General features: G+C 72.2%; 52 protein-coding genes and 2 tRNA genes (2 of these 54 only partly in view). 16 read left to right on the top strand and 38 right to left on the bottom strand.

Annotated features, from left to right (window positions below; translation table 11 throughout):
* Window positions 1–434, bottom strand: the 5' portion of a protein-coding gene (locus AA0Z99_RS04075; RefSeq protein ID WP_413319707.1) for a peroxiredoxin. The gene continues 25 nt to the left of window position 1, outside the view; only the first 434 of its 459 coding nucleotides appear in the window; it begins with the start codon at window positions 432–434; its stop codon lies beyond the left edge, outside the window.
* A 117-nt stretch (window positions 435–551) separates the two neighbouring features.
* Here AA0Z99_RS04075 and aceE point away from each other — a divergent pair, with 117 nt between their 5' ends.
* The 6 genes from aceE to AA0Z99_RS04045 all read left to right on the top strand — a co-directional run bounded on the left by aceE (window position 552) and on the right by AA0Z99_RS04045 (window position 8014).
* On the top strand, window positions 552–3269 hold the full coding sequence (aceE, locus tag AA0Z99_RS04070; protein ID WP_413319705.1) for a pyruvate dehydrogenase (acetyl-transferring), homodimeric type: 2718 nt from the start codon (window positions 552–554) through the stop codon (window positions 3267–3269).
* Window positions 3270–3279: 10 nt separating this feature from the next.
* Window positions 3280–4512 carry a PucR family transcriptional regulator gene (locus AA0Z99_RS04065; protein ID WP_413320754.1) on the top strand — a complete coding sequence of 411 codons (1233 nt, stop codon included), beginning with the start codon at window positions 3280–3282 and terminating at the stop codon, window positions 4510–4512.
* A gap of 4 nt (window positions 4513–4516) precedes the next feature.
* Entirely contained in the window at window positions 4517–5437 is a 921-nt protein-coding gene (locus AA0Z99_RS04060; RefSeq protein ID WP_413319703.1) for an ACP S-malonyltransferase, read from the top strand.
* On the top strand, window positions 5434–6429 hold the full coding sequence (locus tag AA0Z99_RS04055; RefSeq protein WP_413319701.1) for a beta-ketoacyl-ACP synthase III: 996 nt from the start codon (window positions 5434–5436) through the stop codon (window positions 6427–6429). Before AA0Z99_RS04060 ends, AA0Z99_RS04055 begins: the two co-directional genes overlap by 4 nt.
* A gap of 36 nt (window positions 6430–6465) precedes the next feature.
* Entirely contained in the window at window positions 6466–6714 is a 249-nt protein-coding gene (locus AA0Z99_RS04050) for an acyl carrier protein (protein ID WP_413319699.1), read from the top strand.
* Between the two features lie 64 nt (window positions 6715–6778).
* On the top strand, window positions 6779–8014 hold the full coding sequence (locus tag AA0Z99_RS04045) for a beta-ketoacyl-[acyl-carrier-protein] synthase family protein (RefSeq protein WP_413319697.1): 1236 nt from the start codon (window positions 6779–6781) through the stop codon (window positions 8012–8014).
* Window positions 8015–8125: 111 nt separating this feature from the next.
* Here the strand turns inward: AA0Z99_RS04045 and AA0Z99_RS04040 are convergent, their stop codons facing one another.
* Both AA0Z99_RS04040 and AA0Z99_RS04035 read right to left on the bottom strand, forming a co-directional pair.
* A complete protein-coding gene (locus tag AA0Z99_RS04040) occupies window positions 8126–8653 on the bottom strand; it encodes a DUF3145 family protein (RefSeq protein WP_413319695.1) in 528 nt (175 codons plus the stop codon).
* 277 nt (window positions 8654–8930) lie between these two features.
* Entirely contained in the window at window positions 8931–9764 is an 834-nt protein-coding gene (locus tag AA0Z99_RS04035; protein ID WP_413319693.1) for a DUF1684 domain-containing protein, read from the bottom strand.
* 65 nt (window positions 9765–9829) lie between these two features.
* Between AA0Z99_RS04035 and AA0Z99_RS04030 the strand changes: the two genes are divergently transcribed.
* Complete coding sequence (locus AA0Z99_RS04030) at window positions 9830–10642, top strand: LLM class flavin-dependent oxidoreductase (protein WP_413319691.1); 813 nt, start codon at window positions 9830–9832, stop codon at window positions 10640–10642.
* A gap of 22 nt (window positions 10643–10664) precedes the next feature.
* Here AA0Z99_RS04030 and AA0Z99_RS04025 read toward each other — a convergent pair whose 3' ends face one another.
* Window positions 10665–11753 (bottom strand): alanine racemase, encoded by a 1089-nt coding sequence (locus AA0Z99_RS04025; protein WP_413319689.1) that lies wholly within the window; start codon window positions 11751–11753, stop codon window positions 10665–10667.
* A 120-nt stretch (window positions 11754–11873) separates the two neighbouring features.
* Between AA0Z99_RS04025 and AA0Z99_RS04020 the strand changes: the two genes are divergently transcribed.
* Window positions 11874–12365 carry a GNAT family N-acetyltransferase gene (locus tag AA0Z99_RS04020; protein ID WP_413319687.1) on the top strand — a complete coding sequence of 164 codons (492 nt, stop codon included), beginning with the start codon at window positions 11874–11876 and terminating at the stop codon, window positions 12363–12365.
* Here the strand turns inward: AA0Z99_RS04020 and AA0Z99_RS04015 are convergent.
* The 3 genes from AA0Z99_RS04015 to AA0Z99_RS04005 form a co-directional block, all read right to left on the bottom strand.
* Window positions 12347–12420 (bottom strand) — tRNA-Ile (locus AA0Z99_RS04015). The genes AA0Z99_RS04020 and AA0Z99_RS04015 overlap by 19 nt on opposite strands.
* Before the next feature lie 27 nt (window positions 12421–12447).
* Entirely contained in the window at window positions 12448–13647 is a 1200-nt protein-coding gene (locus tag AA0Z99_RS04010) for a glycosyltransferase (protein ID WP_413319685.1), read from the bottom strand.
* Window positions 13640–14581 (bottom strand): DMT family transporter, encoded by a 942-nt coding sequence (locus AA0Z99_RS04005; RefSeq protein ID WP_413319683.1) that lies wholly within the window; start codon window positions 14579–14581, stop codon window positions 13640–13642. Before AA0Z99_RS04005 ends, AA0Z99_RS04010 begins: the two co-directional genes overlap by 8 nt.
* Before the next feature lie 42 nt (window positions 14582–14623).
* Here AA0Z99_RS04005 and def point away from each other — a divergent pair, with 42 nt between their 5' ends.
* Window positions 14624–15187: a peptide deformylase gene (gene def, locus AA0Z99_RS04000; protein WP_413319681.1), complete on the top strand. Its 564-nt coding sequence runs from the start codon at window positions 14624–14626 to the stop codon at window positions 15185–15187.
* A gap of 50 nt (window positions 15188–15237) precedes the next feature.
* On the opposite strand, the gene AA0Z99_RS03995 is transcribed toward def, so the two are convergent.
* The 3 genes from AA0Z99_RS03995 to AA0Z99_RS03985 all read right to left on the bottom strand — a co-directional run bounded on the left by AA0Z99_RS03995 (window position 15238) and on the right by AA0Z99_RS03985 (window position 16742).
* Complete coding sequence (locus AA0Z99_RS03995) at window positions 15238–15408, bottom strand: hypothetical protein (RefSeq protein ID WP_413319679.1); 171 nt, start codon at window positions 15406–15408, stop codon at window positions 15238–15240.
* A gap of 141 nt (window positions 15409–15549) precedes the next feature.
* Window positions 15550–16575 (bottom strand): NADPH:quinone reductase, encoded by a 1026-nt coding sequence (locus tag AA0Z99_RS03990; RefSeq protein ID WP_413319677.1) that lies wholly within the window; start codon window positions 16573–16575, stop codon window positions 15550–15552.
* A 94-nt stretch (window positions 16576–16669) separates the two neighbouring features.
* A tRNA-Asn gene (locus AA0Z99_RS03985) sits at window positions 16670–16742 on the bottom strand.
* 115 nt (window positions 16743–16857) lie between these two features.
* On the opposite strand from AA0Z99_RS03985, the gene AA0Z99_RS03980 reads away from it, so the two are divergent.
* A complete protein-coding gene (locus AA0Z99_RS03980) occupies window positions 16858–17571 on the top strand; it encodes a hypothetical protein (RefSeq protein ID WP_413319675.1) in 714 nt (237 codons plus the stop codon).
* A gap of 28 nt (window positions 17572–17599) precedes the next feature.
* On the opposite strand, the gene dnaG is transcribed toward AA0Z99_RS03980, so the two are convergent.
* From dnaG to AA0Z99_RS03960, 4 genes are read right to left on the bottom strand one after another with little or no spacing between them, the layout of a single operon-like run.
* Window positions 17600–19450 carry a DNA primase gene (gene dnaG, locus AA0Z99_RS03975; protein WP_413319673.1) on the bottom strand — a complete coding sequence of 617 codons (1851 nt, stop codon included), beginning with the start codon at window positions 19448–19450 and terminating at the stop codon, window positions 17600–17602.
* 7 nt (window positions 19451–19457) lie between these two features.
* Window positions 19458–20696 (bottom strand): deoxyguanosinetriphosphate triphosphohydrolase, encoded by a 1239-nt coding sequence (locus AA0Z99_RS03970; RefSeq protein ID WP_413319671.1) that lies wholly within the window; start codon window positions 20694–20696, stop codon window positions 19458–19460.
* On the bottom strand, window positions 20689–21843 hold the full coding sequence (gene dusB, locus AA0Z99_RS03965) for a tRNA dihydrouridine synthase DusB (RefSeq protein ID WP_413319669.1): 1155 nt from the start codon (window positions 21841–21843) through the stop codon (window positions 20689–20691). Before dusB ends, AA0Z99_RS03970 begins: the two co-directional genes overlap by 8 nt.
* The gene (locus tag AA0Z99_RS03960) at window positions 21840–23219 is read right to left on the bottom strand and encodes a glycine--tRNA ligase (protein WP_413319667.1); all 1380 of its coding nucleotides are present in this window, start codon (window positions 23217–23219) and stop codon (window positions 21840–21842) included. Before AA0Z99_RS03960 ends, dusB begins: the two co-directional genes overlap by 4 nt.
* 195 nt (window positions 23220–23414) lie before the next feature.
* On the opposite strand from AA0Z99_RS03960, the gene AA0Z99_RS03955 reads away from it, so the two are divergent.
* Window positions 23415–24017, top strand: coding sequence for a nucleotidyltransferase domain-containing protein (locus tag AA0Z99_RS03955; protein ID WP_413319665.1), 603 nt, complete (start codon window positions 23415–23417; stop codon window positions 24015–24017).
* A 43-nt stretch (window positions 24018–24060) separates the two neighbouring features.
* Here the strand turns inward: AA0Z99_RS03955 and AA0Z99_RS03950 are convergent, their stop codons facing one another.
* The 16 genes from AA0Z99_RS03950 to hrcA form a co-directional block, all read right to left on the bottom strand.
* Entirely contained in the window at window positions 24061–24840 is a 780-nt protein-coding gene (locus tag AA0Z99_RS03950) for an isoprenyl transferase (RefSeq protein ID WP_413319663.1), read from the bottom strand.
* Window positions 24837–25568, bottom strand: coding sequence for a DNA repair protein RecO (gene recO / locus AA0Z99_RS03945; RefSeq protein WP_413319661.1), 732 nt, complete (start codon window positions 25566–25568; stop codon window positions 24837–24839). The genes AA0Z99_RS03950 and recO overlap by 4 nt, the downstream gene beginning before the upstream one ends.
* Before the next feature lie 18 nt (window positions 25569–25586).
* Window positions 25587–27371 (bottom strand): 2-isopropylmalate synthase, encoded by a 1785-nt coding sequence (gene leuA / locus AA0Z99_RS03940; RefSeq protein WP_413319659.1) that lies wholly within the window; start codon window positions 27369–27371, stop codon window positions 25587–25589.
* 149 nt (window positions 27372–27520) lie between these two features.
* Window positions 27521–28990, bottom strand: a complete 1470-nt coding sequence (locus AA0Z99_RS03935) for an FtsX-like permease family protein (protein ID WP_413319657.1) — start codon at window positions 28988–28990, stop codon at window positions 27521–27523.
* Window positions 28987–29760 carry an ABC transporter ATP-binding protein gene (locus AA0Z99_RS03930; RefSeq protein ID WP_413319655.1) on the bottom strand — a complete coding sequence of 258 codons (774 nt, stop codon included), beginning with the start codon at window positions 29758–29760 and terminating at the stop codon, window positions 28987–28989. Before AA0Z99_RS03930 ends, AA0Z99_RS03935 begins: the two co-directional genes overlap by 4 nt.
* A gap of 81 nt (window positions 29761–29841) precedes the next feature.
* Complete coding sequence (locus AA0Z99_RS03925; RefSeq protein ID WP_413319653.1) at window positions 29842–30609, bottom strand: alpha/beta fold hydrolase; 768 nt, start codon at window positions 30607–30609, stop codon at window positions 29842–29844.
* A 13-nt stretch (window positions 30610–30622) separates the two neighbouring features.
* On the bottom strand, window positions 30623–31270 hold the full coding sequence (locus AA0Z99_RS03920; protein WP_413319651.1) for a response regulator: 648 nt from the start codon (window positions 31268–31270) through the stop codon (window positions 30623–30625).
* Between the two features lie 10 nt (window positions 31271–31280).
* The gene (locus tag AA0Z99_RS03915; RefSeq protein ID WP_413319649.1) at window positions 31281–32498 is read right to left on the bottom strand and encodes a sensor histidine kinase; all 1218 of its coding nucleotides are present in this window, start codon (window positions 32496–32498) and stop codon (window positions 31281–31283) included.
* A gap of 174 nt (window positions 32499–32672) precedes the next feature.
* Window positions 32673–33620 carry a GTPase Era gene (gene era / locus AA0Z99_RS03910; RefSeq protein ID WP_413319647.1) on the bottom strand — a complete coding sequence of 316 codons (948 nt, stop codon included), beginning with the start codon at window positions 33618–33620 and terminating at the stop codon, window positions 32673–32675.
* Window positions 33617–34900, bottom strand: a complete 1284-nt coding sequence (locus tag AA0Z99_RS03905) for a hemolysin family protein (protein ID WP_413319645.1) — start codon at window positions 34898–34900, stop codon at window positions 33617–33619. The genes era and AA0Z99_RS03905 overlap by 4 nt, the downstream gene beginning before the upstream one ends.
* Entirely contained in the window at window positions 34900–35373 is a 474-nt protein-coding gene (gene ybeY, locus AA0Z99_RS03900) for an rRNA maturation RNase YbeY (RefSeq protein ID WP_413319643.1), read from the bottom strand. The genes AA0Z99_RS03905 and ybeY overlap by 1 nt, the downstream gene beginning before the upstream one ends.
* Window positions 35373–36344: a PhoH family protein gene (locus tag AA0Z99_RS03895; RefSeq protein ID WP_413320752.1), complete on the bottom strand. Its 972-nt coding sequence runs from the start codon at window positions 36342–36344 to the stop codon at window positions 35373–35375. The genes ybeY and AA0Z99_RS03895 overlap by 1 nt, the downstream gene beginning before the upstream one ends.
* Before the next feature lie 34 nt (window positions 36345–36378).
* Complete coding sequence (locus tag AA0Z99_RS03890) at window positions 36379–36723, bottom strand: histidine triad nucleotide-binding protein (protein ID WP_413319641.1); 345 nt, start codon at window positions 36721–36723, stop codon at window positions 36379–36381.
* Between the two features lie 52 nt (window positions 36724–36775).
* Window positions 36776–37501: a 16S rRNA (uracil(1498)-N(3))-methyltransferase gene (locus tag AA0Z99_RS03885; protein WP_413319639.1), complete on the bottom strand. Its 726-nt coding sequence runs from the start codon at window positions 37499–37501 to the stop codon at window positions 36776–36778.
* Window positions 37501–38589: a molecular chaperone DnaJ gene (gene dnaJ, locus AA0Z99_RS03880; protein ID WP_413319637.1), complete on the bottom strand. Its 1089-nt coding sequence runs from the start codon at window positions 38587–38589 to the stop codon at window positions 37501–37503. Before dnaJ ends, AA0Z99_RS03885 begins: the two co-directional genes overlap by 1 nt.
* Window positions 38590–39603, bottom strand: coding sequence for a heat-inducible transcriptional repressor HrcA (gene hrcA, locus AA0Z99_RS03875; RefSeq protein WP_413319635.1), 1014 nt, complete (start codon window positions 39601–39603; stop codon window positions 38590–38592).
* Between the two features lie 177 nt (window positions 39604–39780).
* On the opposite strand from hrcA, the gene AA0Z99_RS03870 reads away from it, so the two are divergent.
* A complete protein-coding gene (locus tag AA0Z99_RS03870; RefSeq protein WP_413319633.1) occupies window positions 39781–40956 on the top strand; it encodes a DUF4870 domain-containing protein in 1176 nt (391 codons plus the stop codon).
* A 2-nt stretch (window positions 40957–40958) separates the two neighbouring features.
* Here the strand turns inward: AA0Z99_RS03870 and hemW are convergent, their stop codons facing one another.
* Genes hemW through lepA form a run of 3 tightly spaced genes read right to left on the bottom strand, consistent with a single transcriptional unit; the run spans window position 40959 to window position 44652 of the window.
* On the bottom strand, window positions 40959–42164 hold the full coding sequence (gene hemW, locus AA0Z99_RS03865; protein WP_413319631.1) for a radical SAM family heme chaperone HemW: 1206 nt from the start codon (window positions 42162–42164) through the stop codon (window positions 40959–40961).
* Window positions 42165–42166: 2 nt separating this feature from the next.
* Window positions 42167–42805 carry a DUF1990 family protein gene (locus AA0Z99_RS03860; protein ID WP_413319629.1) on the bottom strand — a complete coding sequence of 213 codons (639 nt, stop codon included), beginning with the start codon at window positions 42803–42805 and terminating at the stop codon, window positions 42167–42169.
* Window positions 42802–44652 (bottom strand): translation elongation factor 4, encoded by a 1851-nt coding sequence (gene lepA, locus AA0Z99_RS03855; protein WP_413319627.1) that lies wholly within the window; start codon window positions 44650–44652, stop codon window positions 42802–42804. Before lepA ends, AA0Z99_RS03860 begins: the two co-directional genes overlap by 4 nt.
* 232 nt (window positions 44653–44884) lie before the next feature.
* Here lepA and rpsT point away from each other — a divergent pair, with 232 nt between their 5' ends.
* Entirely contained in the window at window positions 44885–45145 is a 261-nt protein-coding gene (rpsT, locus tag AA0Z99_RS03850) for a 30S ribosomal protein S20 (RefSeq protein ID WP_413319625.1), read from the top strand.
* Between the two features lie 828 nt (window positions 45146–45973).
* Here the strand turns inward: rpsT and holA are convergent.
* From holA to leuS, 4 genes are all read right to left on the bottom strand, one after another.
* Window positions 45974–46963 (bottom strand): DNA polymerase III subunit delta, encoded by a 990-nt coding sequence (gene holA, locus AA0Z99_RS03845; RefSeq protein ID WP_413319623.1) that lies wholly within the window; start codon window positions 46961–46963, stop codon window positions 45974–45976.
* A 9-nt stretch (window positions 46964–46972) separates the two neighbouring features.
* Entirely contained in the window at window positions 46973–49231 is a 2259-nt protein-coding gene (locus tag AA0Z99_RS03840) for a ComEC/Rec2 family competence protein (RefSeq protein ID WP_413319621.1), read from the bottom strand.
* 16 nt (window positions 49232–49247) lie between these two features.
* Entirely contained in the window at window positions 49248–49844 is a 597-nt protein-coding gene (locus AA0Z99_RS03835; protein WP_413319619.1) for a helix-hairpin-helix domain-containing protein, read from the bottom strand.
* A gap of 81 nt (window positions 49845–49925) precedes the next feature.
* On the bottom strand, window positions 49926–52466 hold the full coding sequence (leuS, locus tag AA0Z99_RS03830; RefSeq protein ID WP_413319617.1) for a leucine--tRNA ligase: 2541 nt from the start codon (window positions 52464–52466) through the stop codon (window positions 49926–49928).
* Window positions 52467–52579: 113 nt separating this feature from the next.
* Between leuS and AA0Z99_RS03825 the strand changes: the two genes are divergently transcribed.
* The 3 genes from AA0Z99_RS03825 to AA0Z99_RS03815 all read left to right on the top strand — a co-directional run bounded on the left by AA0Z99_RS03825 (window position 52580) and on the right by AA0Z99_RS03815 (window position 54393).
* Window positions 52580–53050, top strand: a complete 471-nt coding sequence (locus AA0Z99_RS03825) for an SRPBCC domain-containing protein (protein WP_413319615.1) — start codon at window positions 52580–52582, stop codon at window positions 53048–53050.
* Window positions 53051–53122: 72 nt separating this feature from the next.
* Window positions 53123–54073 carry an SRPBCC domain-containing protein gene (locus AA0Z99_RS03820; RefSeq protein ID WP_413319613.1) on the top strand — a complete coding sequence of 317 codons (951 nt, stop codon included), beginning with the start codon at window positions 53123–53125 and terminating at the stop codon, window positions 54071–54073.
* Window positions 54070–54393, top strand: a complete 324-nt coding sequence (locus AA0Z99_RS03815) for an ArsR/SmtB family transcription factor (RefSeq protein ID WP_413319611.1) — start codon at window positions 54070–54072, stop codon at window positions 54391–54393. Before AA0Z99_RS03820 ends, AA0Z99_RS03815 begins: the two co-directional genes overlap by 4 nt.
* A 33-nt stretch (window positions 54394–54426) precedes the next feature.
* Here the strand turns inward: AA0Z99_RS03815 and AA0Z99_RS03810 are convergent, their stop codons facing one another.
* Window positions 54427–55149, bottom strand: the 3' portion of a protein-coding gene (locus tag AA0Z99_RS03810) for an anthranilate synthase component I family protein (protein WP_413319609.1). 627 nt of this gene lie beyond the right edge of the window; the window shows 723 of its 1350 coding nt (coding positions 628–1350); the start codon falls outside the window, past its right edge — the gene reads right to left on this strand; it ends in the stop codon at window positions 54427–54429.

Below are 55149 nucleotides of genomic sequence, written 5' to 3'. Positions count from 1 at the left end.
CGGTAGGCGCCCATGTCTCGCGTCTCGGAGGGGCTGACCCTGAAGTGCGCCGCGATCCTGCCGTCGGCATCGATCACGTAGGTCGCTCTGGTCGCGACGCCGCGCTCCGGCAGGAAGGCGTCGTAGGCCTCGGCGACCGCCCCGTGCGGCCAGAAGTCGCTCAGCAGCGGGAAGCCGAGCCGCTCCTGCTCGTGGAAGGCGCGCAGCGATGCCGCCGCATCCACCGAGACCCCGAACACCCGGGCGTCGGCGCCCTCGAAGCCGGCGAGCTCGTCACGGATCGCGCAGAGCTCGCCCGTGCACCGACCGGTGAACGCGAGCGGGAAGAAGACCAGCACGACGGGAGCGCCGCGCAGCTCGGAGAGCGTGACCTCCTCGCCCGTGTGGTCGGTGAGCGTGAAGTCGGGTGCTCCATCGCCGATGTGCAGCGCCATGCGGGTCCTCTCAGCAGCGGCTCGTGCGTGCACCCATCGTGGCATCCGCGGTCGATAGGGTGGAAGGTGCGGGCGCCGACACCCAGGCGCGCCTCCAGATCGACGTCAGGAGCTTCGGTGCTGAACGACCAGGACCCCTACTCGGGCCACACGAACGACGCGGACCCGAGCGAGACCGCGGAGTGGCAGGAGTCGCTCGACCAGCTCGTCGAGGCGCATGGCCCGCAGCGCGGTCGCGAGATCATGCTCAGCCTGCTCAAGCGCTCGAAGGAGCTGCACCTGGGTGTGCCGATGGTGCCGACCACGGACTACCTCAACACGATCGCCGCCGAGGACGAGCCCGACTTCCCCGGCGACGAGCAGCTCGAGCGCACCTACCGCCGCTGGATCCGCTGGAACGCCGCGATCATGGTGCACCGGGCGCAGGCGCCCGGCATCGGCGTCGGCGGCCACATCTCGACCTACGCCTCGTCGGCCGCGCTGTACGAGGTCGGTCTCAACCACTTCTTCCGCGGCCAGGACTCCCCCGACGGCGGCGACCAGATCTTCTACCAGGGTCACGCCTCCCCCGGCATGTACGCCCGCGCGTTCCTCGAGGGCCGCCTCAGCGAGGCGCAGATGGACGCCTTCCGCCAGGAGAAGTCGAAGGCGTCCGACGGCATCCCCTCCTACCCGCACCCGCGCATGATGCCGGAGTTCTGGCAGTTCCCGACCGTCTCGATGGGCCTCGGCCCCATCAACGCGATCTACCAGGCGCAGGCCAACCGCTACCTCGCCAACCGCGGCATCAAGGACGTCGCGGACTCGCAGGTGTGGGCGTTCCTCGGCGACGGCGAGATGGATGAGGTCGAGTCGCGCGGCGCACTGCAGCTCGCGGCCAACGACGGCCTCGACAACCTCAACTTCGTCATCAACGCCAACCTCCAGCGCCTCGACGGCCCGGTGCGCGGCAACGGCAAGATCATCCAGGAGCTCGAGTCCTTCTTCCGCGGCGCGGGCTGGAACGTCATCAAGGTGGTCTGGGGCCGCGAGTGGGATGCGCTGCTCGACAACGACCACGAGGGCGCGCTGCGCGACCTCATGAACGCCACCCCCGACGGCGACTTCCAGACCTACAAGGCCGAGTCCGGCCTGTTCGTCCGCGAGCACTTCTTCGGCCGCGACCCGCGCACGCTCGAGATGGTGAAGCACCTCAGCGACGACGAGATCTGGGCGCTGAAGCGCGGTGGCCACGACTACCGCAAGGTCTACGCCGCCTACAAGGCAGCAGCCGAGCACAAGGGCCAGCCCACCGTCATCATCGCGAAGACGATCAAGGGCTACGGCCTCGGCAAGAGCTTCGAGGCGCGCAACGCCACGCACCAGATGAAGAAGCTCACGCTCGACGACCTGCGCGACTTCCGCGACGCCATGCAGCTCGACATCTCCGACAAGCAGCTCGAGGCCGACCCGTACCACCCGCCGTACTGGAACCCGGGCACCGATTCGCCCGAGGTGCAGTACATGCTGGAGCGCCGCCGCGAGCTCGGCGGCTTCACGCCGGAGCGCCGCGCGAAGCACACGATCATCCCGCTGCCGGAGGCGAAGACCTACGACATGCCGAAGAAGGGCTCCGGCAAGCAGGAGGTCGCCACGACCATGGCCTTCGTGCGCCTGCTGAAGGATCTGCTGCGCGACAAGGGCTGGGGCGACCGCATCGTCCCGATCATCCCCGACGAGGCGCGCACCTTCGGCATCGACGCCTTCTTCCCGACGGCGAAGATCTACAACCCGAAGGGCCAGAACTACACCTCGGTCGACCGCGACCTGCTGCTGAAGTACCGCGAGGCGCCCGACGGCCAGATCGTGCACGTCGGCATCAACGAGGCGGGCGCGATGGCGGCGTTCACCGCCGCCGGCACGTCGTACTCGACGCACGGCGAGCCGCTCATCCCGATCTACGTCTTCTACTCGATGTTCGGGTTCCAGCGCACGGGCGACTCCATCTGGGCGGCCGCCGACCAGCTCTCGCGCGGCTTCCTCATCGGCGCCACCGCCGGCCGCACCACGCTCGCGGGCGAGGGCACGCAGCACGCCGACGGCCACTCGCCGCTGCTCGCCTCGACGAACCCCGCGGTGCTCGCCTACGACCCGGCATACGGCTACGAGATCTCGCACATCGTGCAGATGAGCCTCGAGCGCATGTACGGCGACGAGCCCGAGAACGTCATCACGTACCTCACGGTGTACAACGAGCCGATGGTGCAGCCCGCCGAGCCGGAGGGCGTCGACGTCGAGGGCATCCGTCGCGGCATCCACCGCGTCTCGGTCAGCGATCACCACCCGATCAAGGTGCAGCTGCTGGGCTCGGGCGTCGCCCTCCCCTGGCTGCACCACGCGCAGGAGCTGCTGGGCAGCGACTGGGGCGTCTCGGCCGACATCTGGTCGGTCACCTCCTGGAGCGAGCTGCGCCGCGACGGCCTCGCCGCGGACGAGCACAACTGGCTGCACCCGCAGGCCGACTCGAAGGTCCCGTACGTGACGCAGCGCCTGTCGGAGGCCGAGGGCCCCTTCATCGCGACGAGCGACTACATGCGGGCGGTCCCCGACCAGATCCGCGAGTGGGTGCCCGGCGACTACGCGACCCTCGGTGCCGACGGCTTCGGCTTCGCCGACACTCGGGCTGCCGCGCGCCGCTTCTTCACGATCGACAGCCACTCGGTCGTCGTGCGGGCGCTCGACGCGCTCGCGAAGCAGGGCAAGGTGCCGCTGGGCATGGTGCAGCAGGCGATCGAGAAGTACCGCCTGCACGACGTGAACGCGGGTGTCTCCGGCACGGCCGGCGGCGACGCGTGAGGCGCTGACGCTGTCGGAGCAGGAGGCGCTGAAGGCGCAGCAGCTCGCGTGGCTGCGGCGCATCTCCGGCGATCTCTCGACGCAGGTGACGCGGGCGCTCGACGACCGCCTGCCCTGGTATCGCACGATGCCGCCCTCGCGGCGCAGCGCGGTCGGCCTCGTCGCGCACTCGGGCATCACCTCCTTCATCGCCTGGCACGAGGATCCCGAGGCGCAGCCCTGGATCGCCGCCGACGTCTTCGCGGCGGCGCCGAGGGAGCTACTGCGCAGCGTCAGCCTGCAGCAGACGCTGCAGCTGATCCGCACCGTCGTCGCGGTGTTCGAGGAGCGCATCGGCGACGCCGACCCCGCGATGCGCGAGCCGATCCTGCGCTACTCGCGCGAGATCGCGTTCGCGGCCGCCGACGTCTACGCCCGCGCCGCCGAGTCGCGCGGCCTCTGGGATGCGCGGCTCGAGGCGCTCGTGGTCGACTCGATCCTCACGGGCGAGCACGACGACGAGCTGCCGAGCCGCTCCGCCGCGCTCGGCTGGCACGGCCGCGGCGAGTGCGCCGTGCTCGTCGGCCTGGCTCCGCGCACGCTCGACGTCGACGTGATCCGCCGGAAGGCGAGGCACGCCGGATGCGACGTGCTGGTCGGCGTGCAGGGCACGCGGCTCGTGGTCGTGATCGGCAGGTCGGCCGAGAACGACGGCAGCGCCGACTCGCCGATCGAGTTCCTCGCCATCGCCGGCGAGCTCGCGGAGGGGTTCGGCGAGGGCCACCTGGTGCTGGGGCCGGCGGTGCCCGGCATCGTCGAGGCCGCCCGCAGCGCGAAGGCTGCTCTGGCCGGCTTCGCAGTCGCGGATGCCTGGCGGCGAACCCCGCGGCCCGTGCGCGCGGACGACCTGCTGCCCGAGCGGGCGCTCGCGGGAGACCCCCTCGCCCGCACGGAGCTCGTGCGCGGCATCTACCAGCCGCTGCGCGATCACTCGAGCGACCTGCTCGTGACCCTGGCCTGCTACCTCGACACGGGCCGGTCGCTCGAGGCCACCGCGCGGGAGCTGTTCGTGCACCCGAACACGGTGCGCTATCGCCTCAAGCGCATCAGCGAGATCATCGGCTGGGATGCCACGGGGGCGCGCGAGGCGCTCGCCCTCCACACGGCGATCATCCTCGGCTCGATCCACGACGCGAGTCGCGACCGAGCCCAGCGACAGGCCCGGGGGCATGCCGCCCGAGGCAGCGGCACGATGGGAGGATGAGTCAGTGATCGTCATCGTCGCCCCAGGCCAGGGCTCGCAGAAGCCCGGCTTCCTCTCCCCCTGGCTCGAGCTGCCCGGCGTGCCGGAGCGGCTGCGCTCGCTGAGCGACGCCGCGGGCATCGATCTCGTCGAGCACGGCACCGCCTCCGACGCCGACACCATCCGCGACACGCTCGTCGCGCAGCCGCTGATCGTCGCTGCCGGCATCCTCACCCTCGACGCGCTCGGCGAGCGCGCCTCCCGCGCCGCCGGCTTCGCGGGCCACTCGGTCGGAGAGATCACGGCCGCGGTCGCAGCCGGTGTGCTCGACGCCGAGAGCGCCATGGCGCTCGTCGGCGAGCGTGCACGGGCGATGGCGGATGCGGCGGCCGCGACGCCGACGGGCATGGCAGCAGTGATCGGTGCCGACGAGGCTGTCCTCGAGGCGCGGCTCGCCGAGCTCGGCCTGCAGCCGGCGAACTACAACGGCGGCGGCCAGATCGTGGTCGCGGGCGAGCTGGGCGCCCTCGCCGCGCTCGCCGAGGCTCCGCCCGAGCGGGCGCGCGTGATCCCGCTCCAGACGGCCGGCGCGTTCCACACGCACCACATGGCGCCCGCCGTCGAGCGGTTCCGCGCCAAGGCTGCGGCGACCGCGACGACGGACCCGAGCACCACGCTCTGGACGAACCGCGACGGCACCGCCGTCGCATCCGGCGCCGAGTACCTCGAGCTGATCGTGGGCCAGGTCTCGAGCCCCGTGCGCTGGGATCGCTGCATGGCGGCGTTCGCCGACGCAGGGGTGACGGGCATCGTCGAGCTCGCACCCGCGGGCGCGCTGACGGGGCTCGCCAAGCGCGGCCTGCGCGGCGTACCCTCGGTCGGCATCACCACCCCCGACGACCTGGAGGCAGCGGCAGCGCTGCTGGAGACCGGAGCGGCAGCATGACCACGATCACGAGCCTCCCCACTCGGGCCGGAGCCCGCATCCTCTCCGTCGGTGCCGCGCGCGGCGACCGCCTGGTGCCGAACGACGAGCTCGTCGGCCCGATCGACTCGTCCGACGAGTGGATCCGGCAACGCACCGGCATCATCACGCGCGCCCGCGTCTCCGACGGCTCAGAGGCCGTCGACCTGGCCGAGGCCGCGGCTCGTGAGGCCCTCGAGCGCGCGGGCCTCGAGGGCTCGCAGATCGACGCCGTCATCATCTCCACCATCAGCAACACCGTGCAGACGCCCTCCATGGCGGCGCTGCTGACGGAGCGCATCGGTGCGACCCCGGCGCCCGCCTTCGACATCTCGGCGGCGTGCGCCGGCTACGCCTACGGCGTCGCGCAGGCCGACGCGCTCGTGCGCAGCGGCATGGCGGAGCACGTGCTCGTCGTCGGCGTGGAGAAGCTCTCAGAGGTCGTCGACCCCACCGACCGCTCGATCAGCTTCCTGCTCGGCGACGGGGCCGGTGCTGTCGTGATCGGCGCTGCCGACGAGCCAGGCATCAGCCCCTCGGTCTGGGGATCGGACGGCTCCCACTGGGAGACCATCCGCATGACGAACACGCTCGGCTCGATGCGCGAGGGTGCGGCATGGCCGACGCTGCGGCAGGACGGCCCGACGGTGTTCCGGTGGGCGGTCTGGGAGATGGCGAAGAAGGCGCGCGAAGCGCTCGAGACGGCCGGCCTCGAGCCGAGCGACCTCGCTGCCTTCATCCCCCACCAGGCGAACATGCGCATCATCGACGAGTTCGCGAAGCAGCTGAAGCTGCCGGAGAGCGTCGCCATCGCCCGCGACATCGCGACCACCGGCAACACCTCCGCCGCGTCGATCCCGCTGGCGATGCACCGGCTGCTCGAGGAGCAGCCGGAGCTCTCCGGCGGCCTCGCGCTGCAGATCGGCTTCGGCGCCGGGCTCGTGTACGGCGCCCAGGTCGTCGTGCTCCCCTAGACTCATCCCGTCCAATCCATCAGAAGGAGACACCCAATGGCATTCACCAAGGACGAGGTCCTCGCCGGGCTCGCCGACCTCGTGAACGACGAGACCGGCATCGCGACCGAGAACGTGCAGCTCGAGAAGTCGTTCACCGACGACCTCGACATCGACTCGATCTCGATGATGACGATCGTCGTGAACGCCGAGGAGAAGTTCGACGTCAAGATCCCCGACGACGAGGTCAAGAACCTCAAGACCGTGCAGGACGCGGTCGAGTACATCACGGGCGCACAGGCCTGAGCACCGCTGCGGCGATCGCGTGCGGCCGGGTGACCGGCCGCACGCGGCTGATGGGAGGACAGGCATGACGAAGAAGATCGTCATCACCGGCATCGGGGCGACGTCGCCGCTCGGCGGCACCGCGCGTGAGAGCTGGGAGGCGCTGCTCGCCGGCGAATCCGGCGCTCGCAGCCTCGAGCACGACTGGGTGCACCAGTACGAGCTGCCCGTCACCTTCGCCGCCGAGGCGAAGGTGCGGCCCGACACCGTGCTCGAGCGGCCGGTGTGGAAGCGGCTCGACCCGTCGAGCCAGTTCGCCCTCATCGCCGCCAAGGAGGCGTTCGCCGACGCCGGCTCGCCCGAGATCGAGCCCGAGCGCCTCGGCGTCGACTTCTCGACCGGCATCGGCGGGCTCTGGACCCTGCTCGACGCCTGGGACACCCTGCGAGAGAAGGGCGCCCGGCGCGTCATGCCGATGACCGTGCCGATGCTCATGCCGAACGCGCCCTCCGCCGCGATCTCCATGCACTTCGAGGCGCGCGCCTACGCACGCACCGTCGCATCCGCCTGCGCCTCGAGCACCGAGGCCCTCGTCAACGCCTTCGAGCACCTGCAGGCCGGCCTCGCCGACGTCGTCATCGCCGGTGGCAGCGAGTCGGCGATCCACCCGATCACGCTCGCCTCGTTCTCCTCGATGCAGGCCCTCTCGCGCCGCAACGACGACCCGGCCACGGCGTCCCGCCCCTACGACGTCACGCGCGACGGCTTCGTGATGGGCGAGGGCGCTGCGGCGCTCGTGCTGGAGACCGAGGAGCACGCGCTCGCGCGCGGCGCCCGGATCTACGCAGAGCTCGCCGGCGGCGCCGTCACCGCGGACTCGTTCCACATCACCGCCCCCGAGCCGGAGGGCAAGGGCGCCAGCCGCGCCGTCGAGCTCGCGCTCAGCGCAGCCGGTGCGACTGCCGACGAGGTGACGCACATCAACGCGCACGCCACCTCGACGCCCGTGGGCGACGTGGCCGAGGTGCGCGCGCTCCACCGCATCTTCGGCGAGCGCGTCCGCGAGATCCCGGTCTCGGCCACGAAGGCCGCGCACGGGCACCTGCTGGGCGGCACGGGCGCGCTCGAGGCCGTGTTCACGACCCTCGCCTTGGTGGAGCGCTCGGCGCCGCCGACCATCAACGTGACCGAGCAGGATCCGGATGCGCCGCTCCAGATCGCTCCCACGCCGATTCCGCTCGGTGACCAGCCGCAGCTGGCCATCTCGAACTCCTTCGGGTTCGGCGGGCACAACGCCGTGGTGGCGATCCGCTCCGTCTGATCGACACGCGCGCAGCTCCCTGCGCGCACGCATGGCCGAGGGCCCCGCTGTACGCAGCGGGGCCCTCAGCTGTCCGTGGGTCGGCGAGCGACGAACGCCGACGGCGCGATCTCAGCCGACGCGGTGCAGCGCGATCACGGGCGAGCCGTCCGAGGCATGGCGGTAGGCCTCGAGCTCGCGATCCCAGGCGCCGCCCATCGCGTCGTCGAGCGCGGCGACGAGCGCGCGGGAATCGGGGCCGGCAGCCTCGATGGCGCCGCGGATCCGCTCCTCCGGGACGACGAGCGAACCTGCCGCGTCGATGCGCTGCCCCGTGATGCCGAGCGTCGGCGTGTGCATCCAGCGCATGCCGTCGCAGCCGGGCACTGCGTCCTCCGTCACCTCGAAGCGCACGTCGCGCCAACCGGCGAGCGCCGAGGCGATCGCCGATCCAGTGCCGGCAGGGCCCGACCAGTGCACCTCGGTGCGCTCGGCACCCGGCTCAGCGGGCTGCGGCTGCCACACGAAGCGCAGCGCATCGCCGACGGTATGGCCGACGGCCCACTCGAGGTGGGTCCGCAGCGCGCGCTGGGACGCGTGGATCCAGACGACCCCCGTGGTCATCGCGGGACGTCGTCTGAGCGTGTTCGCAGCAGTCATCGTCTCTCCCTCGTTCGATGCGACTTCCCCATCGGTCGAACGGCGTTCGAGACACCCTGAGTGTGCCACATGCGCCTGAGGAACGACAAGGCTGTCGTTCCTGGCATCGCCGTCGCGGAACCAGTCGCGAGGGCGAGGCAGCGCCGACCCGTCTCCGCTCGGGACGATCGCAGTCCGTGCTCCTCTGGCGACACGCGGGTGCCGGCGGTCTGCGGCGGAGGCGGGACGCACCCGACTGCACGAGAGCGCGCGGCCGTGGGGGCCGAGCCGCGGGAGCCTACGCCGCGAACGTCGGGCGCTGCTCGCCCGCTCGGATCGCGAACGGCAGCCGGTTGCCGGCCGGCGGCAGCGGGCAGTTGTACTGGTCGCTCATCGAGCACGGCGGCACGATGGCGCGGTTGAAGTCGAGCTCCACCGACCCGTCCGGTCGCGGGCGCACGAACAGGAACCTGCCCACGTCGTAGGTCTCCGCGCCGGTGGTCGCGTCGGCGAAGACGATCTGCAGGCTGTCGCCGTCGGGCAGCGCGACGAGCTCGACCTGCTCCCCCTCGTGCTCGAAGCGGATGCGCCCGGGCGAGAGCGCAGTGCGGAGCGAGCCGCCCTGCGACTTGCCGTACTCGAAGGCGAGGCCGCCCTGGACGGGCTCGAAGGTGCCGTGCTTCTGCCACGCCGGGTCGTGATCGAACGCCGCGATGCCGGTGAAGCCGCGCTCGTCCGCAGCCTCCGCATCCCAGACGCGCAGCGCGAAGCGCCCGTTGAAGTCGGGCCCGATCACCGTGCCGGTGCGCCGGTCGTCGAAGCGAACGGAGCTCGGCGTCATCGACCCCTGGCTGTAGGCGATCGCGTCGCCGTCGACGGTCTCGCGGTCCACCACGATCTGGGCCGACGCATCCGCCGTCACCTGGAGCCCGTCGCCCGTGGGCGCGGGCGCCCAGGTGCCCGGCACGCCCTCGACCTCCGTGGGCTCGGAGACCCAGGCGGTGGTCGTCAGCGCGAGCGCGCCCTGCGGCGCCCGCACGGTCTGGTCGCGCTTGCGGCGAAACGCCGCGAGCTGCGTCAGGGCGGTCTCCTGCTGGGCGTCGTCGAGTGCTGTCAGAGGGGCATCGGTCATGCGATCAGCCTACCGAGCAGCACCCACGCGGCACCGTGTCGGCGCGCCCGTGTAGCGTCGGCGGCATGGACGCAGCCCCCGTGATCAGCCTCATCCTCCCTCCCGATCTCGCCCCCGAGCGCGTGCTGCCTGCGGCTCGTGCGGCGGAGGCAGCGGGGGTCGGCGAGCTGTGGCTCTGGGAGGACTGCTTCGCCGAGTCGGGCATCGCGCCCGCCGCCGCCATCCTGGCGGCCACGACGGGCGTGCGGGTCGGCATCGGCCTGCTCCCGGTGCCGCTGCGCAACGTGGGGCTCGCCGCCATGGAGATCGCGACGATCGAGCGCATGTTCCCCGGGCGACTCCTGCCGGGCATCGGCCACGGGGTGCTCGACTGGATGGGGCAGGCGGGTGTGCGCGCCGCGTCACCGCTGACGCTGCTGCGGGAGTACGCGACCGCGCTGCGCGCCCTCCTCGACGGCGACGAGGTGAGCGTCGACGGTCGCTACGTGCAGCTCGACCGCGTGCAGCTGCGGTGGCGGCTCGAGGCGGCGCCGCCGGTGCTGATGGGCGCAGAGCGGCCCAAGACGCTCGCGCTCGCGGGCCAGCTCGGCGACGGCGTGATCCTCGTCGGCGACCGCGGCCCCGACGGCACGCGCGAGGCGCTGCGCACCATCGGCGAGGCGCGTGCGGCCGCAGGTGTCGACCGCCCCTTCCAGGTGGTGCAGTTCGGCGAGATCAGCGCCGATGCGACGGAGGCACAGGTGCGCGAGCTCGCGGCTGCCTATGGCGACGCCGGCGCGACACGCGTGCCGCTCCTCGCCGTGGATGCCGAGGGCAAGCCAGACTCGGGCGACGGGATCATGCGATTGGCCGAGACGATCGGCGCTGCGCTGGCCTGAGTCGCCCTCGCAGGCCGCCCGGCTAGGTGTTGCGCCCTCGCGCCGCGACGCTCCAGCGCGCGGCCGGCACCGGGTCGTCGCCGCGCTCGTAGACCATGAGCTCGTCGACGAGGTTGACGGCTGTGCAGACGTGGTTGGGCACCACGCGCACGACGCTGCCGAGGATCGGGAGCGCACGCGCCGCGCCGGGCAGCTCCACCACCGCATGGTGTTCGCTGAGCTGCACGATGCGCGCATCCGGGTGGTCGAGCAGGCGACCGTGCCCGGTCGACCACGGGGCACGGTCGGGGCCGAGCACCTTCGAGCCGGCGTCGAGCACGAGGCGCCCGCCGGCGTGCGACACGACGGTCGCGTGGCAGGTCAGCGCGACCTGCTCGGGTGGCACGGTGCCCAGCTCCCACTGCTGGGCGTCACCGAAGACGCTCACGCCGGGGCGGAGCTCGGTGACGGGCGACGCGATCTCGAGCGCCGCCGCGAAGCTCGGAGTCGATCCGCCCGAGACCACCAGGGGCGTCACGCCCACCTCGCGCATCGAATCGGCAGCCACTCGCAGCGCCGCCGCCTCCTCCCGCGCCGCACGCTCCGGTGCACCGGGCGCATACGCGTGACCGGGGAACGAGAAGACGCCCTCGACATCGACGCCTGCCCTCGCTGCGGCCGACGCGACGTCTCCTGCCGCCGCGGGCGCGCATCCGGACCGATGGTGCCCCGCGTCGACCTCGACCCGCACGGCCACCCGGCCGGCGAGACCGGCGTGCACCACACGCGCGACCCCCTCGACCGAGTCGACGCCGATCGAGACCGACGCACCCCGCGCGGTCAGCGCGCTCAGGCGTGCAGCCTTGTCGGCGTCGATCCACAGCGGGTACGCCACGAAGAGGTCATCGAGGCCGGCGGCGGCGAAGACCTCGGCCTCGCCGACCGTCGCGACCGAAAGCCCGTGTGCGCCGGCCGCGAGCTGCATGCGGCCGATCTCGATCGTCTTGTGGGTCTTCGCATGCGGCCGCAGCGCGATCCCGCGTGCGATCGCAGCCTCTGCGACGCGAGCGATGTTCGCCTGCATCCGCTCGAGGTCGACCGCGAGGTGCGGGGTCGGTGCAGGCCTCAGCATGGGCGCCTCCTGCGTGACCGCACCCACAGCGCACCCGTCACGCGCACCCCCTCTGCCTTGGCATCCGATGGTACCGATCAGGGGTTTTTTCCGGGGCGCTCCGCATGCGAGCCTCATCAGATGATCGAGATCCATACGCTCCAAGAGCATGAGCGCGAGGCCGTCCTGGCGTTGGCGCCGCGCCTGACGGTCGGCGTCGCGCCGTGGCGCGACCCCGAGGCGGTCGGCCAAGCGGTCGAGGGCTGGGCGCGCGACGCCGTCGAGGCACACCATCCCCGCACCGCGCCGGTGCTCGTCGCCGTCGACGATGGCGCTGTCGTCGGCTTCGTCGCTGCCGGCACTCGCCGGCACTGGTCCGGCGCGACCGACGGCTCTGTCGGCGAGCTCGTCACCGCCCGCACCGCCGAGGGCCGAGGCATCGGCGCAGCCCTCATGGCAGCAGCCGAGCGCTGGGCAGTCGCACAGGGATGCACGCGACTCACCCTCGAGACCGGTGCGGCCAACACTCGCGCGATCGCCTTCTACGAGCATCTCGGCTACGTGCACGAGGAGGTGGTGCTCACGCGCGGCCTCACGACCGCCGAGCCACGCAGTAGGGCGGACGGGACTTGAACCCGTGACCGAGGGATTATGAGTCCCCTGCTCTGACCAGCTGAGCTACCGCCCCGCGGGCCCTGCGGCCCGGGATCCGAGCCTAGTCGGCGATCTCCACGTGGGTGTCGGGGTCGGCGATCTCCTCGCCGCGGTAGAGCCGCTCGTAGGCCGTGATGGTCGCCTCGATGTCGTGCGGCGCGACCATCTGCAGGCTGTGCTGCTGGTACCTCGCGTACTCCTCGTCGCTCAGTCGCAGGATGCGCTCCAGCTTCTCGGCGAGGTCGGCGGCGTCGTCGGGCGCGAACAGCCAGCCGTTCACCCCGTCGGTGACGAGGTGCGGCAGCGCCATCGCGTCGGCGGCGACGACCGGCAGGCCGGTCGCCATCGCCTCCATCGTCGCGATCGACTGCAGCTCGGCGGTCGAGGGCATGGCGAAGACCTCGGCGCCCCGCAGGCGCGCGCGCAGCTCCTGATCCGAGACGAAGCCGGTGAGCGTCACGCGATCGGCGATGTGCAGCTCGCGCGCGAGCGCGCCCAGCTCGTCGATCTGGTCGCCGCCTCCGACGATGTCGAGGTGCCACCCCAGATCCTCCGGCAGGCGCCCCACCGCGCGCACGAGGGTCTCGAGCCGCTTCTCACTCGTGACGCGCCCGACGAACACGATGCGACCGCGCTGCCGCTCCGGATGCGGGCTGTACTCGTCGCCGGGCAGGCCGCAGGAGATCGCGTGCACGCCGCGCAGGCCCGTCTTCAGCTCGAGGTAGTCGGCGCTGCGGCGCGTCGGCGTCGTGACGACGTCGCATCGCTCGAGCACGCTCGCCGCGTCGCGCCAGAGCCGGTCGACCGCCTGATCCTGCAGCACCTTCGGGATGTTGGAGTGATCCATGAGGTTCTCGAACATCAGGTGGTTGGTGCCGACGACCCGGATGCCGCGCTTCTTCGCCTCGGTCGAGAAGGCGCGACCCAGGATGATGTGCGACTGGAAGTGCACGACGTCGGGCCGCAGCGCGTCGAGCAGCGAGGCCGCGTTCTGGAACATGCGCCACGGCTCGGCGAACCGCAGCCACTCGTGCCCGGGGTAGAGGAGCGAGCGCAGGCGGTGCACGGAGAACCGCTCGCCCTCGTGCTCCTCGACCCTCGTGCCCTGCTTGCCGCGCCCGAGCGCCGAGGCCACCACGTGCACCTCGTGCCCGCGAGCGGTCAAGCGGGCTGCCAGCCGGGTCGTGAACTTCGCGGCGCCGTTGACGTCGGGCGCGAAGGTGTCGGTGGCGATCAGGATGCGAAGGGGGCGTTCAGTCATCGTTCTCCTCGGGCGCGAGCGGCGTCCGGATCTGTGGGTGGTGCCGTGCGAGCTGGAAGACCCCGAGCACCGCGAGCGCACCGGCGCCCGCGAAGACGATGATCGCCCAGGGCGGGGTCGCGGCCGCCTCACCGAGCACCGTGACGCCGATGAGGACGGCGATGAGGGGGTCGACGACGGTGAGGCCGGCGATCACCAGGTCGGGCGGGCCGGATGCGTGGGCCAGCTGCACGGCGTAGCTGCCGACGAGCATGGCGACCAGCAGCGCGACGCCGCAGACGATCGTCAGCCAGTCGAAGTTGCCGGAGATGACGCGGTTGATGACGACCTTGGAGAGCGTCACCACGAAGCCGTAGAGCACACCCGCCGCGACGATGTAGAAGATGGCGTTGGCGCGGGCGCGGTAGATCCACCACACGATGCCGAGCCCCACGAGCGCGACGACGAGCAGCGAGAGCACCGTCAGCAACTGCTGGTCGCGGATCGGCCGCTCGATCGCGAAGATCGCGGCGACCGTCACGAAGATGCCGATGCCGACCAAGCACAGCGCGATCGCGCGGATCGTGCGGTGGTCGAGCCTGATGCGCGCGAGCCGCGAGTTCAGGATGGCGGTGACGACGAGGGCGACGGCGCCGAGCGGCTGCACCACGATGAGCGGCGCGAGCGCGAGCGCGCCGAGCTGCAGCACGATCGCGAGGCCGAGCAGCAGCGTGCCGATCACCCACGAGCGGCTCTTGAGCAGGCGCGCGAGCGCTGACCCGCCCAGGTGCGCACCGCGCTGATCGCCGCCCTCGAAGTGGCCCACCCCGCGGTGCTGGAACTGCGTGCCGACCGAGAGGAAGACGGCACCGACGATCGCGACCGGGATGCCGAGCGCCTGCATGGGCGTGAGCGAGATCTCTGCCGCCAGATCGTCGAGAGCGGTGAACAGCACCCGACGACCGTACTGCCCGGGGGCGTCGATACCCTGGAGGACATGACCGTTCTGCCCATCTGCATCACCGGCGAGCCCGTGCTTCATCGCATCGCCGAACCGGTCGTCGACTTCGACGCAGCGCTCGCCCAGCTCGTCGGAGACATGTTCGAGACCATGGAGGCCGCCCCCGGCGTGGGCCTCGCGGCGCCGCAGATCGGCATCGGCGCTCGCCTGTTCGTCTACGACTGGACCGACGAGGAGGGCGTGCGCACGCGCGGCGTCGCTGCCAACCCAGAGCTCTGGATCTCGTCTCCCCCGCTCGGCACAGCGGAGGACGACGAGGAGGAGGGCTGCCTCTCCATCCCCGGCGAGCGCTTCGCGCTGAAGCGGAGCGAGCGCGCCCTGCTGCGTGCGCAGGACGAGCGCGGCGAGCGCTACGAGCTGCAGGCCTCCGGCTGGCTCGCGCGCATCCTGCAGCACGAGTACGACCACCTCGACGGCATCCTCTACGCCGATCGGTTGGACGCCTTCGGCACCAAGGGCGTGCAGAAGGCGATCAAGCGCAACAAGTGGGGCGTGGCGGGCAACACCTGGCAGCCGGGGGTCGACGACCTGGAGGGCTGAGCGCCGCGCCGGTCACCCGCTCGAGACCCGGGCGACCGGCTCCGCGCGCGTCACCGACCGCAGGTGACCTGGAGAGCGTCCTCCGTGATCCGGTCGTTCTCCGGCAGCTCCAGCACGCCCAGACCGCAGCACGCGGCCACCAGGCTCCCCGCCCGCGGGCACAGGTGCACCGCCCCATCCCGGCGCACATCCGCCTGCACCATCGTCGATCGCTTCGACATCCGTCTCCTCCTGTCGGCACACAGCCGCACTCTTCGGAGACGACACCAGTGGATGATTCGTCACAGATCCGTCGAAGGATTGCCCAGGAGCAGGAGTGGGGAGGGCTCGTGACTGCCGCCGCGACGGCGGTGCTGCGCCGCTCAGCGCAGATCGCCGGCGACGCGGATCAGGACCTTCCCGGTGGCCCCGCCTTCGACGGCATCGTGCGCAGCCGCGGTGTCCTGCAGATCGAACCAGTGCAGCGGCAGCCCGGCCTCCGCACCGACCGGGAGGACACCGGCTTCGAGCGCGGCGGTGATGTCGTCCGCGGCAGCCGACAGCGCCTCGTGCCCGACCGTGTACAGCAGCAGCCCCTGCCAGCGCGCGTTCTTCGCGAAGCTCGCCATGATCGGCACGGTGAACGCGTCGCCGTTGTTGTTCGCGTAGTACGCGACGCAGCCGTGATTCGCCAGCACCTCGAGATCCAGCGCGGCGTTCTGACCGAGCGCGACCTCGACCACCTGGTCGACGCCACCCGGAGCGATCGCGAGCACCGAGGCCGCGAGGTCGTCCGCTGGGTAGCGCAGCACGTGGTGCGCCCCCGCCGCGCGTGCCAGCTGTGCCTTCTCGTCGGTGCTGACCGTGGCGATCACGGTCGCGCCCGCCCACCGCGCCAGCTGGATGGCAGCGTGGCCGACGGCTCCTGCGCCACCCTGGACCAGGACCACCCGCCCCTCGAGCGCACCGGGCGCCAGGCGCGACGGGCCGAGCTCGTGGACGGTGAGCGCTCGATGAGCGGTCATCGCAGGAACGCCGAGGCTCGCCCCCACCTCGAATCCCACGCCATCCGGCAGCCGCACCACGCGAGTCGCCGGCACGACCGTCAGCTCCTGCGCCGTCCCCGTCGGACGCTCGTGCGACGAGAGGAAGAGCCACACGCGATCACCGATCCGGAGATCGTCGACGCCAGGGCCGACAGCGTCCACGACACCGGCACCGTCCTGGTTCGGGACGACCTCGTCGAAGGCGACCGGTCTCGTCCCCGAGCGCGCCTTCCAGTCCGTCGGGTTGACGCCGGACACGGCGACTCGAACGCGCACCTCGCCCGGGCCGGGTGCAGCCGGCTCTCGGTCGGTGACCTGCAGGACGGAGGACGGGCCGGGCTCGGAGTAGATGACGGATCGCATGGTGACTGCAAGGTCGACGCGAGCGCCGGTATTCCCCGACCACCGGTCACTGCGCACAGAGAAGGCCCCCACCCCGAAGGGTGAGGGCCTGTCGCTCCCCGAGATGGACTCGAACCATCAACCTGCCGGTTAACAGCCGGCTGCTCTGCCAATTGAGCTATCGAGGATCGCTGCGGGAGCGACGTCAATCGTAGCATCCCTCCTGGGCCCCGGTCACACTCGCAGGATGCCGCGATAGCGTGCCGAGCAAGACAGGGTCGCCTACCGCCACAGGAGCACCGCATGCCCACCACGCCCCGCCGCGCCTCCGGCGCACCGCTGCTGCTCCTCGCAGCATGCGCCTCGCTCGCCCTCACCGGCTGCATCACGCCGCCAGCGGTGCCGACCAGCGCGCCCAGCACCGCCCCCACCTCCTCCGGCACGCCGAGCGGCGCACCGAGCGAGACCGCTGCCGCCCCCACGCCGTCGGCATCCGCGGCGCCGTCGGCGGAGCCGGGCGAGATCCCCGAGCTCGTCGCCATCGGCACCCCGCTCCCTCCGGGCACAGTCGGCGGCTGGGAGACGAGCATCATCACCGACGACGCGTTCGAGGTGCAGCCCGACTCCGACTTCCCCGCCGGGCCGACGATCAGCGTCGTCGAGACCGCGACGGACTGCACCTTCTGGGCCTACCAGGGCGCCGCCGACAGCGACTCGACCGATGAGGCCGAGAGCTCGTCCGCCACGCTCGCGCTGCTCTCGAGCTCCTCCCCCGAGGACTGGGATCCCGACGTGTTCACCCTCGACGCCTCGGCTTCGCAGGGTGCCGCCGTCGAGATGCTCTCCATCATCCAGGAGGTCGAGGGCGAGCCCGCGAAGGCCTGGTACGCCCGCAACTTCCAGTCGGGCGGCACGACGAGCTCGATCATGGCGACGTGCCCGGCGGGCGCCGGCGGCGTCGAGCACATCGACGAGGTCATCATCGAGCACCTGCAGATCAACTTCCTGGTGCCCTGAGGCACCGCTGCCGCGTCGCGGCAGCGGATCACTCCGAGCGCAGCGTGCGCCGCTCGCGCTCGAGCTCCAGCAGCTGCTCCTGCATGCGCTTCGAGGCTTCGGGATCGGTGGCGCCCAACCGCTGCAGACTGCCGAGCAGCTCTGCCTTGCGGCGCAGGATGTCGCGGTCGACGAGTGAGGAGACGATGCCCCGCACGTACGCCTCCACGCCGTCGAGGGTGGACTGCGGGATCGGGGCCATCGCGAGGGTGCGCACGAGCGGCACGATCTCGGCCGGCACGGTCTCGGCGACGCGCTCCGAGAAGTCGGGCGCATCGATCGCGTCGAGCGAGGCGAGCACTCCGTCGCGCACGACCGCGAGCGAGGGGTTGGAGACGTAGGCGGAGGCGCCCCTCGCGGCGAGGTCCTTGCCGAGCACCTGCGGCTGCTGCAGCATCGCGGCGATCGCGTCGCGCTCCATGCGCGAGGCCGGGTCGCGCGCGAGCTGCTCCAGCGCGACGTCGGCGGGCGGATGCTCGGGCGCGGCCCCGGGCGACGTGGGCGTCGGGCGCGGCCCGGCTTGGCGGACCGCCCGGCGCACCTCCTCCGGCGCGACCCCCAACCACCCGGCGACGGTCCGCACGTAGCCGTCTGCCAGCGCTCGGTCGCGGATGGACTGCAGCACCGGTGCAGCGCGGCGCATCGCAGCGACGCGACCCTCGACCGTCTCCAGGTCGTGCTCGGCGACGATGCGGCGCAGCATGAACTCGAACAGCGGGCGCCGCTGCTGCACGAGCTTGCGCACCGCGTCGTCGCCGCGCTCGAGGCGGAGGTCGCACGGATCCAGGCCGCCAGGAGGCACGGCCACGAAGGTCTGCGCAGCGAAGCGCTGCTCCTCGGCGAAGGTGCGCGCGGCGGCCTTCTGGCCGGCCTCGTCGGGGTCGAAGGTGAAGATCACGCGACCGAGCGAGCGGGTGTCGGTCGTCGACACGTCGCCGAGCACGCGGCGCAGCACCTTGATGTGGTCGACGCCGAACGCCGTGCCGCACGTCGCCACCGCGGTGGTGACCCCCGCGAGGTGGCACGCCATCACATCCGTGTAGCCCTCCACCACGACCGCCTCGTGCCCCTTGGCGATCTCGCGCTTGGCCAGGTCGAGCCCGTAGAGCACCTGGCTCTTGCGGAAGATCGGCGTCTCGGGCGAGTTGAGGTACTTCGGGCCCTTGTCGTCGTCGGAGAGCCGACGTGCGCCGAAGCCGACGGTCGCACCGGCGACGTCGCGGATCGGCCACATCAGGCGCCCTCGGAACCGGTCGTAGCTGCCGCGCTGCCCTTCGCTCAGCAGCCCGGCGCCGAGCAGCTCGGCCTCGCTGAACCCCTTGCCGCGCAGGTGCCGCTTGAGCGCGTCGAAGGACGCCGGGGCGAAGCCCACGCCGAATCGCTGCGCCGCCGCCAGGTCGAAGCCGCGCTCGCCGAGGAACCGCTGCCCGAGCGCCGCCGCGGGCGTGAGCAGCTGCGCCTGGAAGTAGGCCTCCGCCTCGCGGCTCGCCTCCAGCAGCCGCAGCCGCCCGCTCGTCTCCTCCTGCGGCTTGCCGTCCTCGTAGTGCAGCGTGTAGCCCAGCTGCGCGGCGAACCGCTCGACGGTCTCGGCGAAGGAGGTGTGATCCATCGCCATCACGAACTGGAAGGCGTCGCCATCCTCGCCGCAGCCGAAGCAGTGGTAGCGGCCGACCGCGGGGCGCACGTGGAACGAGGGGGTGCGCTCGTCGTGGAAGGGGCAGAGCCCCTTCATGCTGCCGACGCCCGCGGACTTCAGCGTGACGTGCTCGCCGACGACGTCGACGATCGAGATGCGGGCGCGCAGCTCGTCGATGTCGTTCCGTCGGATCCGTCCCGCCACGCTCGCCTCAGTCCCCGACGTGGCGCTCGTGCCAGGCGAACGCGCCGCGGTCGGTGAGGCTGGCGACCTGGTCGACGATCACCCGGGCCCGCTCTGCATCGTCAGCTGCGGCCTCCCAGTCGTCGGCGTGCACGCGATCGAGCGCCGAGGGCCCGATGCGCAGCAGCGCATCGCAGAGCTCCTGCAGCACGCGCCGCTGACTGGCGTAGATCGGCTGCCGCCGCTCAGCCAGGATGAAGCTCGCCGCCGTGCCCTTGAGGACCGCGATCTCGGCCCGCACCTCCCGCGGCACCTCCACCGTGCCGCCGAAGCGCACGAGCGGGCCCTCGTGCGCCTCGCGGGTGCGCGAGACCGCCGCGTTCGCGAAGCGGCCGATGAGCTTGGACGTGAGGTTCTTGAGCCGCGCGTGCGCCTCGCGCGAGCCGTCGAAGCTGCGCAGCCAGGTCTCGAGGTCGTCGAGCCGGTCGAACGCGGCGAGCAGGTCGTCGCGCGTGAACTCCGGCCCCACCCACGTGAGCATCATGGAGACCAGCTCGTCGTGCCCGACCCGGCTCAGCAGCTTCGCGACGTCGACGTAGCCGCCGACCACCGCATCCTCGAAGTCGTGCACCGAGTAGGCGATGTCGTCGGCGAGGTCCATCACCTGCGCCTCGATGCTCGGCCGACCCTCCGGGGCGCCCTGCCGCATCCACTCGAAGGCGTCCCGGTCGGCTGCGTAGAAGCCGAACTTGATCCGGCCGGACGCGTCGTGCACGTCGGTCGCCGAGGGCCACGGGTACTTGCAGGCGGCGTCGACGCTCGCGCGCGTCAGGTTGAGCCCGAAGGGGCGCTCGCCGATCACCTTCGGCTCGAGGCGCGTGATGACTCGCAGCGTCTGCGCGTTGCCCTCGAAGCCGCCGATCGCCAGCGCCCACTCGTTCAGGCCCTTCTCGCCGTTGTGGCCGAAGGGCGGATGGCCGATGTCGTGCGCGAGGCACGCGGTGTCGACGACATCCGGGTCGAGGTCGAGCGAGACCGCGAGCTCGCGGCCGATCTGCGCGACCTCGAGCGAGTGGGTCAGTCGGGTGCGGGAGTCGTCGAAGCCCATCGTGGGCGAGAGCACCTGCGTCTTCTGACCGAGCCGCCGGAAGGCGCTCGAGTGCAGCAGCCGCGCGCGGTCGCGGGCGAAGTCGGTGCGCGCGGAGCGATGCTCCTCAGGCAGCCACCGCTCGGCGTCGTGCTCGCCGTACCCCCGCGCGTCAACCACCGCGGGTGTCGCTCTCGTCCTCGATCAGCGCCTCGCGCTGCGCAGGGCTGAGCGTCGGGCTGTCGAGCCAGCCGTCGGGCAGCGCTGGCCTGCGCGGACTGCCAGCACGGCCGCGCTGGCCCTCCACGCCCTCGGCGTTGTAGGGCGAGGCGTGGTCGAGCGCACCGAGCAGCGCGTCGAGCTGCGCGAGCGACTCGACCGCCGCGAGCGCGCGGCGAGCGTCGCCGCCGATCGGGTACCCCTTGAAGTACCAGGCGACGTGCTTGCGGATGTCGCGGCACGCCCGGTCCTCCTCCTCGAAGAACTCGACCAGCAGCTCGGCGTGGCGACGGAAGGCGTGGGCCACCTGCCCGAGGTCCGGCCGGTGGCGCCGGTCGCTGCCGGCGAAGGCCGCGGCGAGGTCGCCGAACAACCACGGCCGACCGAGGCAGCCACGGCCGACGACGACGCCGTCGACGCCGGTCTGCTCGACCATGCGCAGCGCATCCTCCGCCTGCCAGATGTCGCCGTTGCCGAGCACGGGGATCGAGGTCACGGCCTCCTTGAGCCTCGCGATCGACGACCAGTCGGCCGTGCCGGAGTAGTGCTGCGCCGCGGTGCGGCCGTGCAGCGCCACCGCTGCGACCCCGGCATCCTCGGCGATGCGGCCGGCGTCGAGGTAGGTGAGGTGGTCGTCGTCGATGCCCGTGCGCATCTTGACGGTGACGGGGATGTCGCCCGCCCGCTGCACCGCGCGCTGCACGATCGCCGCGAAGAGGTCGCGCTTCCAGGGCAGCGCGGAGCCTCCGCCGCGACGCGTCACCTTGGGCACCGGGCAGCCGAAGTTGAGGTCGATGTGCTCTGCGCGATCCTCGTCGACCAGGATCGCGACGGCCTGCTCGACGGTCTTCGGGTCCACGCCGTAGAGCTGCACGGAGCGCAGCGACTCCGAGGGGTGGTGGCTGATGAGCCGCATCGTCTCCGGCGTGCGCTCGACGAGGGCGCGCGTCGTGATCATCTCGCTGACGTAGAGCCCCGCGCCGTACTCGCGGCACAGCCTCCGGAAGGCCGTGTTCGTGATGCCCGCCATGGGCGCGAGCACGACCGGCGTGTCGAGGGCGATGGGCCCGATCGACAGCGCCGGCCGCGTGCTGGTCACCGCGCTCAAGCTCCGATGAGCCCCTGCGCCAGGTGCGCCTCGAGCTCCTCGACCGAGACGCGCGCCTGCTGCATCGAGTCGCGCTCGCGCACCGTCACCGCGCCGTCCTCCAGCGAGTCGAAGTCGACCGTGACGCAGAACGGCGTGCCCACCTCGTCCTGGCGGCGGTAGCGCCGACCGATCGCGCCGGCGTCGTCGAAGTCGATCGCCCAGAGCCTGCGCAGGCGCGCGGCGATGTCGCGGGCCAGCGGCGAGAGCTGCTCGTTGCGGCTGAGCGGCAGCACCGCGACCTTCACCGGCGCGAGCCGCGGGTCGAGGTGGAGCACCGTGCGGGTGTCGGTGCCGCCCTTCGCGTTCGGCACCTCCTCCTCGTCGTACGCGTCGACCAGGAACGCCATCATGCTGCGCGTGAGGCCGAACGAGGGCTCGATCACGTACGGGGTGTACTTCGCTCCGGAGGCCTGGTCGAAGTAGACGAGGTCCTTGCCGGATGCGGTCGAGTGCGACGAGAGGTCGAAGTCGGTGCGGTTCGCGACGCCCATGAGCTCGCCCCACTCCGAGCCCTGGAAGCCGAAGCGGTACTCGAAGTCGATCGTGCCGGCCGAGTAGTGCGCGCGCTCGTCCTCCGGCACGTCGAAGCGACGCATGTTGGCCTCGTCGATGCCGAGGTCGAGGAACCACGCCCAGCACGCCTCGACCCACGCGTCGAACCACTCGGGCGCCTCGTCCGGGTGCGTGAAGAACTCGATCTCCATCTGCTCGAACTCGCGGGTGCGGAAGATGAAGTTGCCGGGCGTGATCTCGTTGCGGAACGCCTTGCCGACCTGGCCGATGCCGAAGGGCGGCTTCTTGCGCGAGACGGTGACGACGTTGAGGAAGTTCGTGAAGATGCCCTGCGCGGTCTCTGGGCGCAGGTAGTGCAGCCCGGCCTCGCTGTCGACCGGGCCGAGGTTCGTCTTCATCAGGCCCGAGAACATCTGCGGCTCGGTCCACTGGCCGGTGGTGCCGCAGTCGGGGCACGTGATGTCCTCCATCGACGCGGCGGTGCGGCCCTTCTTCGCCTCGTACGCCTCCTCGAGGTGATCCTGGCGGTGGCGCTTGTGGCACTGCAGGCACTCGACGAGCGGGTCGGTGAAGGTGGCGACGTGACCGGATGCGTGCCACACGGCGGTGGGGAGGATGATCGACGAGTCCAGGCCGACCATGTCGTCGCGGCCCTGCACGAAGGTGTTCCACCACTGGCGCTTGATGTTCTCCTTCAGCGCCACGCCGAGGGGCCCGTAGTCCCACGCGGAGCGGGAACCGCCGTAGATCTCGCCCGCCTGGAACACGAACCCGCGTCGCTTCGCGAGGTTGATGACGGCATCGAGACGGTTCTGGACCACGGGTGCTCCTTGCGATCGGCCGTGCGCCCCTGGCTGGGGTGCGGCACATGAGCTTCGATTCTATCGAGGCGGGAGGGTCGCCGTGGTGTGGCCTGGTGCGCCGGTGGATCCTCGCAGCGGAGCGATGCGGCATCGGGCGCTGAGCTAGGCTCGTGCGGGGGCGTGCGCGCCCAGCGAGCCTGGCGAGGAGGTCCGATGCAGAGCGAAGAGCAGCTCGAGCTCTACGGCGCATGGGCGGAGCGATGGCCCACCGACGCGGCAGAGCTGCTCGACGGCTACTCGGGCACCTGGTGGATCGGCGGCGGCTGGGCGATGGACACCGCGATCGGCGGCCGGCGCCCGCACGGCGACATCGACATCGTCATCCCGCGCAGCGAGCTCAGCCTGCTGCGGGGCTGGCTGGGCGGCAAGTGGCAGCTCTGGAGCGCCTTCCAGGGCGCGATGAAGCCGCTGCTGCCCCACGACTCCGACGTGCTGCCGATCGGCACGTCGAGCATCTGGCTGCGGCGCAGCGCCTACAGCCTGTGGGAGTTCGAGGTGCTGCTGGATCCGAGCGACGGCGAGACGTGGCGCTTCCGTCGCGACACCGCGGTCACCATGCCGCTCGCCGACGCGCTCGTCGAGGCCGACGGCATCCGCTACGCCAAGCCGCAGGTCGTGCTGGCCTACTCGGCAGCGGAGCACGCCGACATCGGCTGGCTCGAGGAGGCCCTGCCGGTGCTCGACGGGCCGGCGCGCGCCTGGCTCGTCGACCGGCTCGCGGACGACCACCCGTGGCGGGAGCGCCTGGCCCCGTAGCTCGGCAGCGCGGGGGCCTCGACCCCTGCCGTCGTGCAGCCGCTCAGGCGGTGGGGCGATCGACGGCGCCGCCGAAGCGGCGATCGCGGCCGGTGTAGATGTCGAGCGCGTGCCAGAGGTCGGCGCGACGGAAGTCGGGCCAGAGCCGGTCGAGGAAGACCATCTCCGCGTACGCGCCCTGGTACGTCAAGAAGTTCGAGATGCGCTGCTCGCCCGAGGAGCGGATGAACAGGTCCACATCCGGCACGTCCGGGTTGTACATGCGGCTGCGCACGAGCTTGTCGGTCACGCTCGACGGCTTCAGCCTGCCCGCGGCGACATCGGCCGCGATCGAGCGCACGGCATCCGCGATCTCCAGCGTGCCGCCGTAGTTGACGCACATCTGCAGCGTCATCGCGCGATTGCCAGCGGTGCGGCGCTCGGCCTCCTCGAGCTCGCTGATCACGCTCGGCCACAGGCGGGGCCTCCTGCCCGCCCACCGCACGCGAACGCCCCACGCGTCGAGCTGATCGCGGCGACGGCGCAGCACGTCCTTGTTGAAGCCCATCAGGAACCGCACCTCGTCGGGGCTGCGCTTCCAGTTCTCGGTCGAGAAGGCGTAGACGGAGAGGTGCTCGACACCGGCCTGCAGCGCGCCAGCGACCACGTCGAGCAGCACCGCCTCGCCCGCGGCATGGCCCTGCGTGCGGGTGAGCCCGCGCTGATTGGCCCAGCGGCCGTTGCCGTCCATGATGATCGCGACGTGCTTCGGCACGCTGCCGCGCGCGTACTCGGGCGGGTGCTCCCCCGTCCAGTCGACGGGCCGCCGCTCGATCTCGGTCACCGGCCGCCCCGATCCACGTGCTCGAGGCTGCGCAGGCCCCGTTCGAGGTGCCACTGCACGTACGCGGAGACGGCCCCGGACGCGCGGTCGCGCACACCGCCGGGGCTCGCCTCCGCCGTCGACCAGTCGCCCGTCAGGAGCGCGCCGAGCAGCTCGAGCGTCGCGGCATCGACGCGCAGCGACCCGGGAGGCGCCGAGTGATCGGCGACCATGCCGCCGAGCTGCGGCACGAACGCGCGGTGCGGGCCGGGCTCGCCCGTGACGGCGCAGTCGCCGAAGGAGGGCGCCCAGCCGGCGATCGAGAGCGCGCGCAGCAGGTACGAGTCCAGCGTCAGCGACGGGTCGTGCTCGGCCCGGGCGAGGCTGCGCAGCGCGCCGACGAGCAGCAGGTACTGCTGTCGGGAGCCGTCGTCGTCGGTGAGCCGATCGGCGGTCTCGACCATGGCGGTCGCCGCCGTGTAGGCGCGGTAGTCGGCGACGATGACCGGGGCGTAGGAGCCGAGCGTCACCGCCTGCGTGACGATGTCGAGGCTGCGACCGACCGCCAGCTGCAGGTCGGCGACCATGAACGGCTCGAGCCGCGCGCCGAAGCGCGACGAGGTGCGTCGCACCCCGCGCGCGACGGCGCGCACCTTGCCGTGCTCGCGCGTCAGGAGCGTCACGATGCGGTCGGCCTCCCCCAGCGAGTGGGTGCGGAGGACGACGCCCTCGTCACGGTAGGTCGGCATCGCGGTGGCTCGGCGCCCTCAGCCGACGGGCAGCGCCCGACGGTCGTGGATGCGCAGGCCGCGGTTGACGCCGGAGACGATCGCCTGCAGCGAGGCGGACGTCGAGCTCGGGTCGAGGCCGACGCCCCACACCGTCGCGCCGTCGACGTCGAGCTCGATGTAGCTGGCCGCAGTCGCGTCGGAGCCGGCGCTCATGGTGTGCTCGACGTAGTCGGTGAGCGTGACCGCGACCCCCTCGGCTCGCAGCATCGTGAGCATCGCGTCGATCGGGCCGTTGCCCCTCGCCGAGACCTCGCGCACGAACTCGCCGTCGCGCAGCCGAGCAATCAGCTGCGTCTCGCCGTCGTCCGACGAGGTGGTCGAGAACCCGACCAGCTCGAACCGGCCCCACTGCCCCGCATGACCGTCGTCCTCGTCGCGCCGCCCGTCACCGTGCGAGGGGAGGTACTCGTCGCCGAAGATGCGCCAGATCTCGTCGCTCGAGACCTCGCCGCCCTCGCTGTCCGTGCGCGACTGCACGGTGTTCGAGAACTCGATCTGCAGCCGCCGGGGCAGGTCGAGCCCGTGGTCCGACTTGAGCAGGTAGGCGACGCCGCCCTTGCCCGACTGCGAGTTGACGCGGATGACCGCCTCGTAGCTGCGGCCGACGTCCTTCGGGTCGATCGGCAGGTAGGGCACGGCCCAGGTGATCTCGTCGATGCTCTTGCCGGCTCGCTCGGCCTCCTCGGCCATCCGCTCGAAGCCCTTCTTGATCGCGTCCTGATGCGACCCGGAGAACGCGGTGTAGACGAGGTCGCCCGCCCAGGGGCTGCGCTCGTGCACCTTCAGCTGGTTGCAGTGCTCGGCGACGCGGCGCACGTGGTCGAGGTCGGAGAAGTCGATCTCGGGATCGATGCCCTGCGTCAGCAGGTTGAGGCCCAGCGCCACCAGGTCGACGTTGCCGGTGCGCTCGCCGTTGCCGAACAGGCAGCCCTCGATGCGATCCGCGCCGGCCAGGTAGCCGAGCTCGGCCGCAGCGACCCCGGTGCCGCGGTCGTTGTGCGGGTGGAGCGACAGGATCACGGACTCTCGGCGGGCGAGGTGGCGGTGCATCCACTCGATCGAGTCGGCGTAGACGTTGGGCGTCGCCATCTCGACCGTCGCGGGCAGGTTGATGATCACCGGGCGCTCGGGGCGCGCGTCGAGGGTCTCGATGATCGCGTTGCACACCTCGACCGCGTAGTCGAGCTCGGTGCCCGTGTAGGACTCGGGGCTGTACTCGTAGAAGACCTGCGTGCCCGTCAGCATGCCCTCGAGCTCGAGGCAGAGCTTCGCGCCATCGACCGCGATCTGCTTGACGCCCTCGCGGTCGGAGCGGAAGACCACGTCGCGCTGCAGCACGCTGGTGGAGTTGTAGATGTGCACGATCGCCTGCGTGGCGCCGTCGATCGACTCGAAGGTGCGGCGGATGAGGTGGTCACGGCACTGGGTCAGCACCTGGATCGTGACGTCGTCCGGGATCAGGCCCTCGTCGATGAGCTTGCGCACGAAGTCGAAGTCGGTCTGGCTGGCCGACGGGAAGCCGACCTCGATCTCCTTGTACCCCATCTGCACCAGCAGCTGGAACATCTCGAGCTTGCGATCGGGCGTCATCGGGTCGATGAGCGCCTGGTTGCCGTCGCGCAGGTCGACGGCGCACCAGCGGGGGGCGCGCTCGATGCGCTTCGAGGGCCACGTGCGGTCCGGCAGCTCGACCGAGATCTGCTCGTGGTACGGGGTGTAGCGGTGCGCCGGCATCCCGCTCGGCTGCTGCATGTTCTTCATCAATCGCTCCTGTCGCTTGCTCCATGGTCCGGGCAGGACGGCCTCCGCGACGAGGAAGCCCAGTGTCAGGCCTCGCCGCGGCGACGAAGGAGCAGCACGCTCTGCATGGCGATCAGACTACACCCACCCTCCGGCGCCCCGGCATGGGCTCAGTCGGTCGCGACGGCCGCGAGCGGGGGCACAGCGGCGGCGCGAGCGCCCGCGGGCAGGCTCGCGGCGAGCGCGACGGCGAGGCCGCCGACGACGAGCGACACGGGCAGCGCCCACGGGATCGACGGGGCCGTCGAGACGACACCGCCGACCGATCCGACGAGGGACTGCGTGCCGATCCAGCCGTAGAGGGCGCCCACGCAGAAGCCCGTCACCACGGCCACGACCGTGATGGCGCCGGCCTCGGCCAGCAGCATCGTGCGCGTCTGCCCGCGTCGCAGCCCGAGCATGCGCAGCAGCCCGATCTCCCGCGTGCGGCGGCGCACCGACAGCAGCATCGCCGCGACGAAGCCCAGCACCGCGAGCACTGCCGAGAAGCCGACGATGCCCGTGATGACGCTCGTCACGCCGCCGTAGATCGCCTGCAGCTCGGCCCGGAACCCCGGGTCGCGCTCGATGGAGACGACGGCGGTGGTGAGCGACGTGCCTGCGGTGACCATCATCGTGACGACGGCCGCACCGGCGAAGAGCGACAGCACGAGCGCCGAGGTGCGGCCGGGGTGCGTCGCGAGCGTGCCTGCGGCGGCCCGCGCCGGCACGCCGCGGCCGAAGGCCCGCGACACCAGTGCGACCATCGGTGGCGCGATCGCGGGCGCGAGACCGATGATGCCGGTGACCGAGACGATGCCGCCGGCGAACCCGACCAGCACGGCCAGCGGCGACAGCGGGGACAGCGCGACGGCGGCCGCGAGCAGCAGCGCGCCCAGGATCAGCGCGACGCGCGCACCGGTGCGGCGGCGGTGCACGGTGGTCTCCACATCGACGCCGGCGCCACGGAGCGCTTCCAGCGGCGAGACCGCGAGCACGTCGCGCGTGGCCAGCCAGGCGGAGAGCACCGCCGCGGCCGCGACGGCGAGCGCCGGCACGGCCGCCCAGGGCTCGATCATCGACATGGATCGCAGGTCGAAGCGCTCGCCGAGCCGGGAGATCAGCTCGCCCGCTCCGCGTGCCGTCAACACGCCGAGGATCCAGCCGATCAGCGACCCCGCGATGCCGACGGCGACGAAGCCGCGCAGCACGCGGCGCCGCTCGGTGCGGGAGGCGGCGCCGAGCAGGCGACGCAGGGCGATCTCGCCGCGGAGGTCCTCCACCGCGCCGGTGAACGCCTGGCGAGCGACGATGGCGCCCACCACGACGGAGACGCCGATGAGCAGCAGGGCGGCGATCGCGAGCATGATGCGCGCCGTGCCGCTGCCGGCGATCATCGCCTCCCCGTAGAGGGCGAGCGCAGCGTGCTCCATCAGCGTCGCGAGCGCGGTGCCGAACGCCGCCGCGAGGATCGAGACGGCCAGCGCCAGGCCGAGGCCCGTGCGCGAGGCGCCGTCGGGGCGCTGGCGCCGGGCCGCGGGAGCACCGCCGGCCGGAGCGGACGCGCGCGGGGCCGCAGTGCCGGTCGATGCGGCGCTCATCGTGCTGCCGCCGCGAGCATGCGCTGGGCGATGGTCGCGGCGTCGGTCGCCGGCAGGTCGCCGTCGACGCGGCCGTCGCGCAGCAGCACCACGCGCTCGGCCCGAGCCGCGACCGCCGGGTCGTGGGTCACGACGACGATCGCCTGCCCGGCTGCCGCCTGCCGCACGAGGATCTCCTGCACCTCGATCGAGGTGACGGTGTCGAGCGCGCCGGTCGGCTCGTCCGCGAGCACCACCGCGGGCCGCTGCGCGAGCGCGCGGGCGATCGCGAAGCGCTGCTGCTGGCCTCCCGAGAGCTCGTGCGGGCGCCGCCGCTCGAGCCCGTCGACGCCGAGGTCGCGCAGCAGCTCGCCGATGCGGGAGCGGTCGGGCCGCCGGCCGGCGAGCACCGAGGGCAGCTCGACGTTCTCGAGCGCCGTCAGGCTCGGCACGAGGTTGAAGGACTGGAAGACGACGCCGACGCGGTCGCGGCGCAGCGACGTGAGCGCGTCGTCGTCGAGACCCACCACCGAGGTGCCGCCGATCACCACGTCGCCCGCGGTCGGGGCGTCGAGCCCCGCCGCGAGGTGCAGCAGGGTCGACTTGCCGGATCCCGAGGGACCCATGATCGCGGTCAGCGTCCCGGGTGCGATCTCCAGGTCGATGCTGTCGAGCGCGGTGACGGCGGCGCCGCCGGATCCGTAGCGCTTCGTGGCGCTGCGGAGCGCCAGGGCGGGCGGCATCGGCGCTCGGGCCGATGCGACGTGCGGGGGCAGGGCGTTGGTGTGCATGCTCCCAGTCAAGGCTCGCGCCCGCGCACGATCGTCACGCTGCGGTCGGAACCGCGTCATCCGAGCGGATGAGTGCCGGGCTCAGCCAGCACCGAGCGTCGAGAGGCGCTGCTCGAGGATGCGCGCGAGGAGCGCCGGCTGCTGCAGCGGCAGTCCGTGGCCGACGCCCGGCAGGAGGCGCAGCGCACTGCCGGCGCGCGAGACGTGCAGCAGGCGAGCGGAGTCGCGCATCACCGCACGCTCACGGGAGCCGGCCAGCACGAGCGCGCGGGGCGCCTCGCCCGCGTGCTCCGGCCCTCGCGCCCATCCGGCCGGCGGCGCGAAGCGCAGGTTCTCGCCCACGCTCGCGATGAGCGTGGCCTTGGTGATGCGGGCACTGCCCTCGAGGTAGTCGGGCAGCAGGGCATCCGGCACGAGGAGCTCCTTCGCCTGCACGCGCGCGAACCGCCGCCAGCGGGCGAGCGGCGCGGCGGCGGCGAGCATCGCGAGCGTCAGCCGCGGCATCGCGATGCGCTTGGCCTGCGCGCTCACGACGACGGCGTCGGCGACGAGCGCTGGGCGTCGTGCCGCCAGCAGCACCGCGAGCTGCGCGCCGAGCGAGAAGCCGAGCACGACGGCCCCGCCGGGCGCGCGATCCTCGAGCTCGCGCTCGAGCTCGAGCACCGTCGCCTCGTGCGAGCGGTAGTCGGTGGATGCGCCGGCGCCGTGACCGGGGAGGTCCGGCACGATCGCGCGCACCGGGACGGCGAGGGCGTCGAGCATCGGCCGCCACATCCAGCCCGCGACCCCGCCGCCGTGCAGGAGCAGCACGGGCGGTGCGTCGGCGGGGCCGGACTCGATGACGTGCATGCGTCGATCGGCGTCAGGCGCGCTCGCCCGTCAGCCCGTGCTCGTAGGCGAAGACCACCAGCTGCACGCGATCGCGCAGCCCGAGCTTCGTCAGGATGCGGGAGATGTGCGTCTTCACCGTGGCCTCGGAGACGAACTCGGCGCGCGCGATCTCGGTGTTCGAGAGCCCCTTCGCGGCGAGCCCGAAGATCTGGCGCTCGCGATCGGTGAGCTCCGCGAAGGCGCGCGGAGCCGAGCGGCGCTGCGTGCCGAAGGCCTTGAAGAGCTCGCGCGTCGCGCTCGCCGCGATCACCTCGTTGCCCGCGTGCACGGTCCGGATGGAGGCGAGCACGAGCTCGGGCTCGGCGTCCTTCAGGATGAACCCGGACGCACCGGCGCGGATCGCGCGAGCGGCCGCCTCGTCGAGGTCGAAGGTCGTGAGCACCACGATGCGAGTGCGGGGCTGCGCCGCGACGATGCGCGCCGTGGCCGCGATGCCGTCGAGCACCGGCATCCGCACGTCCATGAGCACCACGTCGGGCTGCTGCTCCTGGGCCAGCCGCACCGCCTGCGCCCCGTCGGCCGCCTCGCCCACGCACGTCATGTCCGGCTGCGACTCCACGAGCATCCGGATCCCGCCGCGGAACAGCGCTTGATCGTCGACGATGAGCACCCTGATCATGCGTGGCCCCTCACCGCAGCCCGGCGGGGAACGAGGCCCGCACGCGGAACCAGCCGTCCTCGATGCCCGTCCAGGCGTCGCCGCCCGCGAGGCGCGCTCGCTCGTGCATGCCGCGCACGCCGTGGCCGGGCGTGCCGGGATCGGCCTGGATTCGATTGTGCACGTCGATCACGATGCCACCGATGCCGCCCGTCAGCGCGACGCCGCGCAGGCGCACGTGCACGGGCTGCGTGCGATCGCCGTGGCGGAGCGCGTTCGTCAGCGCCTCCTGCAGGATGCGATAGGCGGCGATGTCGGCCGTGCGCGGCAGCGGTGCCGCGGTGCCCTCGTGCGCGAGGCGCACGTCGAGCCCGCTGCCGCGCATCCGCTCCACGAGCGCTTCGACGTCGGCCATCGACGCGACCGGGTCGGGAGCCTCGGAGTGGCGCAGCTGCGCGAGCAGGAGGCGCACGTCGCCGAGCGCTGCCTTCGCCGTGCCGGCGATGGATTCGAGCGAGGCGTCCTTCGCCGCGGGGTCCAGGGTGTAGCGAGCGCCGTTCGCCTGCGCGATCACGACGGCGAGCGAGTGCGCGACGACGTCGTGCATGTCGCGGGCCAGCGCCGCGCGCTCCTCCTCCTGGTCGGCGCGACGAAGCGACACCTGCGCGACCTCGGTCGCCGCCGTGCTCCGGGCGACCGCCGCGACGCCCCAGCCGGTGAGGATCGCGACGCTGAACAGCAGCATCGGCGGGATCCAGAGCACGACCATCACGTGGAGGGCGCCGACCACCGTGTCGACGCCCTGCGTCGTCGTGTCGACCGCGAGCCAGTAGGCGGCGAGCAGCGAGGCGATGAACGCGAGGCCGAACCCGGCGAGCCTGCCCGGCCAGCGGCTGAAGCGGCCCACCGAGTACAGCACGACCAGCACGCCGAACCAGACCGGGAACATCCACGCCTGGAGCGCCACGTGCACTGCGGCCAGCGCGGTGAGGCCGGCGAGCGCCAGCACCGGGCGCGTGCGGCGCAGCAGGATGGCGCCGGCGATCGCGATGGTCACGGCGATCGAGATCGGCCACTGCCCGCCGCCGTCGACCAGCACGACCAGCAGCAGCAGCGTGGGGATCGCCAGCACCAGCAGCGTGACGGCGGCGACGATCGCGTCGGCGCGCAGCGCGCCGCGATCGATCCACGGGCGCCGCGAGGGGCGCTCGTCGACCGGCTCGAGGGTGGCGGTCGCGGACTCGGACATGCCTGCCAGGCTAGTGCGACCCATCACGGCAGCGGGGCGGCGGCGGGCGGAATCATCCCCTGGGTGGAGGGGAGGCGCAGGCCCCGCGCTGCACGCGCACGCGCTGGATCCCGAGGACCTCGGCGAGCGGACCAGGGCACTGCGCGCAGCGCCGCGACAGCGGGCGCCGCGACCTCAGAACCCGAAGCGGCCCAGCTGCTTCGGGTCTCCCTGCCACTCCTTGGCGACCTTCACCCGCAGGTCCAGGTGCACCTGGGTGCCGAGCACGCGCTCGATCTCGGCACGCGCATCCGCACCCACCTGGCGCAGCCGCGAGCCGCCCTTGCCGATGATGATCCCCTTCTGGCTGTCGCGCTCGACCCAGAGGTTGGCGTAGACATCGGTGAGGTCGCGCCCCTCGCGCGGCACGATGTCGTCGATCGTCACCATGATCGAGTGCGGCAGCTCGTCGCGCACCCCTTCGAGCGAGGCCTCGCGGATCAGCTCGGCGATGCGCACGGTGATCGACTCCTCGGTGGTCGTCGCTGCTTCGTAGAGCGGCGGCCCCACCGGCAGCAGCGCGATCAGCTGGTCGACGAGCACGTCGAGCTGGGTGCCGGCGACGGAGGAGAGCGGCACGATGGCATCCCAGTCGCGCAGCTCGGAGACCGCCAGGAGCTGCGTCGCCACCGCCTGCTTCGACGCCAGGTCGGTCTTCGTCACGACCGCGATCTTCCTCGCGCGCGGGAATCCCTCGAGCTGCTGGTCGATGAAGCGGTCGCCGGTGCCGATCGGCTCGTTCGCGGGGATGCAGAGGCAGATCACGTCGACGTCGCCGAGCGTCGTCTTCACGACGGAGTTGAGGCGCTGCCCGAGCAGCGTGCGCGGCTTGTGCATGCCCGGCGTGTCCACGATGACCAGCTGCGCGTCGTCGCGGTGCACGACGCCGCGGATCGCGTGACGGGTGGTCTGGGGCTTCGACGAGGTGATCGCGATCTTCTCGCCGACGATCGCGTTCATGAGCGTCGACTTGCCGGCGTTCGGCCGCCCGACGAAGGTCACGAACCCGCTGCGGTGGCGCTCCGCGCGCGCAGCGGCCTCCTGCGCGGCGCGACCGCTGTCGACTTGGTCGTCGTGCGTCATGCTGCCCCCTCGGCATCGGCGAGCGTCGCCGGCGCTGCGACGCGCTGCACCGCCATCTCGCCCGCGTTCCGACCGCGGCCGTCGATCGAGCGCACCTCGATCCTGAGCCCTTCGTGGGTGACGACGTCGCCGACCTCGGCGATGCGGCCGAGCTCCTTCTGCATCAGGCCGCCGACCGTGTCGACGTCCTCGTCGTCGAGGCTGAGCCCGAAGAGGTCGCCGAGCTCGTCGATCTGGAGCCGCGCGGAGACGTGCCACACGCCGTCGCCGGCATCCACCGCCGCGAGCGCTCCGCGGTCGTGCTCGTCGTGGATCTCGCCCACGAGCTCCTCCACGAGGTCCTCGAGCGTCACGAGACCCGCGATGCCGCCGTACTCGTCGACCACCATCGCCACGTGCACGCGCTCGGCCTGCATGAGCGCCAGCGTGTCGTCGGCCTTCTTCGACTCCGGGACGAGGATGGCGGGCCTGGCGAGATCGGCCGCGGTCTCGCTCGCGTCCGGTCGCCACGTGTTGCTGCGCACGACGTCGCGCAGGTAGAGGATCCCGTCGATCTCATCGGTCGACTCCCCCACCACGGGCATGCGCGAGAGCCCGTTGTCGAGGAACTGGCGCAGCGCGTCCTTCGCCGTCGTCTCGCGATCGACCACGATCATGTCGGGTCGCGGCACCATGACCTCGCGCACGAGGGTCGCGTTGAACTCGAAGATCGAGTGGATCAGCTCGCGATCCTCGTCCTGCAGCACCGAGCTCTCGGCGGCCGCGTCGACCATGGAGAGCAGCTGCGCCTCGGTGCCGAAGGCCGTCTCGCGCTGACGCCCGGGCGTCACCTTGTCGCCGACCGTGACGACCAGTGAGGCGATGGGGCCGGTGAGCACGCGCCAGAAGCGGATGAAGCCGGCGGATGCGCGGAGCAGGCCGACCGCGTGGGCACGACCGACGGCGCGAGGGCTCGAGCCGACCAGCACGAACGAGATCACGATCATCGCGCCGCCCGCGACCAGCAGGGTCATCCACCACTCGACGACGAGCGAGTCCACGGCGAGCGTGATGAGCACCGCCGCGATCGTCTCGCACATGATGCGGCCGAACTGCAGGGTCATGCTGTGGCTGCGCAGGTCGTCGGCGATGGACAGCATGGCGCGGCCGCGGCGAGCCTGCTTCGCCGCCTCCTGCAGCTCGGCGCGCGACACCACGCCGAGCGCGGCATCGCAGGCCGCCAGCCAGGCGCCGAAGGCGATCAGCAGCGCCGCGACGATGAACAGGACGGTCTCGAACATCAGCGACCCTCAGCGGCGCCGCCGCGCTGCGCCGCGAACGCGGCGAGCAGCTTGTCCTGCAGCGCGAACATCTCGTCGCGCTCGGCCGCATCGGCGTGATCGAAGCCGAGCAGGTGCAGGAGTCCGTGCGTGGTCAGCAGTCGCAGCTCGGTCATGAGGTCGTGCCCGGCCTCGCGGGCCTGCTCGGCCGCGACCTCCGGGCACAGCACGATGTCGCCGAGCAGGCCGGCCGGGGCGATGCGGTCCGGCGAACCGGGCCGCAGCTCGTCCATCGGGAAGGAGAGCACGTCGGTGGGGCCGGGCTCGTCCATCCACTGGACGTGCAGCTGCTCCATGGACGCGACGTCGACGAGCGCGATCGACACCTCTGCGTCGGGGTGCACGAAGAGCTTCTCGAGGTCGAAGGCGACCAGGCGCAGGAGCTGCGCTTCGTCGACCTCGGCGCCCGACTCGTTCAGCAGGTCGATGGCCATCAGCTGCGCCGTCCGCGACCGGGGCGCTGCTGGTTCGGCTTGCGCGCCTCGCGCGCCATCTGCCGCTGGTCGTGCTCGGTGTAGGCGTCGACGATGGCGCCGACGAGCGTGTGGCGCACGACGTCGGCGCTCGTGAGCGTGGAGAAGTGGATGTCGTCGATGCGACCGAGCACCTGGCTCGCGACCTGCAGGCCGGATGTGCCGGCAGGAAGGTCGACCTGGGTCGAGTCGCCCGTCACGACCATCTTCGAGCCGAAGCCGAGCCGGGTGAGGAACATCTTCATCTGCTCCGGGCTCGTGTTCTGCGCCTCGTCGAGCACGATGAACGAGTCGTTGAGGGTGCGCCCGCGCATGTAGGCCAGTGGCGCCACCTCGACCACGCCCGTCGCCAGCAGCTTCGGCAGCAGCTCGGGATCCATCATCTCGTTCAGTGCGTCGAAGAGCGGGCGCAGGTAGGGGTCGATCTTGTCGGTGAGCGTGCCGGGCAGGAACCCCAGCCGCTCTCCCGCCTCGACCGCCGGTCGGGTCAGGATGATGCGGCTGACCTCCTTGCGGTGCAGCGCCTGCACCGCCTTCGCCATCGCGAGGTAGGTCTTGCCGGTGCCGGCCGGGCCGATGCCGAACACGATGGTGTGCGCCTCGATCGCCTCGACGTAGGAGCGCTGCCCCTCCGTCTTCGCGCGGATCGACTTGCCCTTCGAGGTCAGGATCACCTCGCCGATGGCATCGACGAGGCTCCGCGAGGGGTCCCCGCGGAGGATCCGCGACCCCTCACCCACCTCGGAGCCGGTCAGGTCCGCGCCCTGGCGCACGAGATCGACGAGCTCCTGCACGAGGCGCGTCGCCACGGCGACCTCCTCCTCGGGGCCCGTGAGCGTCACGAGGTTGCCGCGCACCGCCACCGAGACCTCCGGATGCTCGTGCTCGAGGCGCGTGAGCAGCCGATCCTGCGGCCCCAGCAGCCGCACCATCTCGATGCCGTCGATCTCGATCGACTGCGTGTCGTCAGGCAAGCGAACCCTCTCCGAGCGATCCTCCGAGCACGTGGGCGTGCGCGTGGAACACGGTCTGACCGGCGAGCTCGCCGGTGTTGAACACGAGGCGGAAGTCGCCGTCGCCGCGCTCCCGAGCGATCGCCCGAGCCGCCTGCACCATCTCGGCCAGCAGCTCGGGGTCGCCGGCGCTCAGCTCCACCACGTCGCGGTACTGCGGCGTCTTCGGCACCACCAGCACGTGCATCGGCGCTTGGGGGTGGATGTCGGTGAACGCGATGATGCGATCGTTCTCGAGCACGATCTCGGCGGGGATCTCGCGCGCGATGATCTTCTCGAACACTGTCGTGTCAGCCATGCCGATCAGCCTACCTTCGCGCCGCTCGAGCGTGACCGCCGCACGACGCGCCTCACCACCGGCCGAGCCGCACCGAGAGCGCGGCGATCCCCGCGGGCCCCGCGGTCGAGGTGCGCAGCACGTGGTCGCCCATCCGCACCTGCACGGCGCCGGCGGCATCGAGCGCCTCGAGCTCGGCCGCGTCGATGCCGCCCTCGGGCCCGACCACCAGCAGCACGTCGCGCTCGACCGCCACCTCGGCGATGGTGAGGGATGCGGTGGGTTCGAGCACGAGCAGCTGCCACTGCGCGGCGAGCGCAGCGAGGCCTGCGGCGTCGACGACCTCGCGCACGTGGGGCAGGTGCGGGCGGATGGCCTGCTTGCCGGCCTCGCGCACCACCTTGCGCCAGCGCTCCAGCGACTTCTCGGCGCGATCGCCCTTCCACTGCACGACGCTGCGCCTCGCCTGCCACGGCACGATGGCGTCGATCCCGAGCTCGGTCGATGCCTGGACCGCCAGCTCGGCGCGGTCGCCCTTCGCGAGCGCCTGCGCGAGCCCGATGCGCGGGCTGGGCGGTGGCACCGCCTGCACGTGCTGCAGCACCACGTCCACGCCATCGCGGTCGGCGCGGTCGATGACGCCCTCCGCGAGCACTCCCCTGCCGTCGCTGACGAGCACGCGCTCGCCCCGCCGCATCCGCGAGACCACGGCGGCGTGGTGCGCCTCCTCGCCCGCCAGGGTCACGACATCGCCCGGGGCCGAGCCCTCGAGGGCCTCGTGCCAGTAGCAGTGCGCCATCAGAGCCGGAAGCGGTCGCGCATCTTGGCGAACAGGCCCTGCTTGAACTGCGAGAGCTGGGGGCCGGGCGCCTTGGTGCGCTCGCGCAGCTCGCGCAGCAGCTCCTCGGTGCGGCGATCGGTCTTCGTGGGCGTCAGCACCTGCACGCCCAGCTTGAGGTCGCCTCGCCCGGCGCCGCGCAGCCGCGTGACGCCGCGCTCGCCGACGGTGATGACGTCGCCCGACTGGGTGCCCGGGCGCACCTCGACCTCGACCGGCCCGTCGATGCTCTCGACGGTCGCCCGCGCCCCGAGCGCCGCATCCGGCATGGAGACCTCGAGCGTGCCCAGCAGGTCGTCGCCGTCGCGGCTGAAGACGTCGTGGTGGCGCACGTTGACCTCGAGGTAGAGGGTGCCTGCGGGGCCGCCGCCCTCGCCCACCTCGCCCTGGCCGGGCATCTGGATGCGCAGGCCCGTGTCGACCCCGGCCGGGATGTCGACCGGGATCGTGCGCTCTGCGCGCACGCGGCCGTGGCCGGCGCAGGTGTGGCACGGCTGCGGGATCACGGTGCCGTACCCCTGGCAGACGCCGCACGGCTGGCTCGTGACGACGTTGCCCAGCAGTGAGCGCACCTGGCGCTGCACGTGACCCGAGCCGCCGCACTGCAGGCAGCGCTCCGGGCTCGTGCCGGGCTCGGTGGCCGCGCCCTGGCACGTCTCGCAGAGCACGGCGGTCTGCACCCGCAGCTCGCGGTGCACGCCGAAGACGACGTCGGCGAGGTCCAGGTCGACGCGCAGCAGGCTGTCCTGGCCCGGCTGGCGCCTCGAGCGCGGGCCGCTCGAGCGGCCGCCGCCCCCGAAGAACTGCTCGAAGATGTCGCCGAAGCCGAAGGCGCCTGCGCCCGCAGCGGGACCGCGGTCGTACTCCGCTCGCGACTGCGGGTCGCCGAGCACGTCGTAGGCGTGCGTGACCTCCTTGAAGCGCTCGGAGGCGTCGTCGCTGGGATTCACATCCGGGTGCAGCTCACGTGCCAGCCTGCGGTAGGCCTTCTTGATCTCGTCCTGGCCGGCGTCGCGCGCGACGCCGAGGGTCTCGTAGTGGTCCGTCACTCAATCCTCGCTCAGCAGCCGCGTCAGGTAGCGCGCAACTGCGCGCACCGCGGCCATGTTCCCTGCGTAGTCCATCCGGGTCGGGCCCAGCACGCCGATGTGGCCCTCGGAGCCCCCGGTGCTGTAGGTCGAAGCCACGACGGCCGTCTCGCCGAGCGGTCCGGTGAGCTCGCGCCCGATGCGGGTCGCGATCTCGCCCTCGACACCCATCTCGTCGAACAGGCGCAGCAGCGTCACCTGCTCCTCGATGGCGTCGAGCACCGGCGTGACGGTGCCGTGGAAGTCTCGCTCCTCGCGCACGAGGTGCGAGGCGCCCGCCATGACGATGCGATCGCCCCCGCCTGCCTGCAGCATGTCGGTCAGCGCGTGAGCGACGGCGCCGGTGGCCGCTCGCAGCACCCCGGGGGCGGATGCGGTGGCACCGGCGAGGCGCTGGATCGCGTCGGCGGGCGCGAGCTCGCCGATCGTCTCCGTGAAGGCGCGCCCGAGCGCCATGGCCTGGTCGGGATCGATGCGCTGCTGCGCGTCGAGCACGCGCTGCTCGACGCGCCCGGAGTCGAGGATCAGCACCGCGAGCACCCGGTGCTCGGCGACCGCGACGAGCTCGACCCGGCGCACGACGGCGTGCCGTCGGATCGGCACCTGCACGAGCGCGACCTGGTTGGTCAGCTGCGACAGCAGCCGGGCGGTGCGGTCGAGCACGTCGTCGCGGTCGATCGAGTCGTCGAGGAAGCGGGAGATCGCGATGCGCTGCGCGTGCGTCAGCGGCTGCATGCGCTGCAGCCGATCCACGAAGACGCGGTAGCCCTTGTCGGTCGGCACGCGACCCGAGGAGGTGTGCGGGGCCGCGATCAGCTCCTCCTCCTCGAGCAGCGCCATGTCGTTGCGGATGGTGGCCGCGGACACGCCGAACGCGTGGCGCTCCACGATCGACTTCGAGCCCACGGGTTCGCGCAGCGCGACGTAGTCCTGGACGATCGCGCGCAGCACCTCGAGGCCGCGATCCGAGACCATGCGCGCTCCTCTCCCCGGCCGGCGGCGGGTGTCCCGCTCGCCCTGGCACTCTCGACTGCTGACTGCCAATCCTACCGCCCGTCATCTCGATCATGCGATGCACAGCCAGTTGGGCGCACAATGGTGCCAGCAGCACGGCCCAGGCGCGCTGCGACGACCATCGATGAGAGGCATGCCATGTCTGATCCCAACGCCCCCCGCGCAGAGGGCAACGACCCCGCGGAGCAGCGGACGAACGACGAGCAGTGGGCCGACGCGGAGCAGCGTGACGACGCTGCGCAGCCGCTCCTCGACGAGCCGCAGCGCTCGGCCGAGCCGCCGGTCGACGGCTTCGCGATCACCGACGAGCAGCACGCGGCGCCCAGTGCTCCCGCGGCACCGGGTCTCGGCGAGCCCGCGCAGTCCTTCTCCTCCCCGGCCATCGACCCGCTGTCGCACGACCCGGGTGCGGCAGGCACCGGAGCCTCCTCCGACACCGGGCCCGGTGCCGCTGCGCCCGGCCAGCCCGCGTTCGGTTCCATCGACGGCGGGCAGTCGTGGCAGCAGCCCGGCCCCGGCCTGTTCGGTGCAGCCCAGCAGGACGCCGGCCTGCACGATGCCGGCCAGCAGAGCGGCGAGCAGCACGGCGGCGGGTTCGGCGGCGGTCAGGCCGGCGCGCACCAGCCGGGCAGCGCCCCGTCCTCCGGTCAGCCCGGCAGCGCGCCCTCCTCCGGCCAGCCCGGCAGCTCCCCGTCCTACGGTCAGCCCGGTCAGGCATCTCCGCAGCACGGCGCCACGGACGCCGGCGCGCAGCCGCCGTTCACCCCCGGTCACCCGGGCCAGCAGCAGTACGGCCAGCCCGGGCAGCAGCCCTTCGGGCAGCCGGGCCAACCGCAGCACGGCCAGCCCGGCCAGGCGCAGCAGGGCCAGCAGCAGTACGGCCAGCCGCAGTACGGTCAGCCGCAGTACGGCGCGCCCGGTCAGCCCCAGTACCCCGCCTCGGTGCCGATGTCGCCCATCGACGAGAAGAACGCCGGCATGTGGGGGCACCTCTCCGGCCTCTCCACGATCGTCACCGGCGGCTACGGCGGCTGGATCGGCCCGCTGATCGTGTTCCTGATCTACAAGGACCGCAGCGCCTTCGCTCGTCAGGAGTCCAAGGAGGCGCTCAACTTCGGCATCCTCATGACGATCCTCACGGTCGGCCTGCTCGTGCTGGGCACGATCCTCAGCATCGTCGGCATCGGCTTCATCCTGCTGGCGCTCTGGTGGGTGCCCGGCCTGCTCCAGGTGATCTTCTCGATCATCGGCGCGATGCGCGTCAACGCCGGCGGCTCCTACCGATACCCGTTCAACTGGCGGATGGTGCAGTAGCCCTACGGCAGCAGCCGGCGCACCACCGCGTCGGCCAGGAGCCGCCCTCGCAGCGTCGGGATCACCCGGCCGGCGAGGGCGGCTCTTCCGTCGACGAGGCCCTCCGCGACGAGTCCGGCCACCGCGAGGCGGCCCTCGCCCTCGAGCACCTCCACCGGCAGCCCCTCCGCGATGCGCGACTCGAGCAGCACGCGCTCGACGCGACGCGTCTCACCGTCGAGCACCTCGCGCGCGAGCGCCGGTGAGCCGCCGGCGAGCAGCCGGTCGCGGTAGGCGGCCGGATGCTTCACGTTCCACCAGCGCACACCCCCGACGTGGCTGTGGGCTCCCGGGCCGAAGCCCCACCAGTCGTGGCCGCGCCAGTAGGCGAGGTTGTGCCGGGCGACCCGGTCGCCGCGCGACCAGTTGGAGACCTCGTACCAGGAGTAGCCCGCCTGTCCGAGCGTCGCATCCGCCGCCTCGTACATCGCAGCCTGCAGGTCGTCGTCGGGCACGGCCAGCTCACCGCGGCGGATGCGGCGGGCGAGCGCCGTGCCGTCCTCGACGATGAGGGCGTAGGCGGAGACGTGATCGGGTCGCATCGCCACGACCGCATCCAGCGAGCGCTGCCAATCCTCGAGCGACTCCCCCGGCGCCCCGTAGATCAGGTCGAGGCTCACCTCGAGGCCCGCCTGGCGCGCCCACTCGACCACGAGCGGCACGCGCTCAGGATCGTGCGTGCGGTCGAGCGCGGCGAGCACGTGCGGCACCGCCGACTGCATGCCGAAGGAGACGCGCGTGATGCCGCCATCGCGCAGCTGGCGGAGCCCCGCGGCGTCGATCGAGTCGGGGTTGGCCTCGGTCGTGACCTCCGCGCCGGGCACGCGCCCGAACGCATCCGTCACCGCGCCCAGCATCGCGACCAGGTCGCCCGCGGGCAGCAGCGTCGGCGTTCCCCCGCCGAAGAAGACGGTCTGCATCGGGCGCAGCGGGCCGAGCTCGCCCAGCACGCCCGCGGCCAGCGCGATCTCGGCGGCGACGTCGGCCGGGTAGCCGGCCCGCGTCGCACCGCGCAGCTCATCGGCCGTGTAGGTGTTGAAGTCGCAGTACCCGCAGCGCACCGAGCAGAACGGCACGTGGATGTAGGCCCCGAAGGGCGCGTCGGCAGGCGTGCCGGCCGGCAGCCTGCCGTCGGCGGGCGCGGCGTCGCCCTCGGGCAGCCGTCCCACGGTCAGCGGACGTCGATGGACCGCAGCGAATCCATGAACCGGTCGTGGTAGCGCCGGCGCAGCGCACGAGCGAAGGGGGCGCCGAGCTTGGCCCACCAGGCGTCCTGCCGCACGATCGCCCGGAAGTGCAGGAAGACTGTCTCGTCCTCGGCGATCTCGACGGTGAAGCGCTCCTCGCCGGCGAGCGGGTGGCCCACGAGCGAGCCGATGATCACGCCGTGCGTGCTCTCCTCCTCCTCGACCGCGATCACGCGCATGGGTGCGTGCACCTGCAGGCCCGCGACCCGGATCCGCTGGTCGATCGAGTCGCCGGGCTGCAGGAAGGGCTCGCCGTCGGGGCCGAAGTCCTGCTGCGGCTCGATGCTCGCGGCGCGCGTCGCCTCGGTGCCGTCGAAGCCGACCGGGCGGTAGACGCTGCCCTCCTCGGTGCCGACGACGTCGACCTCGATGCCGGCCAGGCGCTGGATTTTCCAGGTGCGCAGCGCCGCGACCGCCGCGTCGTAGCGCGGGCGGCCATGACCGATGCGGCTGCGCAGCTGCACGACCTCGAACCCCTTCGGCGGGAAGCGGTGGAAGTCGAAGTGCGCGGTGGCGCCCACGGAGCCGTAGTTCGTCGGGCGGTCGCGCAGGGGTCTGGTCACTTCGCGTCCTTCTTCGTCTCACCGCTCGAGAGCGCGGCGATGAACGCCTCCTGGGGCACTTCCACGCGACCGACCATCTTCATGCGCTTCTTGCCCTCCTTCTGCTTCTCGAGCAGCTTGCGCTTGCGGGTGATGTCGCCGCCGTAGCACTTGGCGAGCACATCCTTGCGGATCGCCCGGATCGTCTCGCGGGCGATGATGCGCGCGCCGATCGCCGCCTGGATCGGCACCTCGAACTGCTGCCGCGGGATCAGGTCCTTGAGCTTGCCCGCCATCAGCACGCCGTAGGCGTACGCCTTCTCGCGGTGCACGATGGCGCTGAAGGCGTCGACCTGCTCGCCCTGCAGCAGGATGTCGACCTTCACCAGGTCGCCCTCCTCCTCGCCGTCGACCTCGTAGTCGAGCGAGGCGTAGCCCTGGGTGCGCGACTTCAGGTGGTCGAAGAAGTCGAAGACGATCTCGCCCAGCGGCAGCCGGTAGCGCAGCTCGACCCGATCCTCCGAGAGGTACTCCATGCCGTTCAGGGTGCCTCGGCGCGACTGGCACAGCTCCATGATCGCGCCGACGTAGTCCTTCGGCGCGAGGATCGTGGCACGCACCATCGGCTCGACGATCGACGAGATCTTGCCGTCGGGGAACTCGCTCGGGTTCGTGACGATGTGCAGCGAGCGATCCTCGGTGCGCACCTCGTAGACCACGCTCGGCGCGGTGGCGATCAGGTCGAGGTCGAACTCGCGGCGCAGGCGCTCGCTGATGATCTCGAGGTGCAGCAGCCCCAGGAACCCGCAGCGGAACCCGAAGCCGAGCGCCACCGAGGTCTCCGGCTCGTAGACGAGCGCCGCATCCGAGAGCTTGAGCTTGTCGAGCGCCTCGCGCAGCACCGGGTAGTCGCTGCCGTCGATCGGGTAGAGCCCAGAGAAGACCATCGGCTTCGGGTCCGCGTAGCCCTGCAGCGCGGTGGTCGCGGGCGTGCGGACGGAGGTGACGGTGTCCCCGACCTTGGAGAGGCGCACATCCTTCACGCCGGTGATCAGATAGCCGACCTCGCCCACCGCGAGCCCCTTGGAGGGCTTCGGCTCGGGGCTCGAGACGCCGATCTCGAGCGCCTCGTGCTTGGAGCCGGTCGACATCATCATGACCTGCTCGCGCGGCGACAGCCGGCCGTCGATCATGCGCACGTAGGTCACCACGCCGCGGTACGAGTCGTACACCGAGTCGAAGATCATCGCGCGGGCGGGGCCGTCGACGTCGCCGACCGGCGCGGGGACGGTGCGGACCACCCGGTCGAGCAGCGCATCCACGCCCTCGCCCGTCTTGCCGCTGACGCGCAGGACGTCGGAGGGGTCGCCACCGATCAGGCCGGCGATCTCAGCCGCGTACTTCTCGGGATCGGCGGCCGGCAGGTCGATCTTGTTGAGCACCGGGATGATCTCGAGGTCGTTCTCCATCGCCAGGTAGAGGTTGGCGAGGGTCTGCGCCTCGATGCCCTGGGCGGCGTCGACGAGCAGGATCGCGCCCTCGCACGCGGCGAGCGAGCGGCTGACCTCGTACGTGAAGTCGACGTGGCCGGGGGTGTCGATCATGTTGAGCGCGAAGGTCTCGCCGTCGAGCTCCCACGGCATGCGCACGGCCTGCGACTTGATGGTGATGCCGCGCTCGCGCTCGATGTCCATGCGGTCGAGGTACTGCGCGCGCATCGAGCGATCGTCGACGACGCCCGTCAGCTGCAGCATCCGGTCGGCGAGCGTCGACTTGCCGTGGTCGATGTGCGCGATGATGCAGAAGTTGCGGATCTGCGCCGGGTCGGTCGCGGCAGGCTCGAGTGCCTTGGTCGCTCGGGGGCTCACGGGTCCTTCTCATCTGGAGGCTCGGCGGGGCCGCAGTGTGCGTGCGGTGTGGAGTGGTCCATTCTTCCACAGCGGATGCGGTGGCTCGCGTTGCGAGGGGCCTCCGGGCGCTGGTAGCATCGTTCGTTGGCTTCCCCTTCTTCTGCGCGTCCTGCGCGCGAGGGCGGGTCGCGGCGGGCTCTGGTGAGCAGAAGCCGCCGCCAATCACTCGTACGAACCAGAACAGGACACCATGGCGAACATCAAGTCGCAGATCAAGCGCATTCTGACGAACCAGAAGGCGACCGACCGCAACCGCGCGATCAAGAGCGAGCTCCGCACCGCTGTGCGCGAGGCGAAGAAGGCCATCGCCGCGGGCGACGCGGCCGTGGCGCAGGAGAAGGTCACGCTCGCCACGCGCAAGCTCGACAAGGCCGTCTCCAAGGGCGTCATCCACAAGAACCAGGCAGCGAACCGCAAGTCGGCCATCGCGAAGCAGGTCGCGGCGCTCTGATCCGAGCCGCGCGCGCTGAGGGGACCCCGCGAGGGGTCCCCTCTTCTGCGCTTCGCCCCGAGCGGCACCGTGCCCGCGCCCGAGCGGCGCCTCCCGCACGTGAGCGGCGCCTTCCGCACGTGAGCGGCGGCTCCCGCAAGTGAGTGGCGGCTCCCGCAGGTGAGTGGCGCCTCCCGTAGCTGAGTGGCGCCTTCCGCAGCTGAGTGGCGCCTCCCGCACGTGAGTGGCGGCTCCCGCACGTGAGCGGCGCCTCCCGCACGTGAGTGGCGGCTCCCGCAGGCGAGCGGCGGCTGCGGCAGGTGAGTGGCGGCTCCCGCAGGCGAGTGGCGGCTGCGGCAGGTGAGCGGCGCCTCCGGCAGGTCAGCGGCGGCTCCGTCACATGGCCGGGCTCGCTGGTGCATGCGGACCGCCGCCCGATGCCGAGATGGCGCGATGGCCCGTCTTCACGCGATGGCGACACTCGAAGTCGGGAACCGCCTCTCGATGACGGCAGGCGCCGCTCAAGCGTCGTAAGCGCCACTCAAGCGCGGGAGGCGCCACTCAAGCGCAGGAAGCGCCATTCGAGCGCGGAAAGCGCCGCTCAAGCGCGGGAGGCGCCACTCAAGCGCAGGAAGCGCCATTCAAGCGCGGAAAGCGCCACTCAAACGCGGAAAGCGCCACTCAAACGCGGAAAGCGCCACTCAAACGCGGAAAGCGCCACTCAAGCGCGGAAAGCGCCACTCAGGTGCGGAAACGCCACCCAGGCGCAGAGGTCGCCACGCAGGCGCGGAGCGCGCCGCGCTGTGCCCGGAGGCGGGGTATCGACGGCTAGCAAGAGGTCGGCGGCGATCAGGCCGCGCTGCGCGACGCGAGCTGGCGCACCAGGCGCTCGACCGCGTAGTGCGGGTCTCGCTCGGCGCCCTTGACCGCGTGGTCGGCGTGCGCGATCGCCTCGATCGCGTCGCAGAGCGTCGCGTCGGTGAAGTGCTGCAGATCGCGGCGAGCGTTCTTCAGCTGCCAATCCTGCATGCCCAGCTGCCGGGCCGCCTGCGGGCCGCCGCCTGAGGCACCCGATACCTTCGCCAGCTGCCGGAAGCGCATCGCGAACGCCGCGACGATCGGCACCGGATCAGCACCCGTCGCGATCGCCTGCCGCAGCGTGACGAGCGCCTTCGCCGTGTCGCGCGCGATCACCTCGTCGACCACGGCGAACGCGGTCGTCTCGACCCGGCCTGCGTAGTAGGTGCGCACGACCTGCTCGGTGACGGGGCCCTCGGTGTCGAGCGCCACCTGCCGGATGGCGTTGGCGAGCTCGGCGACGTCGGAGTGGAAGGCGTCGACGAGCGCCGCGACCGCGCCCTGCGTCGCCTCGCGCTCGAGCAGCCGCAGCTCGTTGCGCGCGAAGGGCAGCATGTCGCCCCTGCCGAGAGGCTGGCAGACGACCTCGATGGCGCCGGGCATCGCCCGGATCGCGTCTAGCAGCTTCTTGCCGCGCACCGTCGAGCCGTCGTGGCGGATGACGAGGGTCGTGCCGTCGACGGGCTGCTGCAGGTAGCGGAGCGCGTCGGCGATGAAGGCGTCCGTCGCCTTCACGCCGTTCTCGACCCGCACCAGGCGCGGCTCGTCGAACAGCGAGGGGCTCGCGATCAGCTCGAGCGCGCCGTCCGTGTACTGCCCGGCGTCGAGATCGGAGACCTCGAGGTCGGGATCCTCCATCACGAGCAGCGACCGGAGGCGCTGCAGGGCGCGATCGGCGAGGAAGGACTCCTTGCCGAACACGAGGACCACGGGGGCCGGCGACACCTGCTCCCAGCTGATCTTCGGGATGCTCGCTGCCATGCCACCAGCCTAGGGCTGGCCGCCCACGCCGTCAGCCGCATCCGCGTCGAGACCCATCCGCTCCGACCACAGCCGCAGCCCCGCCTCGTCGACGGCGAGCGCGATGGTGCCGAGCACATCGGTGCGCAGGGGCACGCCGCCGGCCTCCTGCACGAGCCGCAGCGCCGCATCCGTGGGGTGGCCGTAGTCGTTCTCCCCCACGCCGACGAGCCCGGCCGATGCACCCAGGCGGCGGTAGAGCGCCGGCAGCTGATCGGCCGAGCCGTGGTGCGCGACCACGACCACGGCCGCCGCCGGCACCCCGGCCCGCAGCAGGCGCGATTGCGATCCCGCGCCCAGGTCGCCGAGCACGACCAGCTCGACCGCACCATCCGCCTGCGGGTCCCCCGGCCAGTCGACCGAGACGGCGACGCTCGCATCGTTGCCGGGCTCGGTCTCGCCCACCGGCCAGAGTGCTTCGATGCGCATGCCGCCCACCTGCCAGGCGTCCCCTCGCCGAGCCTCGTGTGTGGCGGCGCCCCCAGCGGCGAGCTCGTCGACGACCGGTCCGGCGCGGTCGTCGAGCGGACCGTACACGAGCAGCCCTGTGCGGCCCACCAGTGCCTGCGCGCCGCCCGCGTGATCCACGTCGAAGTGCGTCAGCACCAGCATGTCGACGCGCTGCACGCCGAGCATGCCGAGGCACCGCCGCACGCGGGCCGGATCCTCCCCCGCGTCGATGAGCACGGTCGCGCCCTCGTGGCGCACGATCGTCGCGCTCCCCTGCCCCACGTCGCACTGCGCGATCCGCCAGTCGGCGAGCGAGCCGAGCCTGATGCCCGGCCACGCGGCACCGAGCCCGACGACCGCGCCGAGCACGAGGGCGGCGGCGATGCCGCGACCCAGGCTGGATCGAGCGTGGCCGATCGTGACGAGGGCGAGCATGGCGGATGCCGCGAGCACGCCCCAGGGGGCGCCCGGCCACGGGATCTGCGCGGCCGGGAGCTGCTGCGCGACCATGGCCACCTCTGCGATCCACGCGGCGGGGATCCATCCGACCCACGCGCAGCCGATCGCGACCGCGGGAGCGAGGGGCGCGACCAGGCATGCCACGAGCCCCACGAGCGTGACCACCGGCGCCGCCGGACCCGCCAGCAGGTTCGCGAGCACCGCGACCAGGCTGACGCGGGCGTCGAGCCCGACGAGCACCGGGGTGCACCAGAGCTGCGCGGCGAGCGGCACCGAGATCAGCGCAGCGATCGGCGTGGGCAGCGCGCGGGCGAGCACGGCGGTGATCGGGCGCGCGTGCACGATCAGGCCGCAGGTCGCGAGGGCGGAGAGCGCGAAGCCGGGACTCGTGGCGAGGTGCGGCTGCAGCACGAGCACGCCGAGCACCGCGAGCGAGAGCACTGCCAGCGCGCCAGAGCGCCGGCCGGTGGCGATGCCGAGCAGCCCGATCGACGCCATCGCGCCGGCGCGCACGACCGAGGGCTCCGGCGTCACCAGCACGACGAACGCGGCGAGCGCCCCGGCCGCCACGAGGACGCGCACCGGCCGTCGGGCGCCGAGCGCAGCCGCTCCCTGGAAGGCCGCGCCGACGACGATCACGCAGTTCGCCCCCGAGACCGCGGTGAGGTGCGAGAGCCCGGTCTCGAGCATCGCGGTGCGCAGCTGCGGGCTGACGCGCCGCTCGTCGCCGATCGAGAGCCCGGGCAGCAGCTCGCCGCCGACGCCGGGTAGCTGCGCGGAGGCCTGGAGCAGCCCGTCGCGCAGCGGTCCGGCCCATGCCGCCCACGCGGCCGGCTCGCTGAGCGAGAGCTCGGCGCAGGTGAGCAGCCAACGCGAGCCGTCGAGCCAGGCGTCGCACGCGCCGGTCGCGCTGCCGCCGATCGTGAGCGGCGCCTCCGGCCCCCGCAGCAGCATCGCGCTGCGCAGCGCGCCGCGCTCGCCCCCCTCGCCGGTGCACCCGGTGATCACGACCTCCGTCGGCGCAGCCTGCCCGAGCAGCAGCAGCGTCAGCTCGTCGCACGCCTCGAAGCCGCTCGCGACGACGCCGTCGGCGGCGAGCAGCAGCGGGCACGCGAACCCCAGGCCGAGCGCGAGCGAGCGCAGCGCGTCGGCGGCCAGGCTCGGCAGCCGCCGACGACCGAGGTGCGCGAGCGCCAAGCAGGCGATGGCGGCGATGCCTGCGCACGCGGCCGCCGCGCTCAGCAGTGCCGCGTGGGCGCTCAGCGCAGCCAGCGCCGCCCACGCGAGCGCCACCGGCAGCGCGAGACGCAGGTCGCGCATCAGTCGCGCTCGGCAGTCACAGCGTCACCAGTGGCGTGAGCGTGGCGAGCAGCGCTGGTCCGATGCCGGGCACGTCGTCGAGCTGCGCCACGTCGGTGAAGGGCCCGTGCTCCTCGCGGTGCGCGATGATCGCCATCGCGAGCGCGGGACCGACCCGTGGCAGCCCTTCGAGCGCGGGCTGGTCGGCGCGGTTGAGCGAGACGAGACCGCCCGCCCCGACGCCGATCCCCGCGCTGCCGGTGCCGCTCGCGGCGGCGGCCTCCGTGGCCGCCGCCTGCTCCTCGAGCGTCGGCACGATGAGCTGCTCGCCGTCCACGAGCGGCCGCGCCAGGTTCAGCGCGCCATCGGCCGCGTCGTCGCCCGTGCCGCCCGCCCGGGCGAGGGCATCGAGGACGCGGGCGCCCTGCGACAGCCGATAGACGCCGGGCCGCTCGACCGCGCCCTGCACGTCGATGACGAGGTCGGCAGCAGCGGTGGCGACGGGCGTCGGCAGGATCGCGTCCGGCTGGGCGTCGACCAGCATCCGCTGCGCGACCCCGCCCGCCACCGCGCCGAGCACCAGCAGCACGGCGGCCCCGGCGCCCAGTCGCCAGCGCGCATCCTCTCCGGCCATCCGCGCACGGTAGGGCGGATGGGGCGGTCTCCGTGCGCTGGCCGGTCGTGGTTGTGGACGGCGAGGTGCCCGGCGTGAGCGCTAGACGACGAAGTTCACGAGCCTCGGCGCGCGCACGACCGCCGTGCGGATCTCGGCGTCGCCGACAGCCCGCTGCACGCCCGCCAGCGCACGGGCCGCGGCCTCGAGCTCGGTGTCGGCGATGTCAGCCGGCACCTCGAGCCGGTCGCGCACCTTGCCGTTCACCTGCACGACCGCCGTGACCGTCTGCTCCTGCAGCAGCGACCGGTCGGCCTTGCGCCAGCCGGCGTTCGCGACCGCCGGCTGGTGGCCGAGGTTCGCCCACATGTCCTCCGCCGTGTAGGGCGCGAAGAGCGAGAGGCCGAGCGCGATCGTCTCCACCGCCTCGCGGACGGCGGGGTCTGCAGCGCCGGGGCCGGAGTCGACCGCCTTCCGGGTCGCGTTGGTGAGCTCCATCAGGCGAGCGACCACGACGTTGAACTTCAGCCCCTCGACGAGACCCGGCGCATCCGCCAAGAACCGGTGCGTCTCGCGGCGCAGGCGCCGATCGCCCGGCTTCGGGTCGGTGCCCGGCTTCGCGAGCTGCTCGATCGAGAGCCGCCACGCGCGCGCCAGGAACTTCTGCGAGCCGGTCGGGCTGACGTCCTTCCAGTCGATGTCGTCCTCGGGCGGGCCGGCGAACGACATCGTCAGGCGCACGGCGTCGACGCCGAACTGCTCGAGCTCCTCCGAGAGCGTGACGAGGTTGCCCTTCGACTTCGACATCTTCGAGCCGTCGAGGATGACCATGCCCTGGTTGAGCAGCGACTCGAACGGCTCCGTGAACGGCACGTGGCCGAGGTCGAAGAGCACCTTCGTGATGAACCGCGCGTAGAGCAGGTGCAGGATCGCGTGCTCGACGCCGCCGACGTAGCGGTCGACGGGGGCCCAGCGCTCGACCTGCGCGCGGTCGAACGGCTGCGTGTCGTCGGTCGGGTTCAGGAACCGCAAGTAGTACCAGGAGGAGTCGACGAAGGTGTCCATCGTGTCGGCGTCGCGCTTCGCGGGGCTGCCGTCGATCGGCGACGGCACGTTCACCCAGTCCTCGGCAGCGCCGAGCGGGCTCGTGCCCTTGGGCTTCAGGTCGAGCCCCTCGGAGTCGGGCAGCGTGACGGGCAGCTGCTCGAGCGGCACCGGCACCTCCTGCCCGTCCGCGGTGTGGATGATCGGGATGGGCGTGCCCCAGTAGCGCTGCCGGCTCACGAGCCAGTCGCGCAGGCGGTAGGTCTTCGCCGCGCGGCCCACGCCACGGGATTCCAGCAGCTGCACCATGCGGGTGATGGCGTGCGCCTTCGACATGCCGTCGAGCTCGCCGGAGTTGATCATCCGCCCGTCGCCGGTGAGCGCCTCGCCCGTGGTCTTCGGGTCGAGGGGCGGCTGCTCCTCGGGCCAGACGGCGTTGCCCTCGTCGTCGAGCGGGATCTGCGGCATGACGCCTGTGACGGGCGCGTTGGTGTCGACGACCACGCGGACCGGGAGGTCGAACGCGCGCGCGAAGTCGAGGTCGCGCTGATCGTGCGCCGGCACGCCCATGACGGCGCCGTGGCCGTAGTCGGCCAGCACGTAGTCGGCGGCCCACACGGGCATGCGCTCCCCCGTCAGCGGGTGGATCGCGGAGCGGCCGAGGTCGACGCCCGTCTTCACGCGCTCGGTGCTCTGCCGGTCGATCTCCGTCATCCGCCCCACGTCGTCCAGGTAGGCCTGGAACCGCATCCGCACCGCCGGGTCGGCGCCGGCAGCGAGCTCGGCGGCGAGGTCGGAATCGGGCGCGACGACCATGAACGTGGCGCCGTAGAGGGTGTCGGGGCGGGTCGTGAAGACGGGCACCCGGCTCGGGTGGCCCTCGATCTCGAACTCGACCTCGGCGCCCTCGGAGCGCCCGATCCAGTTGCGCTGCATGCGCAGCACCTTCTCGGGCCAGCGCCCCTCGAGCTGGTTGAGGTCGTCGAGCAGGCGGTCGGCGTAGTCGGTGATCTTGAAGTACCACTGCGTCAGCTTCTTCTTGACGACCGGCGTCCCGCAGCGCTCGCAGGCGCCGTCGACGACCTGCTCGTTCGCGAGCACCGTCTGATCCTTCGGGCACCAGTTGACGTTGGAGGGCTTGCGGTACGCGAGGCCGGCCTTGTACAGCTCGAGGAAGAGCCACTGGTTCCACTTGTAGTACTGCGGGTCGCTCGTGTGCAGGATGCGATCCCAGTCGAACGCTGTCGCGTACTTGCGCATCGAGCGCTTGTGCTGCTCGATGTTCGCCTCGGTCCAGACCTTGGGATCGATGCCGCGCTGGATCGCCGCGTTCTCGGCGGGCAGGCCGAAGGAGTCCCATCCGATCGGGTGCAGCACGTTGAAGCCCTGCTGCCGCCAGTAGCGCGCGAGCACGTCGCCGTAGGCGTACGACTCGGCGTGGCCCATGTGGAGGTCGCCCGAGGGGTAGGGGAACATGTCGAGCACGTACTTGCGCGGGCGCGCATCCGCCTCGTCGTCCGTGGCGAAGGGTCGCAGGGCTTCCCACACGGGCAGCCAGCGCTGCTCGATGCGGGCGAAGTCGTAGGTCTCGTCGGTCACTGATGCTCCTGGGTGCGGTCAGCCCTCGGCGGCTGCACCGGCTTTCCAGTCTAGGCGCGACCAGCCCGTCGCGCGTCGTGCCAGAATCGTCCAGGAGCGTCGAGGAGGTGTGCGTGCCGGAGTTCGAGAATCCGCCTGCGACGGTCGACGTGCCCGCGTCGCGCGTGACGCGAATCGTCTCGGTGGATGCGCCGGTCGCGACCGTCTGGCGCTGCCTGGTCGAGCCCGATCTCCTGGCGCGGTGGCTCGGCGACATCGCCGCCTTCCCGGAGGGCGTCGCCCCCGGTGCGCTGGGCCGCTTCGCGTGGACGGGCGAGGTCGTGCTGGCCGCCAGGATCCTCGACGTCGAGCCCGAGCAGCGCTTCGCCTTCGAGTGGGCCGAGGGCATCCTCTCCGGCCGTGCCTCGTCGGTCGAGATCACGCTCGCCGAGATCGACGGATGCGCCCAGGTGCACCTGGTCGAGTCGGGCTTCCCGCTCGAGGGCGATGACTCGACGCGGCGCGAGGCGCTGCGCTCGCTCGCCGCGGGCTGGACCGTCGAGCTCGACGAGCTCGTCGAGCTCGCGGAGGCCCTGCCGGCCTGACCCCGTTTCGCAACCTTCAGGTTGCGCATGACAGGGGTGCAGCATACGCTTCACTCGCAACCGGATGGTTGCATGAGGGATCGCGAGGAGGCGACGATGGCGCACGAGCCAGCAGCGACGGCAGACGAGGCCAGCATGCGCGTGACGCGCACGATCGAGGTGCGCGCGCCGATCGAGGTCGTGTGGGAGACGCTGACGGATCCGCGCGAGATCGCGCAGTGGTTCGGCCAGCGCGTGAGCTTCCCGGACGGCATGCACGAGGGCGCGACGGGCACCTTCGGCTGGAGCGCGCACGGCGACTTCCCGGCCCGCATCGAGCGCTGGGACCACCCGCGCGCCTGGGCGTTCCGCTGGGGGACGCCGGGCGAGCCGCTGCGCGAGGACACCAGCACCCTCGCGACCTTCTCCCTCGTGCGCGACGGCGACCTGACCCGCCTCACGGTCGTCGAGACCGGCTTCGAGCACCTCGGTGACGAGGCCGCCGCCCGAGCGGCGCTCGAGGACAACCGTCAGGGGTGGACCCAGGAGCTCGACGAGCTCGTCGCGCTCGTCGCTCGACGTTGGGCCCCCGCGATCGTCGACCGCGTGGCTGGCACGATCACGCGCTCCCTCGACATCCAGGCCCCGAAGGAGCTCGTCTGGCGGCACCTCACCGACCCTGCATCCATCGAGGCGTGGTGGGGGCACCCCGCCGACTTCCCCGGCGGGGTGAGGGAGGGCGTCACCGGCACCTTCGAGCACGAGGGGCAGCGCTGGCCGGTGGCGATCCAGATCCTGCGCGAGGCGGAGACGTTCGCGTTCCGGTGGGGTGAGATCGGTGAGGACGAGCCGGGTGCCGAAGCCTGCGACGTGCGCTTCGACCTGGACGAGACCGAGCACAGCGGCACCCGCGTCACCGTGGTCGAGTCCGGCTGGATGCGCGTGCCTGCAGAGGTGCGCGACGAGCGCATGGAGCAGAACCGGGGCGGCTGGGAGTTCGTGCTCGACAGCCTGCGCAGCCACGTGCTCTCGGATCCGGCGTGACGGCCCCGCCCGTCGCGCAGCTGGCGGCGCTCGCCGACGACACCCGCTGGCGGATCCTGGAGCTGCTCGGCAGCCGGCCCCGCTCGGCGAGCGCGCTCGCCAAGGAGCTGCCGGTCACGCGGCAGGCGATCGCGAAGCACCTCGCGGTGCTCGAGGCGGCGGGGCTGGTCGGATCGGAGCGCGTCGGCCGCGCGGTCGAGCACCGCGCGATCGGCGCGAGCCTCAGCGAGCTGGCCGATCGGCTCGACCGGATCGGCCGAGCCTGGGACGCGCGGCTGGAGCGCGTCGCGCGGAGGGCCGAGGCGCGCGCCGACGCGTGACGCGCACGGATGCGATGCCGGGCGCGGCGGGCCTCATCGCGGCACGAGCGCGGCGAGCATGGCTGCTGCCTTCACGTGCAGCTCCTCCACCTCGAAGGCCGGATCCGACAGCGCGGTCACGCCGCCGCCGACCCCGATGTGGGTGCCGTGCTCGTCCGCGACGACGCTCCTGATGACCATCGCCAGGTGGCACACGTCTGCTGCCACCAGTCCGAAGCATCCGCTGTAGACGCCGCGGGGCGCGCCCTCGAGCGCCCCCAGCAGCTCGACGGTGCGGCGCTTGGGTGCACCGGTCATCGATCCGGCGGGGAAGAGCGCGCGCACCGCGTCGAGCGGCCCGAGCCCGGGCAGGAGGCGCCCTCGCACCGTCGACACGAGCTGGTGCACCGTGGGGTAGGTCTCGACCTCGAGCAGGCTCGCCACCTCGACGGAGCCCGGCGCGCTCACCCGCTGCAGGTCGTTGCGGCACAGGTCGACGATCATGACGTTCTCGGCCCGCTCCTTCTCGCTCTCGAACAGCTCGAGCGCGAGCGCCGCGTCGTCGGCGCCCCCGAGCACGCCATCCGCATCGCCGCGGCGGCGGGTTCCCTTGATGGGGCGCGTCGTCGCGACACCTCCCTCGACGTGCAGGAAGGTCTCCGGGCTCGCGCTCGACACCGTGACGCCGGCGATGCGCAGCAGGCCGCCGTGATGGACGGGGTTCGCCGCCCGCAGCCGCGCGTGGGTCGCGATCGCGTCGATCGGCGGCCCCTCGAT

This window comes from Agrococcus phoenicis (assembly GCF_047302415.1).
Classification (GTDB): domain Bacteria; phylum Actinomycetota; class Actinomycetes; order Actinomycetales; family Microbacteriaceae; genus Agrococcus.
This window is presented reverse-complemented; position numbering and strand designations above follow the sequence as displayed.

What these genes read in the sequence shown, in the direction of transcription:
- AA0Z99_RS03920 (WP_413319651.1), bottom strand. Translation starts at nt 31,270, where the DNA reads ATGATCAGGGTGCTCATCGTCGACGATCAAGCGCTGTTCCGCGGCGGG.
- AA0Z99_RS04030 (WP_413319691.1), top strand. Translation starts at nt 9,830, where the DNA reads ATGGACGCAGCCCCCGTGATCAGCCTCATCCTCCCTCCCGATCTCGCC.
- AA0Z99_RS03990 (WP_413319677.1), bottom strand. Translation starts at nt 16,575, where the DNA reads ATGCGATCCGTCATCTACTCCGAGCCCGGCCCGTCCTCCGTCCTGCAG.
- AA0Z99_RS03915 (WP_413319649.1), bottom strand. Translation starts at nt 32,498, where the DNA reads ATGTCCGAGTCCGCGACCGCCACCCTCGAGCCGGTCGACGAGCGCCCC.
- era (WP_413319647.1), bottom strand. Translation starts at nt 33,620, where the DNA reads ATGACGCACGACGACCAAGTCGACAGCGGTCGCGCCGCGCAGGAGGCC.
- def (WP_413319681.1), top strand. Translation starts at nt 14,624, where the DNA reads ATGACCGTTCTGCCCATCTGCATCACCGGCGAGCCCGTGCTTCATCGC.
- AA0Z99_RS03840 (WP_413319621.1), bottom strand. Translation starts at nt 49,231, where the DNA reads ATGCGCGACCTGCGTCTCGCGCTGCCGGTGGCGCTCGCGTGGGCGGCG.
- AA0Z99_RS04040 (WP_413319695.1), bottom strand. Translation starts at nt 8,653, where the DNA reads ATGACTGCTGCGAACACGCTCAGACGACGTCCCGCGATGACCACGGGG.
- recO (WP_413319661.1), bottom strand. Translation starts at nt 25,568, where the DNA reads ATGCCGACCTACCGTGACGAGGGCGTCGTCCTCCGCACCCACTCGCTG.
- AA0Z99_RS04055 (WP_413319701.1), top strand. Translation starts at nt 5,434, where the DNA reads ATGACCACGATCACGAGCCTCCCCACTCGGGCCGGAGCCCGCATCCTC.
- AA0Z99_RS03870 (WP_413319633.1), top strand. Translation starts at nt 39,781, where the DNA reads ATGTCTGATCCCAACGCCCCCCGCGCAGAGGGCAACGACCCCGCGGAG.
- AA0Z99_RS03930 (WP_413319655.1), bottom strand. Translation starts at nt 29,760, where the DNA reads ATGCACACCAACGCCCTGCCCCCGCACGTCGCATCGGCCCGAGCGCCG.
- AA0Z99_RS03980 (WP_413319675.1), top strand. Translation starts at nt 16,858, where the DNA reads ATGCCCACCACGCCCCGCCGCGCCTCCGGCGCACCGCTGCTGCTCCTC.
- AA0Z99_RS03955 (WP_413319665.1), top strand. Translation starts at nt 23,415, where the DNA reads ATGCAGAGCGAAGAGCAGCTCGAGCTCTACGGCGCATGGGCGGAGCGA.
- AA0Z99_RS03890 (WP_413319641.1), bottom strand. Translation starts at nt 36,723, where the DNA reads ATGGCTGACACGACAGTGTTCGAGAAGATCATCGCGCGCGAGATCCCC.
- AA0Z99_RS03895 (WP_413320752.1), bottom strand. Translation starts at nt 36,344, where the DNA reads ATGGTGCGGCTGCTGGGGCCGCAGGATCGGCTGCTCACGCGCCTCGAG.
- AA0Z99_RS03935 (WP_413319657.1), bottom strand. Translation starts at nt 28,990, where the DNA reads ATGAGCGCCGCATCGACCGGCACTGCGGCCCCGCGCGCGTCCGCTCCG.
- AA0Z99_RS03885 (WP_413319639.1), bottom strand. Translation starts at nt 37,501, where the DNA reads ATGGCGCACTGCTACTGGCACGAGGCCCTCGAGGGCTCGGCCCCGGGC.
- AA0Z99_RS04050 (WP_413319699.1), top strand. Translation starts at nt 6,466, where the DNA reads ATGGCATTCACCAAGGACGAGGTCCTCGCCGGGCTCGCCGACCTCGTG.
- AA0Z99_RS04010 (WP_413319685.1), bottom strand. Translation starts at nt 13,647, where the DNA reads ATGACTGAACGCCCCCTTCGCATCCTGATCGCCACCGACACCTTCGCG.
- AA0Z99_RS04020 (WP_413319687.1), top strand. Translation starts at nt 11,874, where the DNA reads ATGATCGAGATCCATACGCTCCAAGAGCATGAGCGCGAGGCCGTCCTG.
- AA0Z99_RS04025 (WP_413319689.1), bottom strand. Translation starts at nt 11,753, where the DNA reads ATGCTGAGGCCTGCACCGACCCCGCACCTCGCGGTCGACCTCGAGCGG.
- AA0Z99_RS04035 (WP_413319693.1), bottom strand. Translation starts at nt 9,764, where the DNA reads ATGACCGATGCCCCTCTGACAGCACTCGACGACGCCCAGCAGGAGACC.
- AA0Z99_RS04045 (WP_413319697.1), top strand. Translation starts at nt 6,779, where the DNA reads ATGACGAAGAAGATCGTCATCACCGGCATCGGGGCGACGTCGCCGCTC.
- AA0Z99_RS03820 (WP_413319613.1), top strand. Translation starts at nt 53,123, where the DNA reads ATGAGGGATCGCGAGGAGGCGACGATGGCGCACGAGCCAGCAGCGACG.
- hrcA (WP_413319635.1), bottom strand. Translation starts at nt 39,603, where the DNA reads ATGGTCTCGGATCGCGGCCTCGAGGTGCTGCGCGCGATCGTCCAGGAC.
- rpsT (WP_413319625.1), top strand. Translation starts at nt 44,885, where the DNA reads ATGGCGAACATCAAGTCGCAGATCAAGCGCATTCTGACGAACCAGAAG.
- AA0Z99_RS03905 (WP_413319645.1), bottom strand. Translation starts at nt 34,900, where the DNA reads ATGTTCGAGACCGTCCTGTTCATCGTCGCGGCGCTGCTGATCGCCTTC.
- AA0Z99_RS03835 (WP_413319619.1), bottom strand. Translation starts at nt 49,844, where the DNA reads ATGGCCGGAGAGGATGCGCGCTGGCGACTGGGCGCCGGGGCCGCCGTG.
- leuA (WP_413319659.1), bottom strand. Translation starts at nt 27,371, where the DNA reads ATGAAGAACATGCAGCAGCCGAGCGGGATGCCGGCGCACCGCTACACC.
- holA (WP_413319623.1), bottom strand. Translation starts at nt 46,963, where the DNA reads ATGGCAGCGAGCATCCCGAAGATCAGCTGGGAGCAGGTGTCGCCGGCC.
- AA0Z99_RS03995 (WP_413319679.1), bottom strand. Translation starts at nt 15,408, where the DNA reads ATGTCGAAGCGATCGACGATGGTGCAGGCGGATGTGCGCCGGGATGGG.
- AA0Z99_RS03925 (WP_413319653.1), bottom strand. Translation starts at nt 30,609, where the DNA reads ATGCACGTCATCGAGTCCGGCCCCGCCGACGCACCGCCCGTGCTGCTC.
- ybeY (WP_413319643.1), bottom strand. Translation starts at nt 35,373, where the DNA reads ATGGCCATCGACCTGCTGAACGAGTCGGGCGCCGAGGTCGACGAAGCG.